We start from the raw sequence: 55,730 nt of genomic DNA, 5'->3' as shown, positions 1-55,730 counted from the left end.
GCGGGGGAGCAGTGGATCGCCGACCTCTACGCCAACGACGTCGTGCTGGTCGGGGACACCGACGAGGTGAACGCCGCCGTGGGCGCGCGCGGCCAGCAGGACCCGCCGGTCGGTTTCACGACCTACTCCGACCGCCGCGACAACGAGAACCGCGCGCTGCAGGCCGCGACCGGGGTCGCCCCGGCCCCGGGGATCGCATTCCCCGCCCTGCTCGGGGTCACCCCGGACGCTGCGCACCCGGCTGCCGCGCGGCTGCTCGTCGACTTCCTCATGGGCGACGGCTCGCCGGACGGCGGCCCCGGGTTCGCGCCCTTCTACGTGCCGGGGGACTACCCGACCCGCACCGACGTCGTCCCGCCGTCCGGGGCGGTGCCGCTCGCCGAGCTGGGGGCCTGGACGATCGATCCCGCCGTGGTCGCCGGCCGTCGCGGCGACGTGGCCGACCTGATCCTCACCCTCGGATGACCGCGCCCACCCTCGCCCCACCGGGAGCACCGCCTCCACCGGGCCCGCCGGCGGCCGGCCTCCTGCGCCGGCTGGTCACCGATCCGGTCGCCCGGCTCGGGACGCTCGTGGCCGCCGTCCTCACCGTGCTCGTCGTCGTCCCGATGGTGGGGCTGGTCGCGTCCACACTCCGCCCGACCGGGCGCGAGGCATGGTCCGACGTCCTGACCGGCCGGCTGGCGGGAAGTCTGCTGTGGGAGCCCCTGGGGAACTCGCTGCTGATCGGTACCGCGACCGCCGCCGGGTCGGTGCTGCTCGGCGGCGGGCTGGCGTGGCTCGTCGTGATGACCGACGTCCCGTTCCGGCGCACCATCGGCCTGCTGGCCACCGTCCCGTTCGCGCTGCCCAGCTTCGCGCTGGCGCTGGCCTGGGAGACGGTGTTCCGCAACGACCTCGTCGGCGGCCGGGTCGGTGTGCTGGCCGATCTCGGTGTCGCCGTGCCGGACTGGCTGGCGTGGGGACCGGTGCCGGTGGCCGCGACGCTCGTGGCGCACTACTTCTCGCTGTCGTTCCTGCTCGCCGCCGCCGTGCTCGCGACGGTCAACGGCGAGCTGATGGAGGCGGCAGCGATGACCGGTGCCGGGCGTCTCCGCATCGCCCGCTCGATCGCGCTGCCCGTGGTCGCGCCGGCCCTGCTCTCCGGCGGGCTGCTGGCGTTCGCCGAGGGGGTCGGCAACTTCGCCTCGCCGGCGCTGCTGGGGCTGCCCGTCCGGTTCCACACGCTGTCCACCCGGCTGCACGGCGCCGTCGTCACGGGCCAGGTCGAGCGCGGGTACGTGCTCTCGATCGTGCTCGTCGCGGTCGCGGCGACGATTCTCCTCGCCGGCAACCGGGTCGTCGGTGGCCGGCGCTCCTACGCCACCATCGGCGGCAAGGGCGGACGGCGGACGCTCGTCGGGCTCGGACCCTGGCGGGGGCCGCTGACGGCCGCCGCGGTCGGGCTGTGCCTGGCCACCAGCGTGCTGCCCGGCCTGGTGCTCCTCGCGACCAGCTTCGCCCGGCGCACCAACTCGTTCACCGGCGGGTTCACGCTGCACTTCTGGACGGGCGCCTCGGACCCGGCGTTCGCCCAGGGGCAGCGCGGGGTGCTGCGCGACCCGCAGATCGTCGAGGCGGTCCTGACCACCGTCGGGCTCGGGCTCGCGGTGGCGCTCGCCGCGACCGTGCTGGGCACTGCCGTCGGCTACGTCGGGGTCCGGCTGCGTGGCGCCCGGCCGGTGACCGGGGCGCTGGCGCTGCTGTCCTACCTCCCGTTCCTGGTGCCGGGTATCGCGCTCGGCGCCGCGTTCATCGCCCAGTTCGGACGCCCGGTCGGCCCGCTGCCCGCGCTGTACGGGACGTTCGCGCTGTTGGTGATCGCCGGGACGGCGTACACGTTGCCGTTCGCCGCGCAGGCGGGTCGCAGCGCCGTCGGGCAGATCTCGCCGGACGTCGAGGAGGCCGCCGTCATGGCGGGTGCCGGGCTGGCCCGCCGCGGCGCACGGATCGTGGTGCCGCTGGCGGCACGCGGGCTGCTGGCCGGGGCGGCGCTCGTCTTCGTCAACATCGTGCGGGACCTGTCGCTGGTGGTCCTGCTGGTGACGCCGGCCCTGCCGCTGCTGTCGGTGCTGACCTACCGCTACGCGGCCGAGGGCTTCGCCCAGTTCGCCAACGCCATCACAGTGATCATCGTCGTGCTCTCGGTCGGGGCCACCGTGCTCGCCCGCAGGCTCGAGCGCACCGCACGACCGTGGGAGGAGACCGGATGAGCGGGATCAGGCTGACCGGGATCGGCAAGAGGTTCGGCGGTGTGCCGGCCGTCGACGGCATCGACCTGGAGGTGCCCGACGGTGCGTTCCTCGTCCTGCTCGGACCGTCGGGCTGCGGCAAGACGACGACGCTGCGCATGCTCGCCGGGCTCGAGGACCCGACCGCGGGCGAGATCCGGTTCGGCGACCGGGTCGTCGCGGGACCCGGCGGGGTCGTCCCGCCGGGCCGGCGCGACGCGGGCCTCGTCTTCCAGAGCTACGCCCTCTGGCCGCACATGACGGTGCGTGCCAACGTCGCCTGGCCGCTGACCGTGGCCAGGACGCCCGCCGCGGAGCGCGACGCCCGGGTGGACGAGGTGCTGGACCTGCTCGCGATCGGCCCGCTCGCCGACCGCTACCCGGGCGAGATCTCCGGCGGACAGCAGCAGCGCGTCGCGATCGCACGGATGATCGGAACCCGCCCGTCCGTCCTCCTGTTCGACGAACCACTGTCCAACCTGGACGCCAAATTGCGTGTGGAGACCCGCGCGGAGCTGCTCCGCGTGCACCGGTCGACCGGGGCGACCAGCGTCTACGTCACCCACGACCAGATCGAGGCACTGACGATGGCCACCCACGTCGCCCTGATGCGCGACGGCCGCATCGAACAGTTCGGGCCGCCCTCGGCGCTGCTCGACGATCCCGCCACCGACTTCGTCGCGACGTTCATGGGCACTCCCGCGGCGAACGTCCTCGACGCCGTCGCGGTGGACGGGCGGCTGGACCGGGGCGGCGTCGACCTCGGGCCGGCGGGCCCGGTCGGGCCCGGCGCGGCGGTGCGGGCCATGTACCGGCCGGAGTCGCTCCGTCTCGGTCCGGCCGACGCTGCCGGACCGGCGTTGCCTGTCGAGTTCGCCGAGGCCACACCGCTCGCCGGGCGCGTGGTCGTCACCGGGTTCCACCAGGGGACCCGGCTGTCGGTCGTCACCGACGAGGTCCCGGCCGCCGGTCCCGGTGACCCGCTACGGATCCTGGTGCCGGACCGGCCGGACCGTCTCTTCGACGCGGTGACCGGCCTGCGGATCGCGTCGTGAGACTGGTGCTGGTGCGGCACGGCGAGACGGCGTGGAACGCCGGCCACCGGCTGCAGGGCGACGCCGACGTACCGATGTCCGACAGCGGCCGCGCGGGCGTGCGCGCCCTCCGTCCGGTGCTGGACGTCCACGGGGCCGACCACGTCGTCGTCGCGCCGCTGGGCCGCACCCGCGAGACGGCCGAGCTGCTCGGCCTGTCCACCGCCGGGACCGACGCCCGCTGGCGGGAGGCGCACCTCGGGGAGTGGACCGGGCGGTCGGTCCCGGACCTGCCTGCCGACCGGTACGCGGAGTGGCGCGCGGGCCGGGCCGCGCCCCCGGGCGGGGAGTCGTTCGCCGAACTGACCGAGCGGGTGCTCGCCGGGCTGGCCGATCTCCCCGGGGAGGGGACGACGGTCGTCGTCTCCCACGGCGGCCCGATCCGCATCGTCCTGCGGCACCTGGTGGGGCTGCCACCGGAGAAACTCGTCCCGGTCGGTCCGGCGACGCTGACCGTCGTCGACCGGTCCGGGGCACTCGACCGGCTGCACGCCTACAACATCGGGGGTGTGCGGACGGCCGGCGCCGAGCCGTCCGAGTAGCCGGCCGCGCCGCCGGGGGCACGCTCGGTGCACCCGAGGCGGTCGTCGGCGGGGCGGTGCGGCCTCATCCCGGGTCCGGCCGCACCGCGGCGTCGACCAGGGCGATGAGGTCGGTCTCCAGCTGGTCCCGTACCGCGGGGTCCAGTTCGGACGCCCACAACGGAGGACCACCGACCCCGTCCGCGGCGGCGACGACGAGGGTCTGGGTCGCGGCCGGCACGCCGTCGGCGTCCATGTCGCGCTGCCAGCGGCGCTCGTCGTCGCGGGCCAGCTCCAGCACAGCGGGGACCGTGAGCAGCTGCGCGATCAGGCTGAACCGCTCTCGGGCGTCGTCGCCGTCGACGTCGACCATGCTGGCGCGGACGTAGGCCCGGGTGAGCCGCCCCGGGGTGCCGTCGGGCTCGGCGGTCCGGGCGAGGACGTCGTCGCGGAACGCGTCGAGGTGCTCCTGGGCGAGTGCGACGAGCAACGCCTCCTTGCTCGCGAAGTGGTAGACGAGACCACCCTTGGAGACGCCGGCGTCGCGGGCGATGACGTCGAGCGTCGCCCCGATCCCGTGCCTGCGGATGACCCGGTCGGCCGCGTCGAGCACGAGTCGGCGGGTGTCCTCGGGTGAGCGTCCGGTCGTGCGGCCCATGGGTCCATCCTTCCTCGTGCGTCCCGGCGGGGCGGCGTCACACTGGAATACAGTCGATACTGATCCGACCAGTCGGTACAGTTTCGGTCATGTCCCTCGATGTCACCGCGCCCGGTCGCGGTCTGTCGCCGCGCCGCCGGTGGGCGGTCCTGGCGGTCGCCGTGCTCGTGCTCGCGATCGACAACACGGTGCTCTACCTGGCGGTGCCCGCGCTGACGGCCGATCTCGCGCCGACCGCGAGCCAGATCCTCTGGATCGGTGACGTCTACTCGCTGGCCCTGGCCGGGCTGCTGATCGTCATGGGGTCGCTGGCCGACCGGATCGGACGCAGGCGGCTGCTGCTGATCGGCTCCGCGGCGTTCGGGGCCGCGTCCTTGCTGGCCGCGCTGTCGACGAGCGCGGAGATGCTGATCGCTGCGCGGCTGCTGCTCGGCGTCGCCGGCGCGACCCTGATGCCGTCGACGCTGTCGCTGATCCGCCGCGTGTTCCCGGAGCCGGCCGAGCGCACGCGGGCGATCGCGGTCTGGTCGGCCGCCGCCGGGGGCGGGGCCGCGCTCGGGCCGCTGGTGGGCGGGGCGCTGCTGGAGTTCTTCTCCTGGGGGGCGGTGTTCCTGATCAACGTCCCGATCATGGCGGTGCTGATCGTGGGCGGTGCGTGGCTGCTGCCCGAGTCGCGTGACCCCGCACCGGGCCGGTTCGACCTGGTGTCGGCGGCGCTGTCGCTGGGGGCGATCGTCCCGGTCGTCTGGGCGGTCAAGCACACGGTCGCGAGCGGGATCGACGTCGCCGGTGGTGCCGCGCTGCTCGCCGGGATCGCGGCGGGCGTGGTGTTCGTGCGGCGGCAGCGGCGGCTGGAGAGCCCGTTGATCGACGTGTCGCTGTTCGCGCACCGGGCGTTCAGCGGGTCGGTCTTCGCCGGGTTCATGGCCGTGTTCGCGCTGACCGGGCTGCTGTTCTTCTTCTCCCAGTACCTGCAGCTGGCGCGCGGGTTCAGCCCGCTGGAGGCGGGCCTCGCCGAGCTGCCGACGACGCTGTCCGCGATCGCGGTCGTGGTGCTGGTCGGCCGGGTCCTGCGCCGCCTCGGCCTGGGACCTGCGATCGCGGTGGGCCTGCTGCTGGTGAGCGTGGGGCTGGTCGCGGTCGCGGTGGCGGAGGGCGCCGCCGGCTACGTGTGGCTGGCGCTGGCGCTGGTCCCGGTGGGACTCGGCGTCGGGCTGGCGCAGACGCTCACGACCGACGCGGTGGTCTCGGCGGTGCCGCCGCGCAAGGCCGGTGCCGCCTCGGCGATCGCGGAGACCGCGCTCGAGCTGGGGGTGGCGACGGGCATCGCGATCCTGGGTTCGGTCGTGTCCCTGGTGTACCGGGCGGGGCTGTCGCTCCCGGCCGGGCTGGATCCGCAGCAGCGCGCGGCGGTGACCGACTCCCTGGCGTCGGCGACGTCGGTCCTGGAGCCGGGATCACCCGTCCTGGACACGGCCCGGGCCGCGTTCACCGAGGCGATGCAGACGACCTCGCTGATCGCCGCGGCCGTCACGTTCGCCGCCGCGATCGTCGCCTTCCGCACGATCCCGAGGACCGTCGACGCCGATCGCGGGATCCCGGCCCGGATCCACTGACGCCACGCTGCCCGACGTCGCCACCGGCCGGCTCGTCCGCCGCGGCGCCGTCGACGAGAGGAGGGACGACGCCATGTCGATCTACGGGGACGACCGGGCACGCGGGACCGTCCGTGCCTGGTGCCGTGCGCGGCTCGACGGACAGGACCACGTCGTGGGGCGTACCGAGCTGCCGACGAGCCTCGGCACCACCCACGTCACGCTCTCCGGATCGGCCGGACCCACGGTCGTCGTGCTCCCGGCCGCGGGAGAGTGCGCCGCGGTCCTCGATCCGCTGGTCGCCGAGCTCGCCACCGGGCATCGTGTCGTGGCCGTCGACCTGCCCGGGGAGCCGGGCCTCTCGCACGACCGGCGACCGCACGGGGACCTCGTGCGGCGCTACGGCCACTGGGTCGACGAGGTCGTCGAGGCGGTCGCTGACGGGCCGGTCGTCGTTATCGGTGACGGCCTGGGGGCGACGGTCGGGTTGTGCGCCCGGACCGGGCGGATCGCCGGGCTGGCGGCGGTCTCCCCGGCGGGGATCGACGAGTACCCGGGCGACCTCGCCTTCGAGCTGAGGGTCCTGCGACACGAGCTGGCACCGTCGGGGCGCAGCGCCGAGCGGGTCCTGCGGCCGCTGTACGGCGACCGGGTGCCGGACGACCACGACGCCCTCGTCGAGTGGACGGCGCTCACCGGTACCGCGGTGTGGCCGAGCGGCCCTCCGGCACTGCTGCCGAACGCGGTGCTGCGCGACTGGCGGGGCGTCCCGCACGTCGTGCTGGTGGGGGAGCGGGACCCGATGTGGACGGCCGGGCGGCTGGAGCGACCCGTCGCCGCCCTGATGGGTTCGGCGGTGCGGGTGGTCCCCGGCGCGGGCGCGCTCGTGACCCACGAGGCACCGGACGTCGTCCGCGCAGCCGTCACCGGTGCGCTCGCGACGAGCTGAACGCTCTCCGGGGCACGATCGCCGGGGTCGCGGTCGCCGGTGCCGGCCCCACTGGGATCCTCACGGGTGTGGCGAGCGGACCCGAGCTGATCGGTGGAGTCGAGAAGCGGGACATCGTGGTCGTCCCGTACGACCCGGGGTGGCCGGTGAGGTTCGAGGCCGAGCGCCGCCGGATCGTGGCCGCGGTGGGAGCGGTCGCCCGGCGTGTCGACCACGTCGGCTCCACGGCGGTCCCCGGCCTCGCCGCAAAGCCGATCGTCGACATCGATCTCAGCGTGCCCGACGTGGACGACGAGCCGTCGTACCTGCCGGCGCTCGAGCGTGCGGGATACCTGCTGCGGGTGCGGGAGCCGGGTCACCGGCTCGTCCGGACCGCCGCGCGCGACGTGCACGTGCACGTCTGCCCGGCCGGGAGCGACGGGGAGCGCCGGCACCTGCTCTTCCGCGACCGGCTCCGTGTCGACCGGCGGGACCGCGCCGCGTACGCCGCGCTGAAGCTCGATCTCGCCGGACGCGAGTGGGCGGACATGAACGCCTACGCCGACGCGAAGGGCCCGCTGATCGCCGACATCACCCGTCGCGCGGAGGGATGGGCACAGCGGGTCGGCTGGACCGTCGACCGGTAGCCGCGGGCACACGCCTCGGCCGGACGCGCCCTCACCGGCCGCCGGGACGGCCCGGCACGGTCGCGGGCATCCGGAACCCGCCGGTGCGGAACGGGCCGCCACGGATGATCACCTGCCGGCCGTCCTGGATCTGGTAGAGCAGCTGCGGCTGGGCCAGCGACGGGTCACCGTGGTCGGGTGTGCCCAGCGCGGCCTGGCCGGGGGTGTCGAAGTTGTAGGTGCCGTTGACCCCGCGGTAGGGCTCGGTCCGCAGGTGGGCGGCTATCCCGTCGGCGTCGGTGACGTCGCCGCACGAGTTCCAGGCCCGCGCGATGCGCTGCATCCGGTCGTAGGCGAGCCCGGCGTGCGAGCGCCCCGGGACGACCCCGAACCGGTCGGTGTAGCGACGGGCGAAGGCCCGTCCGGCACCGTCGGAGTAGGTGCCGGTGGTGGTGGCCCACACGACGCCCTCGGCCAGCGGTCCGAGCCGGTGACGGAAGGCGGGCACCGACGGGGCGTAGATCGCGTAGGGGAGCGCGGTGGAGCCCAGCTCGTGCAGCGCGGTGACGGCGGCGACGGCGTCGTCGACGAAGAAGCTGCCGATCATGACCGCCGCGGTGGGCGCCCGCACGGCGGTCGCGACGGCACCGGCCCAGCCGTCGCCGCCCGGTGCCCCGCCGACCGGGACGACGTCGAGCGTCCAGTTCTCGCGTTCGGCGACCGCCCGGGCCCGGTCGATGCCGAAGTCGACGCCGTGCCAGTCCCGGACGACGATCGCGAGCCGGTCCGCGGTGTGGTCCCACCGGCCCCGGTCCCGGAGCGAGGTCATGAACGAGACGAACCGTGGCGCGTACTCGGTGTCGCTGGCGCACACCTGGAAGATCCGGCTGAAGCGGGCGTGGTCGTCGCGCACCATCCGTTCCATCGCGCCGCTGGTCGCGGCGTGCAGGTAGGGCACCCCGCTGTCCGCGGCCGTCTCGTGCCCGATCTCCTGCCCGGCGAGGTAGCCGGAGGTGAGGACGTCGACGCCGTCGCGCAGCAGCGACGCGAAGGCGGTCCGGACCGACGCGGGGCTGGTCACCTCGACGTCGTGGACCGACGCGCGGATCCGGCGTCCGCGGACACCCCCCGGCGGCGTTGAGCTCCTCGATCGCGAGCCGCAGCCCGTTGACCATCTCGCGGCCGTCGTCGCTGCCCGTGCCGGACAGCGGCAGGGCGGCGCCGACGACCAGCTCCCGGCGCGGTCGTGGCAGGCGTGGCTGCCGGTGTCGCTGCTCGGGGCCGGCCGCCGCGGCCGCGAGCAGCCGGCCGAGCGACAGGTCCGCGTAACGGGCCGGAGACCCGGGGAGGGGCACGCAGAGCAGCCCGGTGTCCAGCGCGTAGGTGGCGGCCGCCGTGCGCGTCGGGGTGCCGAGCTTCTGCATCAGGTGCGTGACGTGCGTGGCGGCGGTGCGCTGGGTGATGCGGAGCTCGCCGGCGATCTCGGCGTTGGACGGCCCGACGACGAGCATCGTCAGGATCTCCAGCTCGCGCGCGGACAGCCCGGCGGGGAGCCGCTCCACCGGGTCGCCGCTCAGCTCGACGTGGTCGAAACCGGACTCGGTGCGGGCGGTCAGCGTGACCCGGCAGAACAGGCCGGAGACCGGCGACCGCCAGTGGAAGCGGCAGTGCTCCAGACCGGCGCGCCCCATCGCACCCGCTGCGCGGCGCAGGTCCGCAGGGACGTCGGCGTGGTCACCGCGGTCGGCGAGGCCAAGCCGGCCGTCCGGGCGCACCTGCACGGTGAAGGCGTTCCCCGACCACGCCGAGGGGCGCGCCGGAGCACCGTCCGGTGACGTCATCGGGGCACCTCCTCGTGGCGGCCCGGGGACGCGGCGGCACGCCTGTGTGTCCTCCGAGCATGCCGTACCGATGCGGATCCGGCGATGGGTCACCGGCCGCCGACCGCTACGTACATCTGACGATGGCGGGCCGGCGGGCCGTTCCTAGCGTGTGCCCACCGAGCTCGCCGGCGAGCGGGTGCATCCCCGCCGGCGGGCCCGTGGACCGACCATCGGACTCGAATCGATCGGAGATGTCATGGGACATCTGCAGCTCCCCCCGGGGAAGAAGATCGCCGTCAACCTCGGCACCGACTTCGACGCCCAGTGCCTCTGGCTCGGCGCGTTCAACCGGCCGACCCCGGCGTCCATGTCACGCGGCGAGTTCGGCGCGGAGGTGGGCGTCCCGCGGCTGCTGTCGCTCTACAAGCGCTACGGGGTCCGCACGACCTGGTTCACCCCGGGCCACTCGATCGACACGTTCCCCGGGTGGTGCAAGAAGATCCTCGACGACGGCCACGAGTTCGGCCACCACGGCTACTACCACGAGAACCCCACGATGATCTCCGGCGACACCGAGCGCCGCCTGGTCGACCTGGCCTTCGCGACGTTCAAGAAGGTCCTGGGCATCCGGCCGGTGGGCTACCGGTCCCCGTACTGGGACTACAGCGAGTCCACACTGGACATCATCGAGGACTCGGGGCTGATCTACGACACCAGCCTGATGGGCCGGGACTTCCACCCGTACCACCCGCAGCGCTGGCAGGTCCGCTGGGAGCAGGGCAACGTCGCGGGGCGGGCGAGCCGGGTCCTGGAGGTCCCGGTCAACTGGTACCTCGACGACTTCCCGCCGCTGGCCTACACCGGTGCCCAGGCCGGCATGCAGGACTCGGACACGATCTTCAACCGGTGGAAGGACATCTTCGACTACGGCTACGCGCACGAGACGAACCCGGTCTTCGCGACCTGCGTCCACCCGCAGATCATCGGCCAGGCGCACCACATGCTCTGGTACGAGAAGCTGGTCGACCACATCAGCGGCCACGACGGGGTCTGGTTCGCCACCATCGAGGAGATCGCCCGCGCCTGGGTCGACGACGAGACCGACGAGGCGAAGTTCGCACTCCCCGACGTCCGTGGGGTCGAGCCGGCACCGGCCGACTCCGGCTGGGCCTGAGCCGTGGCGACCGTCCCGTCCGAGTCCCGCCCCGTCGCGGGCCTGCACGGCGACGTCGAGGTGGTCCTCGACCGCTGGGGGGTCCCGCACGTCTACGCCACGGACCGGCACGACGCCTACCTGGCCCAGGGCTTCCAGGCGGCCCGCGACCGGCTCTTCCAGATCGACCTGTGGCGGCGCCGCGGGCTGGGCAGGCTGTCGGAGGTCTTCGGTCCCCGTTTCCTCGCGCAGGACCGGGCGACCCGGCTGTTCCTGTACCGGGGGGACATGCGGGCCGAGTGGCTCGCCTACGGCACCGGCACCCGTGACGTCGTCACCGCGTTCGTCACCGGCATCAACGCCTACGTGGAGTGGGCGTCGCAGGATCCCGGGGAGCGGCTGCCGCCGGAGTTCGCCGCGCTCGGCCACCGGCCGGCGCGCTGGGAGCCCGAGGACGTCGTCCGGATCCGCACGCACGGCCTGCTCTACAACGCCGAGCAGGAGCTGGCCCGGGCCCTCACGGTTCGCGACCTCGGTGCCGCGGCCGAGGAGCTCCGCTCGATCCGCGAGCCGCACACCGAACTCGGCGTGCCCGATCCCGCGGCGCTGCAGCACCTCGACGACTCCGTGCTCGACGTGTATCGGCTCGCCTTCGCCCCCGCCGACCTCGCTAGCCTTCCCGGCGCCGGCGCGGCCGTCGCACCGTCCGGCAGCAACAACTGGGTCGTGTCGCCGCAGCGGTCGGCCACCGGGCGTCCGGTGCTGGCCAACGACCCGCACCGCGCGGTCACGGTCCCGTCGCTGCGCTACCTGACCCACCTCGAGGCGCCGGGGATGAGCGTCATCGGTGCGGGGGAGCCGAACCTGCCGGGTGTCTCCATCGGACACAACGGGCGGGTGGCGTTCGGGCTGACGATCTGGCCGGTCGACCACGAGGACCTGTACGTCTACGAGCTCCACCCCGACGACGACACCCGCTACCGCCACCGCGGCGGGTGGGAGGCGTTCACCGTCGTCGAGGAGCGCACGGCCGTCGCCGGCGGCGGGGAGGAGGTCCTGCGGCTGACCTTCTCGCGGCACGGCCCGGTCGTGCACCTCGACACCGGTGCCCGGGTGGCCGTGGCCGTCCGTGCCGTCTGGCTCGAGCCGGGCATGGCCCCCTACCTGGCGAGCCTCGAGTACCAGGACGCCGACGACGTCGACACCTTCCGCCGTGCGCTGCGGCGGTGGGGCGCGCCGGGCGTCAACCAGGTGTTCGCCGACGCCGGCGGGGACATCGGCTGGCAGGGCTGCGGTCTCGTGCCGCGCCGGCCCGGGTGGGACGGCGCGCTCCCGGTGCCGGGGGACGGGCGCTTCGAGTGGGACGGGTTCGCCCGGCTCGAGGAGCTGCCCGGGGTGCGCAACCCGGACTCGGGCTGGTTCACGACGTCGAACGAGGAGAACCTCCCGGACGGCGTCGGCGACCGGACGCCGACGGTCACCACGGACTGGTACTCCGACGCGCGGCACGAGCGTCTGGTCGGCTGGCTCGGCGGCGACGCCCCGGTCGACGTCACCTCCAGCATCCGGATGCAGGGCGATGCCGCGAACCTGCACGGACGGCGGCTGCTCGACCTGCTCGCCCCGCTCACCGGGATGCCGCGGCACGCCGGCGAGTGGGCGGCGCTGCAGGAGTGGGACGGCATCGAGTCGACCGGCAGCCGGGCGGCACTGGTCTTCCAGGTGTGGGTGCGCCGTCACCTGCGGCCGTGGCTGGCCGACCGTTGCCTGGAGCGGCTCGGCGTCGACGCGGAACGGGCGAAGGCCGCACGTCACCGGCTGCTCCGCGCCGACACGCTGTTCTCCGACCTCCGGCCGGACCTGCGGATGCTCGGCATGTTCGACCTGTCCGACCCCGGCGACGCCGCGACCCTGCGCGACGGGATCGACGAGACGCTCGACGCCGCGCTCGCCGACATCGCGACCCTCCTCGGGCCCGACCGCGACGGGTGGACGTGGGGAGCGCTGCACCGCACCGAGCTACGGCACGCGGTGTTCGCCCACGACCCCGGAGCTCCGGACGACTGGCGGTCGCTGCCACCGGTGCCCCGCGCCGGCAGCGGGGACACCGTCGGCCTGGCCGGGCACGACGACACCTTCAACGCGGTGATGGGGAGCAGTTTCCGCATCGCCGTCGACGTCGGGGAGTGGGACTCGACCCTGGTCCTGAACTCACCCGGGCAGTCCGGGGACCCGAGATCGGCGCACTACGCCGACCAGCTCGGCCTCTGGGCGGCGGGTGAGGCCTTCCCGCTGGCCTACAGCCGCGACGCGGTCGAGGAGGTCGCGGAGAGCAGGCTCCGGTTGACACCGGTGGCGGACCTCCGGCCCGCGGACTGACGGATGCCGGGCCGGTCGCCGGCCCGGCTCCCTGGCGGCTGTCCGGCTCCCCGTCGGCGCCGGCCTGCTCAGGCGGACTGGACGGTGAGCGCCAGGACCGACGCACTGACGGCCAGCATCCCCGCCGCGTTCACGAACAGGTTCCGCCCGAGGTCGCGGGCGCGGACATGGGCGGCGACCGCGACCACGAAGTAGCAGGTCAGGGCCGCGCAGGTCACCATCGCCAGCGGTGGCACCCGGATCCCGGCGACGAGCCCGGCCGCCGCGGCGACCTTGAGCGGAGGGAGGACCCACCAGAAGCGCTCCGGGAACCGGACGTCCACCAGGCACTGCCGGACGAAGGCGACCGGCTTCACGCACAGGGCCGCGTCTCCGAGCTGGATCACCGCCAGCACGGCCAGCGGCCACCACGGTTGCACCATCTCGTGTCGCTCCTTCAGGTGGTGGTCGGGTCCGCCGCCGGCATGGTCACTCGGACATGCGGGATCAGGTCCGGCAGCAGGTCGAAGACCGCCTGACGGCTCGCGGCGTCGAGCGGTGGGCGGGTGGCGTTCGCGCCGACCAGCAGCAGGTGCGGGAGCAGTGCCGCGACGCGTGCCCGCGCCGGGTCGGGCACGGCACGGGACCAGAGCGTCTCGAGGAAGGCGAGGCGGGCGCCGTCGACGCGTTCGACCACCGCGCGCGCTCCGTCGTCCGCGATCGCCCACGCCCGGAGGGCGCGGTCGAGGTCGGCGTCGGACAGCTCGTCGAGTCGCGCCGGAAGCGCCCGCAGTGCGTCGCGTGGATCGACCTCGGCGACCTCGGCGGCGATGGTGTCGAGCCGGTCGACCTGTTGCCGTTCGATGTGGCCCAGCAACGCCGTCCGGTAGTCCGCGACGCCGGCGAAGTGGTGGTGGAACGACCCCTTCGTCAGTCCGAGGCGGGCCGCCAGCCGGTCGATCCGGACGCCTGCAGGGCCCTCGTCGGTCAACACCACGACGCCCTCGTCGAGCCACAGTTCCCGAGTCGCCACGCCGGTACCGTACCATACGGTACGGTATGGACAGTGAGGAGCACTGCCGGTGGTCGTAACGCCGCGCCGCCGCGGCGCGACCCGAGCGGCGACAGAGTTCGTCGGATCGGGAGTCGTCGTGTCGAGGATCGTGCTCAAGCTGGCGCAGGCCGTCGGGATCGTCGTGTTGGCGTTCGTGGCCCTGAGCCTCGTGCTCGGCGTCGTCCAGTGGATCGCGGTCGCCGCGGTGCTGGTCGCCGTCCCGGTCGCCGGAGTCTGGTTGTACCTGCGTGCGTCGGGGCGGGGCGCGGGGACGGGACGGTCCGCACCGTCACGACGGGCGGCCCGGCCGGACGGTGCCGTCGCGACACGACGTGCCGAGCTGGAGGCGCGGGCGGTGCTCGACCCGGCGGGCCGGTGCGGATGGTGCGGGTCGGCGACGCGTCACCAGGACCGGTTCGGGTTCCCGACCACGCCGCTGGCCCATCACCGCGAGGAGATCGACGCGATGCTCTGACCGGGCGGGTCGCGGACGGACCCGGCCGGCGGTCGTGTTCGGTTTGATCTGCTGCTGCTCGGGCCGGTCGCCGTCGTGCTCGCCGTCGCCGGCGCGTCGCACGTCGACGGTGGACCGCTGTCCGGCGCCGTGTGATCAGGCCTGGAGAACGGATCGAACATAGCTCGCCTGGCGCTCGTCGATGACCGACTCCTGCAACAGCCGTCCGATGCGTGCCTCGTGATCCTCCCCTGCCCCGTCGCGTCGGGCCGATGCGGAAGGCCGGTCGAGCAACGACGGCGAGGAGGTGTCGGAGACGGCCGCCCGCGACGCAGCGGTGGGACCGACGGGCGGTGCCGACACCGCCGCAGGGGTCGACCGGCCCTGCGTCCGTCCGAGGTCGAACGCGGCGCGGAACGCGGGCTCGTCCTTGCCGTCCAGGAGCTGGCCGACGAACTCGGCTCTGCCGTCGCGGCGGCGCAGTGTGAGTTTCGGGGTCCGCGTGACCGGCGCCGGTTCGGACTCGATACCGGCGGCCTCGGCCAACGGGACAGCTCTGAACCGGGGAGGCGTCCGGGTGAGGTCGGAGGCAGCACCGGCGATGACCCGAGTCGACGTCACCGCGATGTAGTCGGTGATCGGGCGCAGGCTGTTGGCCAGGTAGAAGCCCCGAACTTCCTCGCCGGGGTCGAGGCATGCGCGCAGGCCGGGTTCGGTCTGGCGCCACTTCCGCGCCGCACGGTGGCCCAGAACGAGCTGGCGGGGATCGTCGGGACATGGTCCGCCGGGAGCATCGTGGCCGGTGTCGTCGTTCCAGAATTCCCAACCCGGCGGTGCGGGACCCCAGTCCGGGGCGGGCTGCCACCCGGGTGGCGGGGACCAGCCGTCGGGTGGTGTGGGCCAGTTCGGCGGCGGTCGCCAGATGGTCGGGGACACGAGCACTCCTCCTCGTGGGGGTCAGGCCGGCCGGTCGGCGATGCCGACGCTTGCGCGCCACTCCTCGGCCTCGGCGATCTCGGTGAACTCGAGGACGTTGTCGCCGTGATCGGTCCGTCGCAGGACGTCGAGCACCTCGGTGGGTGTGGCGTGGAAGAACTCCCGCCGGAGGTTGACCCGGTTGACGCGCCGGTCGGCGAGCTGGCGATGCAGGTGGTTCTCCAGCGCGACGGCGTCCGAGCTGAACACGAGCGCGTGGATGTCGAACTTGAACGGCACCGAGGCGTCGCCGAGTTCACGTACCCGGTCGTTCGGGTCGAGGCGGCGGGTCATCCCGATCTTGACCATGTGCTCGCCGAAGGCGCCCACATTGGAGATCACGTAGACGTGACCGGTCCGCACGTTCGCCTCGCGCGCCTCGACGCCCTCGATGGCGGAGCCGAGCTGGTCGAGTCTGCTCTGTGCCTCGGCGACCTTGACCTCGTCGCCCTGGCTGCGCCACCTGTCCTGGACGAGCTGCCAGTGGTTCTGCTCCTTGAGCAGGCGGGCCTTCTCCCGTTCGAACTCGCGGCGGGCGGCCTCCTCGTCGCGGGCCTGTTCCCGTTCTGCGCGGATGCGTTCCTTCTCCTCCTCCTGTTTCGCCAGGTGGTCCGCGGTCAGCTCGAGCTCCTCGATGCGGGCTCGGTGGTAGGGCTCGCTGACCCGGATCTGCATCGTGCGGCCGAGTTTGGCGGTCGTGTCGCGTGCCTTGGTCAGCCGGTCGATCGACGAGGCGAGCCGGTGCGGGCGCATGGTGCGCACGCAGTTGTCGGCCTCGGCGTTGTAGGCGCGGAGCATGAGCTTGGTGTAGTCACGCAGCATCCGTCTGCCCTCGGTCGCGGAGCCGTTGACCGTCCAGCCGGACGCGGCGAGGACGGCGTCGTCGTTGCGTTGCAGGGTCTTGTAGCGGTCCTTGAGTTCGTTCAGCCGGGCCTTGTAGGCCACGGCGTCGTCGAGGCGGTGCCGGAACTCGTAGATACCGGCCTCCTGCAGCATCGCGATATCCTCGGTGACCACGATCTGCTGGTCCAGCTCGGCGACGCGCGCCCTGCGCGCGGCGAGCTCGGTCTCGACGGTCTGCTCTCGTTCACCGGCCTTCGCTCTGGCGGAGGAGACGATGTCGTCGGCGACGACGACAGCCCGGGTCAGGATCGCCCTGTTCTGTTCTGCGATCTCGCGAGCACGGAGGTGTTCCGTGCGGACGGCCTCGGTCGCGGAGGCGAGGGTGGCCCGGACCTCGTCCAGACGTGCGGCGGCGTGTTCGGCCTCCTGCGCGTAGGCGACCGCGTCCCGGTTGCGCAGGCTCAGGTTCTCCTGACGCAGTCGGCCGATCTCGTGACGGAACCCGTTCGCTTCCTGGGCGGCGCGTTGCTCGGTGGCGTGCAGGTGCTTCTCCACGGAAGAAAGCTGCTGACGGAGTGCACGATTCTCTGCCTCCACCTCCCGCAGGACACGACGGGCGCCGAGGAGCCCGACCGGACGTGCCTCGGCTTTCGGCGGCGCTGGGGTGTCGGCAGGTCGTGCCATCGGTGCTCCCGGTGCTGTGCGATCTGCTCGGTGGATGTGCCCATTGAACAACTACGTTGGTGATACCCGTTCATTAACGCAAACGGAGGCCCGGTCCGCAGCGGACGGCGCAATCGACCCCGATCCGGAGCGAGGTGTCCAGGTCCCGGCGCAGTGCGCCCGGCCGCCACCTCCGAAGGTCCCGGGCCCGGCCGGGACCGATGGCGGGCACGGTCGGGCCGGACGTACCTGTGCTCGGTCGGCGTCCGCCGTAGCGTCACGCCTCCGGCCCGGCACCCCGTCCGACAGGAGGTTCCGCATGCGGACAGACCGGACCCCCACCGGAGCGGAGCGGAGGCGAGGGGCGCTGCTGGTGGTGCTCGCCGTCGTCGCGGTGGTGTTCACGCCGGTCCCGGCGCACGCCGAGGGGGCGCGACAGGACGGACCGGCCGGACCGCCGTTCTCCGTGGACGGTGGGAACTGGTCGGGCTACGTCGTGACGGGCTCCGGGTTCCGGTCGGTGTCGGCGCGGTGGACCGTGCCGGACGTCGCGTGCACGGCCGGTGCGACGCCGTTCGCACCCTGGGTCGGGATCGACGGCTACGGCAGCAGCACCGTCCAGCAGACCGGTGTCGCGACGACCTGCGTCGGCGGCGAGCCGGTCCACCGTGCGTGGTTCGAGATCGCGCCCGCCCCGGCGGTGTACCACTCGATGACGGTCCGGACCGGGGACGAGATCGCGGCCGAGGTGGTCCGCAGCGGCGACGCGTACACGATGACGATCCGGAACCTCACCCGTGGCGACAGCCGCAGCGTGGTCAGGACGCACGCCGGGGCGAACGTCTCGGCCGAGGTCGTGCTGGAGGCGCAGCAGGGCGCGTTCCCGAGGTTCGGGTCGGTGCGGTTCACCGGGGCGACGGTCGACGGGGAGTCGATGGGTGCGCGGTCGGCGACGGCGATCGACGCGACCGACGGGAAGGGCTTCATGACCGCGACGGGCCGGATGTCCGGGGACGCCTTCACGATCCGCCAGCTCCGGGGGTAGCCACCGGGTTCGGAACCAGGTGAGTACGGGCGCAGCGTCAGTCCTCAGCCGTCCGCCGGGCCGGCGCGGGAGCCGGGCCGGCCGTCCCGGAGATCGACGGGGACGCCGGGCAGTGCCGCCCACAACGCGTCCGGGTCGTCGAACCGGCCGTCGGGGAGGGTGGCGAGCAGCTCGAGCAGAGCGGGCCGGGCACCCTCGGCCGCGGCGTGGGTGACGAGTGCCGACCGGGTGGGCCGGTCGTCGTCGAACGCCTCCCCGACGAAGTCCAGGACCTCGATCCGGGTCACCGGGACCCGGGGATCGTCGAGGGGGATCCCGAGCTCGTTCTCCGGACCGTGGTCGCGCTGCATGGCCGGAGAGTCTCGACGGGGCGTGCTGTGGGGGCCCTGAGAAGCTGTGGCCGCCCTGAGAGCACGGCGCCACGGCAGCGAACCCTCGCACACGATCGTGCGCGGACTTCGTTCCGGATTCGCACCGTCGTGGTCAGTCCGGCGATGCGGTGGTCCGCATGGTGGAACGCCGGGCTCCGGTTCAGGAGATCGCGGACGACCTGCGTCCGGCGTCGCCGCCGAGGTGCTCGGCGAAGTGCCGCTCCATGGCCCGGTAGAACCGGATCTGGTTCTCCGGGTTGGCGAACCCGTGGCCCTCGTCCTCGGCGAGCAGGTACTCCACGGGCACGCCGCGCTCCCGCAGGGAGGCGACGATGTTGTCCGACTCGGCCTGGACGACGCGGGCGTCGTTGGCGCCCTGGGCGACCAGCAGCGGCGTCCGGATCCGGTCGACCATGGTGATCGGCGAGCGGGCCAGCATGTCGGCCTCCTGCTCGGGGACGTCCGGGTCGCCGACGTACCGGTACCAGGCGTTCACCTGGTACGGCCGGACGAACGGCGGCAGCGTCCGCATGAAGTTCGCCAGGTCGGAGATGCCGACGTAGTCCACGGCGGCGGCGAAGTGGTCCGGTGTCACGGTGACGCCGACGAGCGCGGCGTACCCGCCGTAGGACCCGCCGTAGATGCCGAGCCGTGCCGGGTCGGCCCAGCCCTGGGTCACGGCCCACTCGGTGGCGTCGATGAGGTCGTCGTGCATCGCGCCGGCGAGCTCGCCGATCGCCGCGGTGATGTGCCGCCTGCCGTAGCCGGAGGACCCGCGGAAGTTGACCTGCAGCACCGCGTAGCCGCGGTTGGCCAGGAACTGGACCTCCGCGCTGTAGCCCCAGGTGTCGTGCACCCACGGTCCGCCGTGCGGGAGCAGCACGAGCGGCAGGCGCTCGGGCCCGGCGCCGACCGGCCGCGTCAGGTAGCCGTGCAGCGGTAGCCCGTCCCGGGCCTGGAAGCTCACCGGCTCCATCGGGGCGAGCGCGGCCGGGTCCAGGTGCGGGTAGGGGCGGAACAGGATCCTGCTCTCGCCGGTGGAGTGGTCGTAGAGCCAGGTGACCGCCGGGTCGCGGTCGTGGACGAAGGTGGCGATCCAGCGCTGCTCCGACTCGTCCGAGGAGAGCGTGCCCAGCACGCCGTCGGACAGCTTCTCCAGCTCGGCGTAGACCTCCGCGAAGTGCGGGTCGAGGACCTCGATGTGCGGCCGTTCGCCGACGAAGCGGGCGGCGATCACCTCGCCGGTCCGGCGGCTGGTGAACACGGTCGGCGGCAGCACACCGGGAGCCATCAGCCCGAGGGTGCAGAGGTCGTGGCCCTCGACGGCGGCGACGACCGTCTCCTCGCCGGTCTCCCGGTCGACGCGCACCAGCCGCAGGTCGTCGGAGTCCTGGTAGGAGCCGAGCAGCAGGCCGGAACCGTCCGGTGTGACGAGCTGGGGCTGCACGCCCAGCGGGTGCTCGGGGCCGCTGATGCGGCGCAGCAGGCGTCGTTCGTGGGTCTCGGGGTCGACCGCCGAGAACTCCCAGGTGCCGTCCTCGGTCAGCAACGAGTGGAAGACGGGCGCGCCGTCCCGGTCCACCAGGTAGTTGCCCCGGGGCTCGGGCTGTTCGAGCAGCAGCGTCGTCTCGCCGGTCGCGACCTCGATCCGGAACAGGTCGACCGACAGGGGGTTGCGGTTCATGCCGACCAGCACGTTCCCGGGCTGCGACTCCAGCGGGTCGACGCCGACCACGCGCGAACCCGGGTCCATCGGGGTGAGGTCGACGGCCGGCTGGTCGGGAGCGTCGAGATCGACCCGGTAGAGGTGCCAGTCCTTGTTGCCGTCGGTGTCCTGCTCGTAGAGCAGCCAGCGCGGGTCGTCGGTCCAGTGGTACTTCGTGATGCCGCGGCGCGAGTCGTGGGTGACGCAGACGGCGTCGGTGTGGTCCTCGTCGATGCCGCGGACCCAGACGTTGCGCCGGCCGAGGTGCGGGCCAGGTAGGCGATCCGGGTGCCGTCGGGGGACAGGGACGCGCCGGAGAACACCGGGTCGGCGAAGAACTCCTCGAGCTCGATCCGCGTCGGTGCCTGCTCGGTCCGGCCGGGTGCCTGGGTCATCGGTGCCCTCCTCGGTGTGCGCCCGGGGGATCTCCACGGCGCGCGGTGACGGGGCCATGGCAACGGGTGCCGTCGCGGCACACTCAAGCGGGCGTGGCGCGGGTCACAGCCAGGTCCGGCTCGGAGCAACGGCGGACCGGCCACCGCCCAGGCCGTTGGTCCCTTCCCGGGCCCGGTGCCGGTACCTACTCTTCGGCCCCACGACAGGTGCCCCGGCGCCCTCGCGAACGGCCTCCGGCCTCGGTCCGGGGCCGTGCGGCCGGCGGCGGGACGAGGCCGCGCGACCACCGTGGCGGGACGGCAGCACGCGGTCCCCGCCTCCGCCGGCAGGACGACGTCCGCACCGCACGGACACGCGGGCCGGACGCGCCGGCTCCCTACCATCACCGAGAGGACACCACCATGACCATCGGGCCCGTCCAGCTGATCGTTCTCGGCTTCCGCGATCCGGACTTCCACGGCCGGATCCTCGACGAGCTCGAGCGACTGCGCAGCAGTGACACCGTCCGGGTGATCGACGCACTCGCCGTCTACAAGGACGCCGACGGCGAGCTCGAGGCGATGCATCTCAGCACCCTGTCGGCCGAGGAGGCCGCCGAGCTCGGCAGCACGGTCGGGGCCCTGATCGGGCTGGGCTTCGACGGCGAGCAGGGGATGGAGGCCGGTGCCGTCGCGGGCGCCGAGGCGGCCGCCGACGGTCCGGGCCCCGTGGCGGACGACGACGAGTGGGACGTCCTCGCCGACATCCCGCCGGACTCCGCCGCCGCCGTGCTCCTGCTGGAACACCGCTGGGCCGTCCCGCTGCGGGACGCGATCGCCTCGGCCGGTGGCTTCCGCATCGGAGACGGGTTCATCGGCCCCGAGGACCTCGTCGAGATCGGTCTGCTCGCCCGCGAGGAGGCGGACCGCCACACGCTCGACGCGGTGGGCGCCAACACCTGAGCACGGCACCCCCACCACGACGACACCCCCACCACGACGACACGACGACACGACGACGGAGGCAGGCATGTTCGCGACCCGCAGGATGGCCCGGCGCACCGCGCGCCGGACGGCACGCCGCGTGACGCGGCGCGAAGCGCGCCGGCGCTGAGTGCCCGGCGCTGAGCCACCGGCGCCGGGTCACCGGGACGCGTCCACCGGCGGTGACTCCGCCCGGCGGCCGACCACGGCCAGCCGGGCGGTCGCCACGTGCGCGACCGTGACCGCGACGATGACCAGCGGCATCAGCGCGAGGCCGTCGGCGCCGAGCAGGAGCGTGGCCAGGAGGACCGAGGTGAGGGGCAGCCGGAGCACCGACACCGTCATCGCCCCGATGCCGATCGCGATCCCGGCCACGAGCGGCAGCCCCGGCAGGTGCGAGGCGGCGATGCCACCCGCGGCGCCGAGGAACATCGCCGGGAACGTGGGGCCACCCCGGAAGGCGCTCATCGACACCGCGTAGGCGACGCCCTTGCACACCAGGAGGAGCAGCAGGGCGCCGACCGTGTAGCCGGCCTGGCCCCGGATGAGGGGGCTCATCCCGTCCTGGCCGGAGAACAGCACGTCGCTCCAGCCGTGACCGGTCAGCGCCGTGTACAGGACGGCGCAACCGGCGACGGCCAGGCCGGCCGCGGTGGTGAGCACGACGGGTCTGCCCTCGACGAGGGAGCGCAGCAGCACCGCCAGCCGCTGGAGCCCGGTGCCCAGCACGGCGGCGACCAGGCCGAGCGCGACCGCCCACCCGAACTCGGCGACGGTGGGCTGCCCGAACGGGGGCAGGTCGGGCAGGGCCAGGGAGAACGTCCCGAGCCCGGTCAGCGAGTCCAGCCCGAGGAAGATCAGCGAGCCGATCCCCGCCGCCAGCAGGCCCGGGACGAGCACCAGCCCGAGCGTCGCCCCGCCGAGTCCCGACGCCTCCATCAGCAGGAACGCGCCCAGGAGCGGAGAGCCGAGCAGGGTGCTGACGGCCGCGAAGCTGCCCGACGAGGCGACCATCGTGGCGGCCGGTGGCGGGAGCGGTCGCCGGGCCAGCCGGGTCGCGCACACCCCGAGCCCGCCCCCGAGGGCGATCAGCGGGGCCTCGGGCCCGAGCACGGCGCCGAACACGAGGGTGGCCAGCGCCGCCGCGGCGATGCCGGGGAGCTCGCGCGGGAGCGGGGCGGCACCGGTGTGGAACCCCCCGGCGGGGGAGTGGCCGCCGTGCCCGGGTAGGAACCGGACCGCGGCCCCGACCAGCAGCCCGGCCAGCACCAGCGGCGGGACCGGCCACCACAGCGGTGCCGCACCGAGCCCCAGCGCCGGTGGCAGGTCCGTAAACAGCCAACGCTGCAGGAACGAGACCAGCGCGAGGAAGCCGTAGGCGAGGGCGGAGACCGGGATCCCCAGCAGGGCGGCGAGCAGCAGCAACCGGACGTAGCCGCGGCTGCGCAGGACGGCGGTCGGATCGGTTCCCGACGGATCCATTCGCCCTCCCCGCGCCGCGGCCGGTCCGCTCACTGCAGCGTCGGCACCGGGTACCGGTGTGCCATCACCCACCGGGGATGAGTTCGCGGGACGGGCTCCCACGGCGGCGGGCACCGTCCGGCGGGGTCACGGGTACCGAGGTCCGATGGCCGGAGTCGTCGGGTCTTCGGCCCCTGGAGTGCGGCCGGGAGGGGCGCGATCGTGTCGCGGCGTGCGGCCGGGACGGTGGCCGGCGATCCGTCCTGTCCGAGGGCCGGAGCCGTTCGAGCGAGGGAGCCCGGATGTCCGCCGTGGACGAACTGACCGAGCTGGTCGAGCGGGCCGGTGCGGCCGAGCGGGCCGCGCTCGCGTCGAGGTGGAAGGAGCGCGCCGACGTCGACGCGCTGCGGCGGCACGTCCGGCGGGCCATCGCCGCTCAGCACGAGTCCGAACGGCTCTCCACCGGCCCCGCGCCGAGCGCTCGCCGGGCGCGGCACCTGGCTGCGTTCCTCGACGACCCGGACGCACCCGGCGACACCGGTCGTCCGCCGGCGGAGGCCGCCGCCCCGCTGCCGGCCGTGACCGCCGAGGACGCCGTGCGCGCCGAGACCGACGCGCTGGCCGCCGTGAGCGCGGCACGCCTGGCCCTGCTCGACGCCCACCTCGCCGTCCTCGACGCCCGCGTGGCCCGGATCGACGCCGGCGCCGGCGATCCCGGGGCGGTCGAGGTGGACGGCCACACCCCGCTGACCGGCCGCAACGCGGTCACCCGGCACGGGCCGGCCCTGGCGCACGGCCTGTCCGGGGAGATCCGGTACATGCTCACCCGCAGACCCCGCTCGATCCTCAGGAGCCTGGCGGTGACGCTCGCCCTGGGTCTGGGCTACCTCGGCTTCATCCGCCTCGTCGAATGGGACCGGGCCCAGGCCTGGCTGCCCTACCTCGGCCTGCTGGCCGTCTCCGTCGTCATGGGTGGCGCGGTCTGCCTCAACGCGATGAGCTTCGACGCCATGCGCGTGCGCGCGGCGCTGGACAGCGGTGCCCGGCTGTGGCACCTCCTGATCACGAAGAACCTCGCACTGGTCGCGATCGTCGCACCGATCGGGTTCCTGCTCAGCGCCCTGCTCGCCTGGCGGGCCGGCAACCTCGCCGCGTTCTTCACGGCCTGCGCGTTGATGATCTCCTTCATCGTGCTGTGGCTCGGTGTCGGCAACGTCCTGTCGGTCGTCGTCCCGATCCGCGACGAACCGATCCTGAACCGTCGCAAGGACGGCACCCTCCGCCAGTTCGCCATCGCCTTCGCTGTGTCCTACGCCATCGGTTACCTGGTGAACCTCATGCTGCTCTGGCGGGCGTTCGCCGCCCAGGAGATGGCGGCGCGGCTCGGCAGCGCGGTCCTGCCGGCCGTCCTCGTCGTCCTGAGCAGCATCGCCATGTGGATCCTGCTGACCGTCGTCGCGGTGGCGCTGGCCCAGCAGCCCCGGATCCGCCGGACCCTCATGAAGGAGCTCGCCGACTACGAGTCCGGCGCGGAGGCGCGGGCGTACGCCTCGGCGGCGGGACCGCGCGGCACGGCGACCACCGGGGTGTAGCCCGGCGGGCGTGCCGGACCGGGTCCGGTCGCTCCGTCCGTCCCGTTCTGCCCCGCGCCCCCAGAGTCTTGACATCGTGACGCGCACTGGGCACCGTACGTGGAACCGGTTCCATGGAACCGGTTCCACAAGGAGGTGTCATGGCGACCATCCGCGATGTCGCGGCGCGCGCCGGGGTCTCGCTGGGCACGGTGTCCCGCGTGCTGGCCGGCAGCACCGCGACGTCCGCCGCGTCGCGGGAGCGGGTGGCCGAGGCCGTCGCCGAGCTCGGGTACGTCCCGAACGCCCGGGCGGGGTCGCTGCGCCGGGCCCGCACGGACACGGTCGGGATCCTGGTCTCCGACGTCCGCAACCCGTTCTTCGCCGAGCTCGCGCACGCCGCGGAGCAGGAGGCGCTGCGGCGGGGGTCGGTCGTCATGCTCGCCAACGCCGACGAGGACGCCGAGCAGGAGCTCACCTACCTGCGCGCCTTCGGCGAGCAGCGGGTCGACGGGATCCTGCTCGCCCCGCAGTCGTCCGACGCCGATCGCTACCTGCGGGCGGCGGCGGACCGTCCACTGGTGATGGTGGACCGGACCGTCCGGGGGGCCGGGATCCCGCACGTCGCGGCGGACAACGCCGGCGGGGTCGGGCAGGCGCTCGAGGCGCTCGCCGCCCGCGGGCACGAACGGATCGGCTACGTCGGCGGGCCGGCGACCCTCTCCACCGGCGCCGAGCGCCGGAGCGCGTTCCTGACCGGGCGCGCCGAGCGCGGGCTCGCCACGGACCCCCGCCTGATCGAGGAGGGGGACTTCCGGCCCGACAGCGGCGGCCGCGCCCTGGCGCGCATGCTCGACGCCGGGGCGTCGCCCACCGCGGTGATCGCGGCCGACGGGCTCATGGCCATGGGCGTGCTCGCCGAGCTCCGCGTGCGCGGGCTGCGCGACCGGATCGAGCTGCTCTCGTTCGACGACCTGCCGTGGTTCGCCGAGGTCGAACCGCCCGTCTCCGCGATCGCCAACGACGCGACCGAGATGGGCAGGCTCAGCATGGCCCTGCTGCTCGACGCGATCGCCGGCCCGAAGGGCGACGGCGGGCCCGAGCCCGACCGGCTCGTCGTCCCCACCCGGCTGGTCGACCGGTTCCGCGGGGGAGCCGCATGACCGCCGGCCGGGTCGTGGTGGTCGGCAGCATCCACGTCGACGTCGTGCTCGCCGTCGACGCCCATCCGGAGCCGGGGGAGACCGTGCGCGCACGCAGCGCCGCGGAGCACCTCGGCGGGAAGGGCGCCAACCAGGCCGTCGCGTCGTCGTCGGCGGGCGCCCCCACCCGGATGATCGGGGTGGTCGGCGAGACCGACGGTGCGCGTGCGGTCGCCGAGCTCGACGCCCGGGGTGTCGACACCTCCGCGGTCCGCGCGGTCCCGGGGGCCGGGACAGGGCGCGCCGTGGTGACCGTCGACGGCGCCGGGGAGAACCGCATCGTCGTGTCCTCCGGCGCGAACCTCCACCTGGACGCCGGGGACGTCCGGCCGGCACTGGCCGGCCTGGTGCCCGCCGACGTGGTCCTGCTGCAGAACGAGATCCCGATCGAGACCGCCCGGGCGGCGGTGTCGGTCGCGCGGTCGGCGGGCGCGCGGGTGGTGTGGAACGCGGCACCCGCGCCGCACGGTCCGGCGGACCTGCTCGACTGCGACGTGCTCGTCGTCAACGAGGGCGAGCTGGCCGCGGTCCGGACGCTCGTGGACGGCCCCGCCGGTGCGCCGCCGGTCGAGGCCGTCCGGGCCGGACTCGGTACCGACGTCGTCGCGACCCGCGGCGCCGCCGGCTCGGTGTTCGCCATCGGGGACGCGACCGGCGAGGTGCCGGCCCCCGTCGTGCCCGTCGTCGACACCACCGCGGCCGGGGACACGTTCGTCGGCTACCTGTGCGCCGAGTTCGTCCGCTCCCCGGGCGGTGCCGCCGCCGACGCGATCCGTGTCGCGACGTCGGCCGCCGCCCTGGCGGTGACCCGTGAGGGCGCCGCAGCCTCCATCCCCACCCGAGACGCCGTCACCGGCAGTGCCGGTGCCGCCCCAGGAAGGAACCCGTCATGAAGGTCTCACTCGGAGCCGACCACGCCGGCTTCCCGCTGAAGCAGTTCGTCCGCGAGGCGGTGGAGAGCCTCGGCCACGAGGTGCTCGACCAGGGGACGCATAGCGAGGAGCCGGTCGACTTCCCCGACATCACCGCGGCGACCTGCCGCCCGGTCCTGGACGGGACCGCGGACCGGGCGATCCTGGTCTGCGGCTCGGGGGCCGGGGCGATCATGGCCGCCAACAAGATCGACGGCATCCGCTGCGCGCTGGCCCACGAGCCCTACAGTGCCCACCAGGCGGTCGAGCACGACGACGCCAACGCGATCGCGATGGGGTCGTGGCTCGTCCCGCGGGCCCTGGTGCCCGAGATCGTCGAGCGGTTCCTGCACGCCGCGTTCGACGACACCGAGGAGACCCGCCGCCGCGTCGCGAAGCTGCAGGCCCTCGAGGGCGGCGACCCGGCCGCGCCGGGCCGGATCTGACCGCGCGTCCGCACCCGAATCAACGGAGATTCCGATGACCACTCCCGACTCCCCTCCGGCCCCGGGCGCTCCCCGCTCGGTGCGCGGCACCAAGGACCGGCGCAAGACCGCGATCGCCGCGGCGGTCGGCACCAGCGTCGAGAACTACGACTTCGTCGCCTACGGCACCGCGTCGGCGCTGTACTTCGGGGCCGTGTTCTTCCCCGACGACGATCCCGTCGTCGGCACCCTGCTCGCCTTCGCGACCCTCGCGGTCGGGTTCGTGATGCGTCCGATCGGCGGGGCCGTCGGGGGCTACTTCGGGGACCGGTTCGGCCGCAAGCCGGTGCTCGTGACCGCCATGATCGTCATGGGTGGCGCGACCTTCCTGATCGGCGCGCTGCCCACCTACGCCCAGGTCGGCGTCCTCGCGCCGATCCTGCTCACGCTCATCCGCGTGATCCAGGGGCTCGCGTTCGGCGCCGAGTGGGGCGGGGCGGTGACCATGGCCTACGAGCACGCCCCCTGGCACCGACGGGGCACCTACGCGGCCATCCCGCAGGCCGGCAACCCGCTCGGGATCGCCCTGCCGAGCCTGATGTTCTTCCTCAGCTCGGGGCTGCCGGGGGACTGGCAGTGGCGGGTGCCGTTCCTGTTCAGCGCGGTGCTGGTGATCGCCGGCATGATCGTGCGCGCGAAGCTCGGCGAGTCCCCCGAGTTCGAGGAGGTCCGGGCGAGCGGGCGCACCGAACGCAACCCGGTCCGGACGGCGCTGCGCCGCGACTGGCGTGGCATCCTGCGCGTGATCGCACTGCGCGTCGTGGAGTCCTTCGCCTACTACTCGACCGCGACCTACCTGCTGAACCACATCAGCTCGCAGCACCCCGGGCTCGAACCCACCCTGCTCGGGGCGGTGACGGTGGCCAGCGTGATCGCCATCGGCATGACGTTCCTGGCCGGCGTCGTCTCCGACCGGGTGGGCAGACGGCCGGTCTACATCGGTGCGTGCGTGGCCGCCGCGCTGTTCGGGTTCCCGATGTACCTCCTCACCGAGGGCGGTAACCCGGTCCTGGTGGTGCTGGTGTTCGTGATCGGCATCGGACTGATCCACGCCGCGCTCACCGGCACCCAGGGCGCGTTGCTGACCGAGCAGTTCTGCGCCGCGACGCGCACGTCGGGTGCGTCCCTGGGCTACCAGCTCGCCGCGTCGCTCGGCGGGTTCGCGCCGCTCCTCGCCGCGCTCCTCGCCGGGGCGTTCGGGTGGCCGGGTGCGGCGATGCTCTACGTCGCCGCCGCGCTCATCGGGCTGGCGGGGATCCTGCTCACCACCGAGACGTGGGGTCCGCGCCGGCGGGCCGAGGTCGCCGAGCTCGTACGCGAGGAGGAGCGCGCCGCCGCGGTGACCGCCTGAGGGGCGCCGTCGCCGGCCCCGCGCTCCGGCGGGGCCGGCGCGCTCCGGCGGGGCCGCGGCGCCCCACCGGGCTCAGGCGGCGGCGCCCTGGACCTTCGTGGCGAGCAGCTCCCAGCTGCGCCACCAGCTCTCGCGCCGGGGCGCGAGCCCCGCGACGATCAGCTCGTCGGCGTCGGCGCGGGTGGTGAACTCGTCGAGGTACCGGGCGACGGTGTCGGGTGTGCCGACGGCGCTGTAGCGGGTCATCGACCGGATCTGCTCACCGGCCGCGCTGTCGAGCACGGCATCGGTCTCGGCGTCGGTCAGCGAACGGCCGCGGCGGCCGGTGAACAGGCGCACCCGCTGGCGCTGGGCCTCCCGGAACTGTGCCTCCGCCTCGTCGGCCGAGTCGGCGGCGATGACGTTCACCCCGGCCAGCACGCGGGGCTCGGAGAGTTGCTCGGACGGACGGAACTCCTTGCGGTACAGGGCGACGGCCTGGTCCAGCGCGTCCGGCGCGAAGTGTGAGGCGAACCCGTAGGGCAGCCCGAGCAGCGCGGCGACCTGAGCCCCGTAGAGCGAGGACCCGAGGATCGACAGCGGTACACGGGTGCCGCGGCCCGGGTAGGCGTGGACGTTCGGGACGAGGCTGTCCTGTGCGAGGAAGGCCTGCAGCTCCCGGACGTCGGACGGGAAGCGCTCGGACGCGCTCGGGTCGCGCCGCAGGGCGCGCACCGTCTCCTGGTCGGTGCCGGGCGCACGGCCCAGGCCCAGCTCGATCCGGCCGGGGTGCAGCTCGGCCAGGGTGCCGAACTGCTCGGCGACCTGCAGCGGCGAGTGGTTGGGCAGCATCACGCCGCCCGAGCCGAGGGTGATCCGCTCGGTGCGTGCGGCGACGTGCGCGATGAGCACGCTGGTCGCGGCCGACGCGATGCTGCCCATGTTGTGGTGCTCGGCGTACCAGATCCGCCGGAAGCCCCAGTCCTCCGCGCGCTGCGCCAGCGTCGTGCTGGCCTCCAGGGCCTGGGCGACGGTCTCGTCCCGGGAGACGGTGGCCAGATCGAGGATCGACAACGGCAGTGGCAGGGACACGGCGGTACCTCTCGTTCGGGAGCTCGTCCTCCCTCCCAACAACGAGAGGCCGCTCGCACTTCCCGTTCCGGGCGGATCGGCCGGCGACGGGCTCAGCCCTGGTCGACGACCGGCGCCGGTGCCTCCGCGACCGGGCTGGTCTCCCGGTCGCGCGCCCCGTGGAACAGCACGTTCAGCAGCACCGCGGCGACGGCGGCCGCGCTGATCCCGGAGTCGAAGACCGTCCGGAACCACTCCGGGAAGCCCTCGTAGAAGTCGGGTGACGCGATCGGCAGCACGCCCAGTCCCAGCGCGACCGCGACGATCACGAGGTTCGCGTGCCCGTCGAAGTCGACCTTCGCCAGCGACCGGATCCCGGACGCGGCGACGGTGGCGAACAGCGCGAGACCCGCGCCGCCGAGCACGGGCTGCGGCACCGAGGCGATCACGGCGCCGAGCTTCGGGAACAGGCCGAGCACCATCAGGATCGCGCCGCCCGCCGCGACGACGAACCGGCTGCGGATCCCGGTGATCGCGACCAGGCCGACGTTCTGCGCGAACGCCGACGCCGGGAAGCTGTTGAGCAGGCCACCGGAGACGGCGGTGGACAGCGTGTCGGCCCGCAGGCCGGCGACGACCCGCCGGCCGTCCGCCCTGCGGTCGACGATCTCGCCGACGGCGAGCAGGTCGGCCGTCGTCTCCGTCATGATCACCAGCATCACCACGGTCATCGAGATGATCGCGGCGACGGAGAACTGCGGCGTCCCGAAGTGGAACGGCGTCGACACCGCGAACCACGCCGCCTCCCCGACGCGGGAGAAGTCGGCCATCCCGAGGACCGCGGCCAGCGCGGTGCCGGCGACCAGCGACAGCAGGATCGCGATCCGGGCCAGGAACCCGGGCAGGAACCGGTAGATCAGCACGATCACGAGCAGGGTGAACCCGGCGAGCCCGATCGCGGCCGGGTCACCCGGCTCGCCCTCGGACGCCCCCGACGCCCAGCGGACCGCGACCGGCAGCAGCGAGACACCGATGACGGTGATCACCGTCCCGGTCACGACCGGTGGGAACAGCCGGATCAGACGGTGGAACAGCGGCGCGAGCAGGAAGCCGGCGACGCCGGCGACGAGCGTCGCGCCGAAGATCAGGGTGAGCCCCGCCCGGCCGCCGCCGGCCCCGGTGCCGATGGCGATCATCGAGGCGACGGAGGCGAACGACACGCCCTGCACCAGCGGCAGCCGCGGGCCGATCCGCCAGATCCCGATCGTCTGCAGGAGCGTCGCCAGCCCGGCGACGAGGAGGGTCGCGGCGAGCAGGTAGGAGATGTCGGCGAAGGGCAGGCCGAGTGCCTGGCCGACGATCAGCGGGACCGCGACCAGGCCCGCGTACATCGTCATGACGTGCTGCAGGCCGTAGAGCAGCAGCGTCCCGGTGGGCAGCACCTCGTCGACGGGGTGCACCTCACCGGACGGGCGGGGGCGCGGCAGCCGCAGCCGTCGCACGCCCCTCACCAGCCCTGGCCGGGATCGAAGGCCGGTCCCGGGTCGGGGGTGTCGTCGCGGCGGACGGTGCCCTCGATCAGGCCGTAGGGCCGGTCGTCGGCGTGGAAGACCTCACCGGGGTTCTTGAGCCCGAACGGGGAGAGGTCGATCAGGAAGTGGTGCTTGTTCGGCAGCGAGAAGCGGATCTCGCCGATGCCGGGCCCGTCGGCGAGCACCCGGGTGCCCATCTCGTGGAGCGTCTGCTGCAGGGCGAGGCTGTGGTGCCCGGCGAACGCCGACGTCATCGCCGCGACGGTGCCGGCGTGCGAGGCGTTCCAGTCGTCCGGGTCCTCGGCGTGCCACCACTGCGCGGTCACCTCGGTCGCCATCACGCGGTCGGTCGTCTCGGCGAGCGTCGTGTAGCGGTCGGCGTAGAAGGTGTGGAACTCCGAGTCGGTCGTCTTGAGCACGACGAGGCCCTTCACCCCCGACGTCACCCACTCCGCACCGGTGGCAGCGCGAGTGACGGTGGTGGTGCGGGTGTGGCCGCCGTCGCGGGCGAACGCGTGCGGGTGCGGCGCGCCGTCGTGGTCGAGCCGGCGCCACGGGAAGGTCTCGATGTTCACCCGGACCCGCTCCACCTGCGGCACCGCGGCGAAGTGGCGGGCCAGCTCCCGGCCGAAGACCTCCGGGGTGCGGGCGGCGTCGCCCGCCTCCTTGGCGAAGGCGTTGACCGTGTTCTTGACCGCGTCGGTGGTGAGGACGCGGGTGTTGTCGCCGGTCAGGTGGGTGTCGGCGAACTGCCCCGACAGCGCGACCGAGACGTTGTGATCGGCGATCTCGTGCGGGTCCGCGTCACGGAAGATCCGCACCACGCGGACCTCCGCCTTGCCGTACTGCGTATGACCGAGGACGGGCATCGTGGATCAGCTCCCGAGATAGGTGGAGTAGGAGTACGGCGACAGGAGGAGCGGGACGTGGTGGTGCCGGTCGGTGCGCTCCGGGCGGAACGCGATCGACACCTCGGGGAAGAAGGGGCTCGGTGCCTCGAAGGTGATGCGGTGGAGCTCGCCCGCGGTCAGCGCGGCGGTCTCCGGGGCGCGCCAGCGGCCGTCGTCGTCGGTCCGGCCGGAGGCGAGGACCGTGCCGTCGGCCCGGGACAGCACCACCGGGACGCCGGTGGCGGGCACCCCGCGCGCGGCGTCGAGGACGTGGGTGGAGAAGCTGCTCATCCGGCCAGCACCTGCCGCATCCGCAGCTCGGTGATCTCGGCGAGCTGCCCGGCCGCCTCGGTCCGCTCGGTCGCCGGGTCGTTGCCGAGGCGCCGTTCGAGTTCGGCCAGGACCTCCCCGGCGTCGCGGCCCGCGGCCCGGATCAGGAACACGTGACCGAACCGGTCCTCGTAGGCGGCGTTCCCGGCGGCCAGCCGCGTGGCGGCGTCCCCGCCGGAGCCGGAGCCGATGCCGGACTGCTCCCGCCGGGAGAACGCGGCGCCATCGGCGTGCGCGCCGCCCGGGCGTTCCCCGATGCGGGGGTGCCCGGTGAGCGCGGCGTCGATCTCGGCGGCGTCGAGCGCGAGGACCGCCTTCCCGGCGGCGGCGACGGCGTCGTCGACGCCGGCGAACGGCCGCCCGGCCAGCAACCGCCCGGCCCACGCGGGAGAGGTGTTGCAGGCGCGGAGGACGGCGGCGAGCTCGTCCGGCGGCGCGGTGTTGAGTCGGTCGAGGGTGAGAAGGTCCGGCATGGCCCTGCTCCCGTGCTTCCGTGCGGAAGATTCCGCATGATGGAAGCGTGATTCCGAACTGGGATCAGTGTTCGTTCCGCGGCGAAGCGTGTCAAGGGTCACTCCTGGAACACCCCGGGTCCGCTCCGCCGAACAGCCCTGCCGGGCGCGGCGCCACCGGCGGACCATCACCCGCCATGGACACCGAGGTCGCGCTCACCACCGGCTGGGACGACGCCGTGCCCGTCGGGGACAGTCTCGCCCGCCGGTTCGTGCACGCCTACGCCGACCGGATCGTCGCGATGGCCGACCGGACCGGCGAGCGGTTCCGCCGGACCGACGGCGCGGTGCTCGCCGATCTGGGGTCGCCGTTCGGGTACGACAACGCCGTCGTCCTGACCCGGCCGCCGGACCCGTCCGGGCTGGACCGTGTGCTGGACGAGGCGTGCGGCTTCTTCCCGCCGGAACGCTGGTGGGTGCTGCTGTCGCTGTTCCCCCTGCCCGGGGACCCGGGGCACGGGCTCGACCCGGTCGGCCACCCGCCGCTGATGCTGCGCCCGCCGGCCCCGCTCCCGTCACCCCCGGCCGGGCTGGAGATCCGGGTGGTGCCCGACGCCGACCCCGGCGACTTCGAGGACGTCCTCGTCGACGGCTACGGGCTCGCCGACCTGGGCCGCCCGGCGGCGGCCGATCCACGCCTGACCGGCGGGCTGCTGCACCTCGTCGTCGGCTACGCCGACGGCCTGCCGGTCGCGACGGCAGGCTCCGCCGTGCACCACGACGTCGTCGAGATCGACTGGGTCACGCCCCTGCCCGAGCACCGCGGCCGCGGCCACGGCCGCGCCGTCACGGCGGCGGCGTGTGCGGTCGCGCCGGACCTGCCCGCGCTGCTGCTCTCCAGCGACGACGGCCGGCCCGTCTACCACCGGCTCGGCTTCTGGGACCTGTTCAGGGCGACCATGTGGGAGCACCCGGCACCCTGACCCCGACGCGCCGCGTGCGGGCGCAGCGCGTCCCGTGGGTTCAGTGGCCGGCCGGCAGCGCAGGCGGCTCGCCGGTGCGCTCGTACTCCGCGAGCAGGTCGATCCGGCGCTGGTGGCGGCCGCCCTCGAACTCCGTGGTGAGGAAGGCGTCCACGATGGCCTCGGCCTCCTCGACCGGGTGCATCCGGGCGCCGATCCCGGCGAGCCGCGCGTCGTTGTGCCGGCGGGCGAGCCGGGCGGTGTCGACGCTCCACGCCAGCGCGGCGCGGGCGCCCGGGACCATGTTCGCGGCGATCTGCTCCCCGTTGCCGGACCCGCCGATGACCAGACCGAGACTGCCCTCGTCGGCGACGACGCGCCGGGCCGCCTCGACACAGAACGGCGGGTAGTCGTCGTCCGCGTCGTACGCACGGGGGCCGACGTCGATCACGTCGTGGCCGAGGCCGGCCAGGCGCCCGGCGAAATGGGCCTTCAGTTCGAAGCCCGCGTGGTCGGAGCCGAGGTAGATGCGCACACCGGCAGTCTAGGAGCGGATCCGGCCGGCCCGGCATCGAAAGCCGTTATGGCCGTGGTCGGCGTTCCTGATGGCTCGCGGTGAACGGCGTCACCCGGGTGGCGGACCGGTGCCGGACTCCGGTTCGGCCCGCGGGCCGCCGGTGCCCGCATGCCCTCCACTCGTGGGCCCCGGGCCGCCGTTCGGCACCGATTGCCGACTACTTGTTCGAGGGCGGTTGCGACGGATCCGCGCGGTCGACGAAGGTCGTTCGGGACCGCGGAAAATCGTGGTGTATTCCTCGAAGAAATCGCGGCTCACGACAGCGAGGAGGAAGAAAATGCAGTGGGAAACTCCGCAGTACACGGTCGTCGAGGTGTGCGCTGAGGGCACCGGGTACTTCCACCGGGGCTGAGGGGCACGGGGCTCGTTCTGCTCCACCGGGTCGACGCGAGGCGCCCGCCTCGCGTCGGCTCCCCGGTGGTGTCGAACGGTCCAGGGTGGCCGGGCACGCGACGTGGCCGAATCGCGACACCGTCGTCGCCGGCCGATCGGGGGAGGACGACGATGCCCGAGCATCCCGACACACACGTCTACCGCACCTACGACCGGATCATGGACAGCGCCCGTGAGCAGGCGGGGAGCGGCCGTGCCGGCGGATGGTGGCCACACCGGCTCGACCTCACGCCGTTGCGCAGGCACCGGCCCGCGGACGCCGGCTATGCCGAACGGTTCACCTCGATCGATCTCGACGAGCTGGCCCGCGACATCGACGAGGTGCTGACGACGTCGCAGGACTGGTGGCCCGCCGACTTCGGACACTACGGGCCGCTGGTGCTGCGCATGGCCTGGCACTCCGCAGGCACCTACCGCACCGGTGACGGCAGGGGCGGTGCCGGTGCCGGGATGCTGCGCTTCGCCCCGCTCGACAGCTGGCCGGACAACCGCAACCTGGACAAGGCGCGCCGGCTGCTGTGGCCGGTGAAGCAGAAGTACGGGCGCCGGATCTCCTGGGCCGACCTGATGACCTTCGCGGGCAACCGGGCGCTGGAGTCGATGGGCTTCACGACCTTCGGGTTCGGCGGCGGTCGTCCTGAGGTGTGGGGGCCCGACGAGACGTACTGGGGGCCGGAACGCACGTGGCTGGCCGAGGAGCGCTACCGCGGGCTGCACGAGCTCGACGAGCCGCTGGCGGCCAGCGCGATGGGGCTCGTCTACGTCGATCCGCAGGGTCCGGCCACCAACCCCGACCCGGTGCTCGCCGCCCGCGACATCCGCTAGACCTTCCGCCGGATGGGGCTCGACGACGAGGAGACCGTGGCGCTCATCGCGGGCGGGCACACCGTCGGGAAGACCCACGGCCCGGTGGACCCGAACGTGACCGGGGGACCCGAGCCGCAGGCCGCGCCGCTGTCCGCGCAGGGTCTGGGCTGGCTCGGCGGGCACGGCACCGGAGCCGGGGCGGACACGGTCACCAGCGGGCAGGACGGCACGTGGACGCGCACGCCGGTCACGTGGGACCACACCTTCTTCGACACGCTGTTCATGTCCGGGTGGGACATCGAGCTCAGCCCGGCGGGCCAGTGGCAGTGGGTCCCGAGCGACGGTGCCGGCGAGGGCACCGTGCCGGACGCCGTCGACCCGGACGTCACGCACCGGCCGGTCATGCTGACCACGGATCTCGCGCTCCGGGAGGACCCGGCGTTCGAGGCGCTCTCCCGGCGGTTCCTGGAGGAGCCGGACCGGTTCGAGGACGCGTTCGCCCGGGCATGGTTCAAGCTGACCCACATCGACATGGGCCCGGTCGGCCGGTACCTGGGCGCGCTCGTCCCGGCCGAACCGCTGATCTGGCAGGACCCGGTCCCGGAGGTCGACCACGACCTGGTCGACGCCGGCGACATCGCCGCCCTCAAGGCCGACATCCTCGCCTCCGGCCTGACGGTGGCCCAGCTCGTCGCCACGGCGTGGGCGTCGGCGTCGACGTACCGCGACAGCGACAAGCGCGGCGGCGCGAACGGGGCGCGGATCCGCCTCGAGCCCCAGTGCGGCTGGGAGGTCAACGACCCCGCACAGCTGGCTGTCGTCCTGTCCGCGCTCGACGCCGTCCAGGAGCGGTTCCACGCCTCGCAGACCACGGGCACGCGGATCTCGATGGCCGACCTGATCGTGCTCGGTGGATGTGCGGCGGTCGAACGGGCCGCCGCGGCCGGTGGTCACGAGATCGCCGTGCCGTTCCGCCCGGGACGCACCGACGCGACCCAGGAGTGGACCGACGTCGAGTCGTTCCGTGTGCTGCGGCCCCGGGCGGACGGCTTCCGGAACCACCCGGGCGAGGACGCCGGCGTGCCGCCGGAGCACCTGCTGGTGGACCGGGCCGGCCTGCTGACACTGACCGCGCCCGAGATGACGGTGCTCGTCGGCGGTCTGCGGGTGCTCGGAGCCACCCACCGGGGTTCCCCGGTGGGCGTGCTGACCCCGACGCCGGGGGTGCTGACGAACGACTTCTTCGTCCACCTGCTGGACGGGGGGACGGAGTGGGTGCCGGTCCGGCACGGGGAGGCCCACCCGACGGTCTACGAGGGTCGCGACCGGCGCACCGGCGCGGTGCGGTGGACCGCGAGCCGCGTCGACCTCGTCTTCGGCTCGAGTTCCGAGCTGCGCGCGCTCTCGGAGGTCTATGCCGGCGACGACGCGGGCGCCATGTTCGTCCGGGAATTCGTCGCGGCATGGGTGAAGGTGATGGAACTCGACCGGTTCGATCCGAACTGACCACCGGTGTGACCGAAAGGGGTGTGCGTGTTCCGGCGACGTGGCCGGTACGAACGGTATGTCATTCCGGGTGAACGGTGGATCGGGCCCGGATTTCGGTGAGATATTCCGGAACAGTGCGTTCCGGGGTAGAGTTCGAATCAGTCACAGGCTCCGCGGGGAAGACGAGAATCCGCGCCTGTGACCGGCGTGCCACATCACTCTGGAACGTGGCGTAGCGCTCGCGCGCAATCAATTCCGCGACACCAGTCGATGTGCTCATTTCTCGATGACGAGGAGGTGGAGTCCGATGACGATCGCCCAGGAGCGGGAAGACCTGCTGGCCGAGCTCGGCGGACAGAACAAGGCGACCATCGGTGCCGTGCTCGGCACCGGCGAGATCGCCAAGGCGACCGAGCGTGCCGACGGGACGATGGAGGCGACCATCAGGATCCCGGAGGACGCGATGGTGTGGGAACCGGCGGTCCTGATCATGCCGCACGGCGGCACGCTCGAGCTGACGATCATCAACGATGACAAGAACACCCACGCCTGCCTGCTGTCCAGCAACGGTGACAGGCAGTTCATCTCCCTGGTGAACCACTCCAAGGGCAGCGCGACCCTCGAGCTCGACGGTCCCGGCTGCTACTGGTACGGCTCGCCCGCCGGCAACGACGAGGGCCGGGGCCTGACCGCCGCCATCGTCGTGTCCGGTGAGGTGCCGCCGGAGGCCAAGCTCGACCGACCCGCCCAGCCGCGGCCGTAGAAGGGCAGCGATCACCATGACCATCGAGTACGTCGACGCCGGCAAGGCGTTCAACCACAACCGGCTCTCCAACCTGCCCCACAGCGCGCCGGACGTGTGTGGTTCCCCCAAGATCGTGGAGGGTTCCCTATGCCGCGTCTCGGGTGAGAGCGGCGTTCTCGTAGTTGATCGGTGAGAGCCCGCCCGCGGCGCTGTGTCGCCGGCGGTGGTTGTAGAAGCCGTAGCACCAGTCGATGACCACCGCCCGCGCCCTGCTGGTGGTGTCGAAGTCGTTGCGGGACAATACTTCCCACTCCAGGCTGGAGAAGAACGCCTCCGCCGCGGCGTTGTCGAAACACGACCCGACCCGACCCATCGACTGGCGGATCTCCAGCCGCCGACACAGCGCGGTGAACGCCCCGGCGGTGTAGGTCGACCCGCGGTCGGTGTGAAAGATCACTCCTCGGATCTAGCCCGCCCCACCGCGGGCCGCGGTGGCCATCCGGATGGCCTCACACGCCAGCTCGGCGTTCGGGTGCAGTCCGGTGGCCGCGCCGAGCAACCGCCGCGAGTACAGGTCGATCACCGTGGCCAGATACAGCTTCCCGGCCGCGGTGGGGATCTCGGTCATGTCCCCGACCCAGCGGCGGTTCGGCTCGGCCGCGGTGAAGTCGCGTCTGAGCAGGTCGGGGAACTTCGGCGCTGCGCGGTCCTGACGGGCCAGCCCGTTGCGTCTCTTGATCCGGCGCGCGACCAGGCCCTGGCGACGCATCGAGTCCGCCACAGTCTTCTCCGAGACCTGCCAGCCGGCCTCACGCAGGTCCGCGTGCAACCTCGGCGAGCCGTGCAACCGCTGGGCAGCGTCGAACGCCACGCCCACCGCGGCGTCGAGCCGGGTCCGCCGCTGCTCGGTCGCGGTCGTGCCACCGTCGGGGCTGCCGGCGCGCTGCAGCCACTTGTACAGCCACGAGATCGACACCCCGAGCAGGGCACAGGCCAGCGTGTGCGGCACCCGGTGGAAGGTCCTCTGGTCGGCGATGAAACGGGCCACGCTCACCTCGTCGCCTCCTTGACCCACAGGACCACGGATCGCTTGAGGACATCACGCTCCATCCGCAGCTCGGCGTTCTCCGCACGCAACCGCTTGAGCTCCTCGACGTCCCCGCGGGACAGGCCCTCGGTCTCCTCACGGGCCTCACGGGCGCGGGCCACCCAGTTGCCCAGCGTGCCCTCGTTGACCCCCAGGTCTCTGGCGACCTGGGCGATCGGCTTGCCCGTCTCCTCGACGATCCGGACCGCCCCGTCACGGAACTCCCGGTCGTATCGCTTCCGTACCTCTGGCATCGCTACCCCTTATAGCTGATGCCTCCCCGATCATGGGGGAACCGCAGACTGCTATGTCGCGATCGGGGGCGGGTCGGCCATCGACACGGCCAAGGCCGTGAACCTCCTGACGACCCACCCCGGCGAGCTGCTGGACTTCGTCACGCCGCCGATCGGGGCAGGCACGGCTCCCTGGCTGCCGCTCAAGCCGCTGATCGCGGTTCCGACCACGGCCGGCACCGGTTCGGAGTCGACCACCATCTGTGTGGTCGACCTGCTCAGCCAGCACCTCAAGGCCGGGGTCAGCCACGCTCGTCTGCGGCCGTCGATGGCCGTGATCGACCCGCGCACGACGCTGACGCTGCCGCCGGCGGTGACCGCGGCGAGCGGGATGGACGTGCTCTCCCACGCGCTGGAGAGCTACACCAGCGTCCCGTTCGATGCGAAGCCGTCGCCCGAGGACCCGATGCGCCGTCCTGCGTTCTGCGGCTCCAACCCGATCAGTGACGTGTGGTGCGAGATGGCACTGACCCTGGTCGGCCGCTATCTGCGCCGGGCCGTGCACACCGGGCGGGACATGGAGGCCCGGACTCAGATGATGCTGGCCTCGACCTACGCAGGAACCGGTTTCGGCAACGCGGGAACCCACCTGCCCCACGCCAACGCCTACCCGATCGCCGGGGGCGCGAAGGGCTACCAGGCCCGGGGTTACCCGGACATGGTGATGGTCCCGCACGGGCAGGCCGTCGCCTCGACCGCGCCGGAGGTGTTCCGGTGGACCTATCCGGGCAACCCGCAGCGGCACCTGCGTGCCGCGGAGCTGCTCTCGGGCCGGACCTTCACGACCACCGACGGTGCCGACGCCCTGGCCGGTGTGCTCGCCGAGCTGATGTCCGACATCGATGTCCCGGTCGGGTTGCGCAGCTTCGGCTTCACCGAGGACGATCTTGACACCCTCACCGACGGCACGCTCAAGCAGACCCGCCAGCTCGCGGTGGTGCCCCGCGCCGTCGACCGGGACGCGGTGACGAGCATCTTCCGCCGGTCGCTGTGAGGGGTGAAGGGTCGATGAGTTCCCCGAGCCCCGACGCCGATGCCGGTGCCCCGCAGAGTTCCGACGTCCGTCTGGTCGTGGCCTCCAGCGTCGTCGGCACCACCGTCGAGTGGTACGACTTCTTTCTCTACGGCCTCGCGGCCGGTGTGGTGTTCAACCACCTGTTCTTCCCGGCCGACGACCCGGTCGTCGGCACCCTCCTCGCCTTCACCACCTTCGCCCTGGGATTCGTGGCCCGCCCGATCGGTGGCCTGATCTTCGGGCACATCGGCGACCGGGTCGGACGCAAGAAGACCCTGGTCGCCACGATGATGATCATGGGCGTCTTGACCTGTCTGATCGGGCTCGTCCCGACCTACGACTCGATCGGTGTGCTCGCCCCGATCCTGCTGGTGATCCTGCGTCTCGCGCAGGGCGTCGCGATCGGCGGCGAGTGGGGAGGCGCGGTGCTCATGGCCGTGGAGTACTCCCCGACGAACAGACGGGGCCTCTACGGGAGCTACCCGCAGATCGGCCTGGCGCTGGGACTGGTGCTGGGCACCACGGTCTTCGCGGTGCTCGGTGCGGCCTTGACCGACGAGGCGTTCCTCGCCTGGGGCTGGCGGATCGCCTTCCTGCTGTCGGCCGTGCTGGTGGTGGTCGGCATGGTGATCCGGTTGAAGATCATCGATACGCCTGCGTTCCGCAAGCTCGAGTCCGCCGAGCAGAAGGCCACCGTCCCGGCGGCGGAGATGCTGCGGATCCCGGCGGGCCGCCGGAACCTGGTGCTGGGCATGGCCGCACGGCTGGCCGAGGGGACGGCCTTCAACGCGTGGGCGGTGTTCGTGCTGTCCTACGGCACCCAGACGCTCGATCTCGACCGGCAGGACCTGCTGCTCGCGGTCCTGCTCGCGGCGATCGTGATGACCGTCGTCATCCCGCTGTGCGGGAGACTGTCCGACACCTGGGGCAGGCGACGGACCTACGCGGTCGGGGTGGTGCTCACTGCGGTGATGGCGCTACCCGCGTTCGCCGCCCTGGAGAACGGGAGCATGGTCTGGATCGTGCTGGCCCTGGTCGGAGTGCTCGGGCTCGCCTACCCGGTCATGTACGGCCCCGAGGCCGCGTTCTTCGCCGAGCTGTTCCCGCCTGCGGTGCGCTGTACGGGGATCTCGGTGGTGTACCAGCTCTCCGGGGTGGTGGCCTCCGGCATCGCCCCGCTGGTCCTGGCCTACCTCGTGGCCGTGGCAGGCGGTGGGGTCGGCCTGGTCCTGGCCTATCTGGGAGTCACGTCTGTCATCAGCGTCGCCGGCACGCTGCTCGTCCGTCGTCGCGACATGCACCTCGACGACGCCGGAGCCGAGTCGGCCGTGACTGTACGTCCGGGTTGACCGAGGTCCCGTCACGCCACACCCCACCGGAGGGCGCCCGCGTCGAGGGCGCGGGCGTTCTCCCGGAGGGTGATGCCGGGCACCGGGCCCGCACATCGCGGTCGGTGAGGAGCTGGTCCGCCCGTCCCCGGTGGGCCGGCGACTCTCCGTCGCCACCCGGCCGGGTCCCGGCCTGCAGCCGCCGTCCGGCGATCGCGGCCGGTGCCCGCGCCGCGCGGCCGGTGCCCGCCTGGAGGAACCCGACACGCGGGGCAGTGGCCACGGCGATCGGCTGGGTGCCGGTCGTTACGCTGTGATCGTGAGAAGGGGCGGGCTCCGACGATGACCGAGGACGGCCGTGAGGTGCGCGCCCCGGCCGGGACCCAGGCGATCGGCCGGGCCCTGCGAATGGTGAAACTCCTGGCCGAGGAGGGGCGCGAACTGTCCCTGCCCTCGATCGCCGCCCGACTCGACCTCACCTCCGGGGCGGCGCACCGGATCATCCGGGCCCTGATCGCCGAAGGTCTCGTCACCTACGACTCCCGCACCGACTGCTACCACCTCGGCCCGGGCACGGTCCTGCTCGGTCTGGCCGCGCAGCGTGGGTTCGGCCTGGACAAGGCGCTGCCAGTGCTCGAGCGGGTCAACGCCGACACCGAGGAGTCGGTGAACCTCACCATCCGGGAGCAGCGCGACTCGGTGGTCCTGTTGCGGGTCCAGTCGACCCTGCCGCTGCGGTTCGAGCAGAGCCCCGGGGCGCGGTTCCCGCTGTACACGACTGCTGCGGGCAAGGCGATCCTCGCCCACTCCGCGGACGCCACGGTCTATCTGGACAGCCTGCCCGACGAGCTCCCGGCGCTGACCGACAGGACGTTGCGACGCCGCGAGGAGGTCGCGGAGCAGCTGGTCCGGATCCGCGAGGTCGGCTACAGCGTCGACGAGGAGGAGAACGTCGCCGGCGTGCGGTGTGTGGGCGCGCCGGTCGTCGACTCCCGCGGCCGGGCGCAGGCTGCGGTCGTCGTACAGGTCCCGACGGTGCGGATGCCGCCCGAGCGGATGGCAGTGCTGGGAGAACTGGCGATGGACGCCGCTGCGGACGTGGCCCGCTACGTGCCGATCGACCGTTCCCTGTCGCGCTGAGCTCCGATCCCGGCGCGGTCGTCGTCGGCCGCCCCGCCCGGGCCGGATCGGGAGACCGTGGGGGTGACCGCCTGCCGGGGTGCTCCGTCGTCGCCGGCCGCGAACGCGGCGTCGAGCTGGTCGAGGTGGTACCGGCCGGTGACCAGCTCGGCGAAGGGGTACCGGGAATGCGCCTCGGCGAGGAAAGCGACGGCGGTGCCGAGGTCGTCCGGTCGGTAGTTGTGCACGCCGACGACCCGGTGCAGGCCGCGCAGCAACGCCTGCGGGTCGAGCGCGACCGCAGGGCCCGGGCTGACCGAGCCGGTGAGGACCGCGGTCCCGCCGACGGCCAGCGATTCGACACAGCGCGTCACGGCGAGTGCTGACCCGGATGTCTCCATTGCCAGGTCGACACCGGAGACCGGCGATCCGGCCCCGGTGACCTCGTGAGCGCCGAACGCTCCCGCCCACCGCCGCCGCGCGGTGTCACGCGCGGACACGACCACCTCGGCTCCGGCGTGGGCGGCCATCGCGGTCGCGGTCAGTCCGAGCATGCCGGCGCCGGTGACGAGGACCCTGCAGCCGCGCAGATCGGCCGGTCCGTTCCCGAGCGCGGCCGAGACCGTGGCGGTGGCGCAGGACCCGGGTGCGGCGACCTCGTCGGGGACGGTCGCGGGTACCGCCGCGAGTGCTGTGCCCGGCCACAGCCGGCAGTGGGAGGCGAAACCGCCGGTCAGCGGGGAGGTGGCATCGAGCGGTTCGTGTCCGTACTTGTGCAGGACCCGGCACTTCTGCTCCAGTCCGGCCCGGCAGCGTGAGCAGGCGCCGCAGGATGCGGCGACCGACCAGAGGACGCGCAGCCCCGGTGCGACCGGGGTGCCGTCCACGCAGGACGGGGCCGGCGCCCCGGTCGCGACGACGGTGCCGACCTGCTCGTGCCCGAGGACGCACGGTGCGGGGCAGGGTCGACGGCCTGCCACCGAGTGGCGGTCGCTGCCGCAGACGGTCGCGAGGTCGATGCGGACGAGGGTCTCGCCGGGACCGAGGTCGTCGGGCAGGGGCACCTCGACGACGTCGAACCCGCTCCCGACACCGTTCCACCTGGCGTAGCGCGCGCTGCGACGAGGTCCTGGCTGTCGTGTGTGCGGTGTCGAGCGCAACGGGAGGGCGATCCCCGCATCGTGGTATCGTCCCCCACATTGAGATCGTAGATCGACCGCGGGATCCAGGGCGTGTTCCTCGCGCCGGTGGGGCCGGGCGGCGGAAACGGTGTGGTCCATGCTGGTCGCAAGTGTGATAGCGATCTTCCTCGCCTCGGTCCTCGGGGGGGCTGGCGGGTTTCGCGACGTCGTTGCTGTCCACGCCGCTGCTGTTGCTCAGCGGTCTGGACCTGGCCTCGGTCGTGGTGGTCAACCTGGTGGCGACGCTGGCGAGCCGGGTCGTGCTGGTCGTACGCGACCGCGCCCGGATCGACCGGACGCGCACGGTGCTGCTCGGGCTGGGTGTCGTACCCGGTGCCTGGGCCGGCGCGGTCGTGGTGGGGGCGCTCGATGCGGAGCTGCTGCGGGTCGGTGCCGGGGTGCTCGTGGTCGTCCTCGGTGTGGCGCTGCTGGTGACGCACCGGCTCGGAGCCGCGTACCGGCCCGGTCGATGGGTCCAGCTCGCGACGGGGCTCGCCGGGGGGTTCCTGTCCACCTCGACCTCGCTGAACGGGCCGCCGGTGGCGATCCTGTTGCAGCAGCTGCACCTGCCCCCGCCGCGGTTCATCGCCGACCTCGCCGCCTACTTCGTCGTCGCCAACTCGGTGTCACTGCTGATACTCGGTGTCCAGCGACGGATCCCGGTCGAGCTGCTGTGGCCGACGCTGCCGGTGCTGATCGTCGCCGCGATCGCCGGGAACCAGGTGGGCCGTCGCCTCACCGATGTCATCCCGGCCGCTGCGTTCCGGACGGTGACCATCGTGGTCGTCATCGTCTCGGGGTTGGTGACCGCGATCAGCTGACCCGGAGCCGGTCGCGGGGATCACCGGGATCTGCGGGGCGACCGACTGGACGGCGCTGAGCAGTGCGAGGTGGGTGATGTCGTCGGTACTGCATCCGCGGGAGAGGTCGTTGAGCGGAGCGGCCAGTCCCTGGAGCACCGGTCCGAGGGCGGTCGCCCCGGCCAGCCGTTCGGCGATCTTGTAGCCGATGTTGCCGGCGTCGAGGTTCGGGAAGACCAGGACGTTCGCCCTGCCGGCCACCTCGGAGCGGGGCGCCTTGGTCGATCCGACAGCGGAGACGATCGCGGCGTCGAACTGGAGCTCGCCGTCGACCAGCAGGCCCGGCGCGCGACCCCGGAGCCGGGCGGTGGCCTCACCGACCCGGTCGATGCGTTCGTGGCGGGAGCTGCCCAGCGTCGAGAACGACAGCATCGCCACCCGGGGCCGATCCCCGGTCAGGGCCTCATGGGTCCGTGCGCCTGCGACGGCGATGTCGGCCAGCTGTTCGGCGGTGGGGTCCGGGACCACGGCGCAGTCGGTGAAGGTCAGCCTGCGGCCGTCCTGCAGGACCATCAGGAAGCTGCTGCTCAGCGTGTGGACGCCCGGCCGGAGCCCGACGACACCCAGTCCGGCGCGCAGGACCTCGGCGGTCGGCCTCCCGGCGCCGGCCACACAGGCGTCGGTACGCCGGGTCGCGAGCAGCGCGGCAGCCACGACGAGCGGATCGTCGCGCACCAGACGGCGGCGTCGGGCGACCGCTGTGTCGACGACGTCGCGCACGGTCTCGTCGGCGAGGGCGGCCGCGACGTCGAGCACCGCCTCCGCGGGCAGGGCGACGCCGGCGTCCCGGCAGGCCGAGGCCACCGCGTCGCGCTGCCCGACCAGGAGTGGACGGACCAGGCCCTCGTCGTGCAGGCGGGCCGCGGCCCGCACGGCCCGGGCGTCGTCACCGTCGGCCAGCGCGACGACCGGCCGTCGGCCCGCGAGCGTGGCCACCCACCTACGGCGGACGGGCTCGGGCAGCGTCCCGGCGACGTCCACGGTCGATGCGTCCATACCGCGCCTCTCGTTCGGGGTCGGCACGCCCGGGCCGGATCGCCCTCGATCCGGCCCGGGCCTGCGGCGGGATCAGACGTAGTCGCGGTACTTCTCGAGCATCCGCACGGGCTTGCGCAGCGCGTCGGGGCGGAACGGGTCACCGAGCTCGCGGGTGCACATGACCTCGACGACGGTGGTCCGGCCGCCGTCCATCTGGGCGTCGACGGCCTTGCGCAGCGCGGGCCCGACCTCGTCGAGGGAGTCGACGACGATGCCGTCGGCGCCCACGGCCTCGGCGATGCCGGCGAAGCTCTCGCTCTCCAGTTCACCCGCCACGAAACGGCGGTTGTAGAAGTCGACCTGGTTCTTCTTCTCCGCGCCCCACTGGCGGTTGTGGAACACCACCGCCGTGATGGGGATGTCGTGGCGGACGGCGGTCATGACCTCGCCCATGCTCATCGCCCACGCGCCGTCGCCGGAGTAGGCGATCGCTGGCCGGTCCGGCTCGGCGACCTTGGCGCCGATGATCGTGGGGAGGGCGTAGCTGCAGTTGCCGAAGCTCATCGGCGCGAAGAACGACCGGGGCTCCTCGAAACGCAGGTAGCTGTGCGCGACGGAGTTGATGTTGCCGATGTCGGTGGAGACCATGACGTGTGCCGGCATGGCCTTCTCCAGCTCGCGCAGGACCTGGCGGGGGTGGAGCCAGTTGCCCTCCTCCTGCTCCTGCTCCGCGATCATGTCGAGGCTGTAGGGGTCGCGCTCGTGGGTCCACTCCGAGAGCTCGGACTCCCACTGCGACTTCTCGGTCCGGATCTCCTCGGCGCGGCGCTCGCGGGTGCCGTCGCAGGCGAGTTCGCGAGTCGCGAGGCGGTCCGACAGGGCGGTCGCGGTGGCCCGGGCGTCGCCACAGATGCCGACCGCGATCTTCTTGACCAGCCCGAGCTTGGTGTGGTCGGCGTCCACCTGGATGACCCGGGCGTTGCCGGGCCAGTAGTCCATGCCGTGCTGGGGCAGGGTTCCGAACGGCCCGAGACGGGTCCCGAGGGCGAGGACGACGTCGGCCCGCGAGATCAGCTTCATCGCGGCCTTCGAGCCCTGGTACCCGAGCGGGCCGCACCACAGTGGATGGCTCGCCGGGAAGGAGTCGTTGTGCTGGTAGGAGTTGACCACCGGCGCGCCCAGCCGCTCGGCGAGGGCCCGGCACTGCTCGACCGCGCCGCTCATCACCACCCCGCCACCGGCGACGATCACCGGGAACTCGGCGCCGGCGAGCAGGTCCGCGGCCTCGTCGAGGGTGCGGGTCCCGCCGGGGCCGCGGTCGAGAACCTGCGGAGCCGGGATCTCGGTGGTGAGCTCACCGTAGAAGTGGTCGCGGGGGATGTTGAGCTGGGTCGGGCCCATCTCCGACATCGCGCGGTCGAAGGCGCGCCCGGTCAGCTCCGCCATCCGCGCCGGGTTGTTGACGTGTGCCTGGTACTTGGTGAACTCCTGGAACATCGGGAGCTGGTTGGCCTCCTGGAAGCCCCCGAGTCCCATCCCCATGGTCCCCGACTCCGGAGTGATCATCACGACCGGACTGTGCGACCAGAACGCGGCCGCGATCGCGGTGACGCAGTTGCTGATGCCGGGGCCGTTCTGCCCGATCACCACGCCGTGGCGGCCGCTGGCCCGCGCGTAGCCGTCGGCCATGTGTGCCGCGCCCTGCTCGTGCACGACCGGGATCAGCTCGATCCCGGCCGGGGCGAAGATGTCCATCGCATCCATGAACGCCGAGCCTATGATGCCGAAGATCGTGGTGACGCCGTTGGCGGCGAGGGTCTCGACGAACGCCTCGGACGGGGTCATCTTCTGCGGACCGACCTGCTCAGCCACGGGGAACCTCCGGTCTTGAAATTCGGTATGGAACGTCTCGATTACCTGGATGACGACCGAAGGTAGGCCGCGCTGTCTCAGGCGTCAACGGTCACGGCTCGAAAAGCGAGACGTGGCGTGTTAGTTTTCGAGCCGACGGAGGTGGGGCCGATGGAGCTCATCCGACCGGATGAGGGTGCTCTGAGCGGCGAGACACCCGCCCTGCGGGTCATCGCGTTGCTGGAGCTGATCGCGTCGCAGGACCGGCCGGTGACCCTGCCGGGGCTGGTCGAGGCGACCGGTCTGCCCAAACCGACCCTGCACCGCATGGTCCAGTCGCTGGAGGCGGCGGGTCTGCTGGTCCGCTACGGCGACGGGCGGCACTACAGCACCGGGGCGCGCCTGCACAGCCTCGCGGAGAACCTGCTGTTCAACGCCTCCTACGGTGGTGGGCGGCGTGCCGTGCTGCGCCATCTGGTGAACACGGTGGGGGAGAGCTGCAACATCACCGCCCTGTCCCGTGACGAGGTCATCTACCTCGACCGGGTCGAGACCTCCGAGCCGTTGCGGTTCTACCTGCGGCCCGGCTCCCGGGTCCCGGTGCACTGCTCGGCGAGCGGGAAGCTGTTCCTGGCCCAGATGGGGCACGCCCAGCGTGCCCGGTTGCTGGAGAGCGCGCCGCTGCGCGCCTACACCCCGAACACCGTCACCGATGTCAGGGCGCTGTACGCCGAGCTCGACCGGGTCGCCGAGGACGGATACGCGGTCGACGACGAGGAGTTCCTTCCCGGTCTGGTCTGTGCCGCGGTGCTCGTTCCGTCCGAGGCCAACCGGTCCGGTCTGGGAGTGGCGGTGCAGGCACCGGCCATGCGGCTGTCGGTCGACCGGGCGCACGAGGTCCTGCCGGCCCTGCGCGAGGCGGCGGCGTCGCTGGCCGAGCTCCCGTCCGACACCGGCGCCGAGGGTACGGACGAGGTCGGTTCGTGAGCGGGTCCTCCGGGCGGGGCCCGGCGGGCCACCAGGTCCACGTCGGAGTCGGGCCGCCACCCGACGACCTGCCCGACCGTGCCCGACGACGCACCCGAGGACACACCCGGCGACGCAGCCGAGGACGTCGCAGGCGGACCTGCCGTCGATGTCGCCGTGCGTGAGATGTTCGGGATCGACTCCGACCTCGTCGTGCCGGGTTTCGCCCGGCCCACCGCCCACGTCCCCGAGCGTGACGAGTCGTTCCGCTTCCAGCGCGACGTCACCCTCGCGGTGCTCGCCGGGTTCGCGCACAACCGTCGGGTTCTGGTCCAGGGGGGCCACGGGACGGGCAAGTCGACCCATATCGAGCAGATCGCGGCCCGGCTCAACTGGGGCTGCATCCGGGTCAATCTCGACGGTCAACTGGGCCGGATGGAGCTCGTGGGCCGGGACTCGGTCGTGGTGCGGGACGGGGCGCAGGTGACCGAGTTCCAGGAGGGGGTGCTGCCCTGGGCGCTGCGTCGGCCGATGGCGCTGGTGCTCGACGAGTACGACGCAGGCCGGCCGGAGGTCATGTTCGTCATCCAGCGCCTGCTCGAACGCGACGGAACCTTCACACTGCTCGAACGCAACGAGGTGGTGCGGGCCCACCCCGCGTTCCGTCTCTTCGCGACCGCGAACACGGTCGGGCTCGGTCACCAGGGTGGTCCCTACCACGGTGTGCAGCGGTTGAACCACGCCCAGATCGATCGGTGGAACATCGTCGCGCGGCTCGACCACCTGCCACCGGCCGAGGAGATCGCCGTCGTGCGGTCCCGCGTCCCGGACCTGCGGGTCGACGGCGGCCGGGATCTGGTCGCGGCCATGGTCGCGATGGCGGGTCTGACCCGCACCGGTTACGCGACCGGGGACCTGTCGACGCTGATGTCGCCCCGCACGGTCATCACCTGGGCCGAGAACGTGGCGTTGTTCCGGGACACCGCCCTGGCCTTCCGGCTCTCGTTCGCCAACCGGTGCGAGGCCGACGAGCAGGAGATCCTGACCGAGTACTACCAGCGCTGCTTCGACGGCGAGCCCGCCCCGGCCGCGCTCGCCGAAACCGCATGAGCCCGGTGTCGGCGTGAGCATGACCCCGGTCGGTCCGGTCGCGGAGCGCGACCCGGTGCCGGAGCGGGCCCGGCTGCGGCGGGTGCAGGCGGTCGAGGAGCTCGCGGCCGCTACCGCCCGGGCTCTGTGCGGGACGGACGGACTTCGCTTCCGGGGACACCTGCTGTCCGACGGGCACCGCCCGGGAGCCGCTCTGGCCCCCCACCTGCGAGTCGACGTGGAACGTGACGACACGGCCTGCGTACGTGGAGCCACCGACGGTGTGGCGATGCAGCTGCTGCTCTGAGATCCGGTGCTCCACGAGTCGCACCGGCCCGAGAACCCCGTGGAACGGTTCGTGGTGGACCTGATGGAGCAGTTCCGGGTCGAGAGCCTCGCCCCGCAGGCGCTGGCGGGCGTGCACGCCAACCTGCGGCACCGGTTCCGGCACTGGGCCGTCACCGCGCACGACACCGGTCTGACCGGTACTGCCGCCGGACTGGTCCTGCACACCACCGCCGAGATGGCCCGGTTCCGGATCAACGGTGATCCGAACCCGGCGGAGACCGAACGGATCACCGAGGCGCCACGCTTCGCGCTCGGGCCGCGGATCGGCCACCAGCTCGTGCAGCTGCGCCGATGCCGTGGCGACCAGTCCGACTTCGCAGGACATGCCCGGGAGCTGGCCGCGTGCGTCGCCGGCCTCGTCGGCACCGAGGAGTCCGCGACGTCGCCGCGACCGGCCCGGTCGCGCGGGGAACGTGCCCTCGCCGGCCTGCTCGGCCGCGGCGAGGACCGGCCGCGTGGTTCGGACGACCCGGGGCACCCGGCGTGCACCGGTTCCGCGCACCGGCCCGGCTACCGGGTCCTCACCACGACCTACGACAGGGAGCGCCGCGCGAGCGAGCTGGTCCGGCCCGCCCGGCTCGCCGAGCACCGCCGTCATCTCGACGTGCTGCTCTCCCGGCGACCGGCGGGGCGTCGTGGCCTGGTGCGTCGCCTGCAGGCAGAGTTCAGCGCCGCGGTCGTCGCGGACACGTGGGACCAGCGGCTGGAGGCCGGACAGGTGGACGGGCGCCGCCTGGCGGGCCTTGTCGTCTCGCCCGGCGAGCGGCTGATCTTCGCCGACCGTGCGCCCAGCCGGCTCGCCGACGCCCACGTGACGGTGTTGCTGGACTGTTCGGGATCGATGCGCCGCCACGCCGGGTTCACCGCGGTGCTGGTCGACGTGCTCGCCCGAGCGTTGGAGGAGGCCGGCATCCCGTGTGCGGTACTGGGCTTCACCACCTCGTCCTGGAACGGCGGCCGGGCTCGGCGCGACTGGCGCCGCGCCCGGTACCCGAAGGACCCGGGCCGGGTCGCCGAGCGTCTGCACATCGTGTTCAAGGAGGCCGACCAGCCGTGGCGACGGCGGCGACGCGAGATCGCCGCGCTGCTCCAGCAGGATCTGTTCCGGGAGGGGCTCGACGGCGAGGCGGTCGAGTGGGCGGTGTCGCGCACGGCCGGATCCGATCATCGGCGCCGCGTCGTGCTCGTCGTCTCCGACGGCGGCCCGGCTGAGAGCGCCACCGCCGACGCCAACCAGGACGATCTGCTCGATCGGCATCTGGTCGACGTCGTCGCCGCCGCGACCCGGGCCGGCTGCGAGGTCGCGGGCCTGGGACTCGGCCGGGACCTGACCAGCTACTACCCGCGCTCCCTGGTGCTCGCCGCGGAGCGGGTACCCACCCCGGCCACCTTCCGCGAGGTGGTGGGAGTGCTGCAGCGGTAGGCGACGCGGCGTACGGCGCGGCCCGATTCCCGCCTCACCCGAGCGGGTGGTGGCCGTCGACACATCTGATGACGTCCACCGTCTCCGGCTAACGGCTCCGTCCGTACCGCGATGTCGTGACATCACCGTCGTCGTGGGTGTCGTGGAGAGGGGGTGCCGCCGTGGACCGCGTTCCTCCGTACGTCGCGCGGGCCGCACCCGCCGCACCGCCCGTGCCGGTGGTCCCGGCACCCCGCCGGCCGTCCGGCGGGCCGCCGCGGACGACCGCGCGGCCGTGGTGGGACGTCCCGCCCGGCCCGCCGGTGGAACCGGCCGGCCCACCGGACGCCGACGGCCGTCTTCCCGGCTTCCCCGCCGCGCTGCTGCCCCGCCCGCCGCGGCCGCCCCGCGTGGTCGGCGGCGGCCTGCTCGTCGGCATCGCGACGCTGATCGGGGTGTTCACGCTGGTCGTCGGCGCGGCCACCGCCGCGGGACCGGTCCCCGGCACCGCGGTGGCGGCCGCCGAGATCTCCGAGTGGCGCGACGGCGGCGGCCGGACCCGGGTGGACGTGATCACCCGCGACCTCGCGGCCGTCGTCCGCGCCGGTGAGCGCCGTGACGTGGCCGCGATGGGCGACGCCTGCCGGGACCTGCGTGACGACGTCGCGGCCGCGCGGGCCTACCGGCCCATCCCGGACGAGCGGGCCCAGGCGTCCTGGACGGCCGGTCTCGACGCCGGCGCCGACGGTGCGCGGCACTGCGTCGCCGGGACCGCGCTCGCCGATCCCGGCTTGCTCCGGCAGGCCGCCGACGATCTCGACGCGATGAGTGCCCACGTCGACGCGGTGGCGGCCCGGATCGCCGAGCCCACCGGGGGGTGAGCGGGGGTCACCGCAGGGACGGGGTCCTCGTGTCGTAGCCACGCCTCGTGCCGATCCGGCGCGGACGGCCGCGCAGCACCTCGCGGAAGGTCGCGGCCGAACCGGTGACGACGAGTGCGGCGAGCAGGATCTGGGTCAGCATCGTTCTTCCTCCGGTCGGTGACGGGTGGCTCCGGCGGTGCCGGGCGTTGCGCCCGGAAAGGAGCCACGACCGAGGATCCGCCGGTCCCGGTGACCCGGACAGGGGCAGGAAGGACAGCGCCCGGCAACTTCCTGCCAATCCCGTCCACGGCACGCGTGGGCGACCCGACCCCGGCGCCTGCGGGCGCGGAGGTCCCGGCGGGGCTAGTGTGCGCGGCTGTCGGGTCCGGACGAACGGGGAGGATCATGAAGTCGCGGTCGCAGCCGGCGGTCCAGGAGGACGGCCGGGCCGCCCCACAGCGGGATCCGGCGGGCGGGTCGGTGCTGAGCCCCGTTCCCGTCGCGACGGTCGCGAGCCGTGGCACGGTGATCGGCAACGGGCTCACCTGGCTCGCCGCCTGGAGCCTGCGGGTCGCGCTCATCGCCGTCGGGCTCGTGATCGCCGGCTGGGTGATCGGCACGTTCTGGGTGGTCGTCTGGCCGGTCGTGCTGGCGATCCTGCTCACGACGGTGCTGCGCCCACCGGCCGGCTGGCTCATCCGGCACCGCGTGCCACCGGCGCTCACGTCGATCGTGGTGCTGCTCGTCGGGATCGGCGCGGTCAGCGGGCTGTTCGTCGCCATCGCCCCGTCGGTGGCGGGGCAGACCCAGCAGATCACCACCGGGGTGATCCAGGCCGTCGGGCAGATCCAGCAGTGGGTCAGCGGCCCGCCGCTGAACCTGGGCGACGGCCAGATCGGTGACATCATCAACCAGGTCACCGCGCAGCTGCAGCAGAGCATCACCGCGATCGCGGGTGGCGTGCTGACCGGTGTCTCGACCGTCGCGTCCGGCCTGCTCGCACTCGTGCTCGCGCTGGTGCTGACGTTCTTCTTCGTGAAGGACGGGCCGCGGTTCCTGCCGTGGATCAGCGCCATCAGCGGACGCACCGCGGGCCGGCACCTCACCGAGGTGCTGTCCCGGATGTGGTCGGTGCTCGGCGGCTTCATCCGGGTGCAGGCCCTGGTGAGCCTGATCGACGCCGTGTTCATCGGCATCGGCCTGGTCCTGCTCAGCGTGCCGCTGGCGCTGCCGCTGGCGATCCTGACCTTCCTCGGCGGCTTCATCCCGATCGTCGGTGCGTTCGTCGCAGGGGCGCTCGCCGTGCTCATCGCGCTGGTCACCCAGGGCTTCACGACCGCGGTGCTGGTGCTCGTCCTGATCCTGGTGGTCCAGCAGGTGGAGGGGAACGTCCTGCAGCCGTTCCTGCAGGGGCAGAGCCTGAAGCTGCACGGTGCCGTCGTGCTGCTCGCCGTCACCGCGGGCAGTTCGCTCGCGGGGATCGCCGGTGCGTTCCTCGCGGTCCCGGTCGCGGCCGTCGTCGCGGTGCTGCTGCGCTACCTGGGCGAGCAGATCGACATCCGGGACCAGCGGTTCTCGGAGGAGCACCCGCACGAGATCGAGGACGGCGCCGGGGACACGACCGCCGAGGTGCCGGCACCGGCGGAGTCCGGGGCGGACGACACCACCGGACGGAACGGCGCGACCACCGTGGCGGCCACCACGGCCGGGACCGCCGACCCCGGCGACGCCGCCGGGACCGGCGGGACGGCGCCGGCCCCGCCCGACTCCGCCCGGCAGGACGGCCGCTGACCGCCCGTCGGCGGACGCGGCGGCACCGGGTTCAGCGGCGCCCGGGCAACCGGTCGATCCCCAGGATCCGGTCCAGCGCCCGGTACCGGAACGCGAGCCACAGCAGCACGAACCAGGTCAGCAGCGACGGGACGACCACGCTGAACACCGGCCGTGCCGCGCCGGTCAGGCCGAAGTAGGTCGACAGCACCGGGGTGAACACGACCCCGGCGAACGCGGCCGTGAGCGCGAGTACCAGCCAGGCGGGGCGCCGGTCGGCCACCGGCGCCGTCCACGCGGCGAAGATCCGGTGCGGCGGGCGCAGGAACAGGATCAGCACGAACGAGGCCAGGCTGACGAACGTGGACAGCCCGGTCTGGGCGCCGATCGTCGCGGCGGCCTCGGCGAAGTCGGCGTCCCGCCCGTAGGTCAGACCGGTGTAGGACTGGAACGCCTGCACGACCTGGTCCGGGGTCCGGCCACTGGTGAGGCCCTGCAGGATCGCCTGGTGGAGTGTGGTGTAGACGATCGCGCCGATGCTCGCCGTCACCACCGACGCCGGGACGACGAACCGGGCCAGGTTCCCGAGCAGGTCCGGGTCGGGCTCGTCCTCACGGGCCCATATCGTCAGGAAGAACGTCGGCACGCCCACCGTCAGCAGGGTGAGCCCGACCTGGGTGGGGGAGTACGGGAAGCCCAGCCCGAGCATCGCCACGATCGCGATGACCAGCCCCTGGGTCGCGACCCGGGCGAGGAACACGTACATCGAGACGGCGATGCCGTCGATGATCCGGCGGCCCTCGGCCCGCGCCGGGAGCAGCGCCGAGAACGAGTCGTCCACCAGCACGATGTCGGCGACGTCGCGGGTGACGGGCGACCCGCTGCGCATCGCGACGCCGACATGGGCGCCCTTGAGCGCGCGGGCGTCGTTGACCCCGTCGCCCAGCATCGCCACGTACCCGCCGCAGCGGCGCAGGGCGGCGACGATGCGCTCCTTCTGCTCCGGCGCGACCCGGCCGAACACGGTCGTGCGGGCGACGAGCCGGTCGAGCTCGGCGTCGTCGAGCGCGTCGAGCGAGGGCCCGGTGACCGGGTCCCCGGCGTCGAGCCCCGCCTGGACGGCGAGCGCGGCGACGGTCCGCGGGTCGTCCCCGGACAGCACCTTGATCGCGACGCCGCTCCCGGCGAACCGGGCGACGCTCTCGACCACCTCGGGCCGCAGCTCGTCGGCCAGCGCGACCAGCGCCACCGGCTCCAGCCGGGGCAGCGCGGGGCGCCCGTCGCGGCGGAGCCCGGCCGCCGGGTCCGCGGCCCGGGCCAGGAGCAGCACCCGCAGCCCGAGCGCCGTGCGCCCGTCGACGGCACCGTCGGGCAGCGCGGTGGTGAGGTGCGGGGCGAGTGCGTCGGGGGCGCCGAGCACCCAGGCGCCGTCGTCGGTGACCTGGCCGGACCACCGCTGCGCGGAGGTGAAGGGGACCTCGTCGCGCAGCTCCCACGGCTCGCCGGGCAGCGCCGCGGCCAGCGCGGCCGAGGTGAGGTTCGGGTCGGACACGGCGGCGGCGTAGCGGGCGAGCACCGGATCGGGGTCGGTCCCCGCCAGGGGCTCGGTCTCCTTCAGCCGCAGCCTGCCGGTGGTGAGGGTGCCGGTCTTGTCGGTGCACACGACGTCGACGTGGGTGACCGACTCGACCGCGTTGACCTGCTGGACCAGCGCGCCCTTCCGCGCGATGCGGGCGGCCCCGCGGGTGTAGGCGACGGCGATGAGGAAGAACAGCCCGTAGGGCACCAGCCCGGACAGCACCGCGGTGATCTGGACGACGCGCAGCAGGGAGAAGCCCTCCAGGAACGCCTGCGCCAGGATCGCACCGCTCATCAGCAC

Annotated in this window: 50 protein-coding genes and 4 pseudogenes (2 of these 54 only partly in view); 31 read left to right on the top strand and 23 right to left on the bottom strand. The window is 73.3% G+C overall.

Annotated features, from left to right (window positions below; genetic code table 11):
- The 4 genes in view from Ae150APs1_RS03095 to Ae150APs1_RS03080 are tightly spaced (each overlapping or abutting the next) and all read left to right on the top strand, a layout consistent with a single transcriptional unit that may run on beyond the window.
- Positions 1 to 465, top strand: partial view of an ABC transporter substrate-binding protein gene (locus Ae150APs1_RS03095; RefSeq protein WP_075295653.1) — the 3' portion only. 696 nt of this gene lie to the left of the window's left edge; only the last 465 of its 1,161 coding nucleotides appear in the window; its start codon lies beyond the left edge, outside the window; it ends in the stop codon at positions 463 to 465.
- Positions 462 to 2,252, top strand: a complete 1,791-nt coding sequence (locus Ae150APs1_RS03090; protein ID WP_075295651.1) for an iron ABC transporter permease — start codon at positions 462 to 464, stop codon at positions 2,250 to 2,252. Before Ae150APs1_RS03095 ends, Ae150APs1_RS03090 begins: the two co-directional genes overlap by 4 nt.
- Positions 2,249 to 3,325: an ABC transporter ATP-binding protein gene (locus tag Ae150APs1_RS03085; RefSeq protein ID WP_075295649.1), complete on the top strand. Its 1,077-nt coding sequence runs from the start codon at positions 2,249 to 2,251 to the stop codon at positions 3,323 to 3,325. Before Ae150APs1_RS03090 ends, Ae150APs1_RS03085 begins: the two co-directional genes overlap by 4 nt.
- Entirely contained in the window at positions 3,322 to 3,906 is a 585-nt protein-coding gene (locus tag Ae150APs1_RS03080; RefSeq protein WP_075295647.1) for a histidine phosphatase family protein, read from the top strand. The genes Ae150APs1_RS03085 and Ae150APs1_RS03080 overlap by 4 nt, the downstream gene beginning before the upstream one ends.
- Before the next feature lie 64 nt (positions 3,907 to 3,970).
- Here the strand turns inward: Ae150APs1_RS03080 and Ae150APs1_RS03075 are convergent, their stop codons facing one another.
- A complete protein-coding gene (locus tag Ae150APs1_RS03075; protein WP_010228716.1) occupies positions 3,971 to 4,543 on the bottom strand; it encodes a TetR family transcriptional regulator in 573 nt (190 codons plus the stop codon).
- A gap of 89 nt (positions 4,544 to 4,632) precedes the next feature.
- On the opposite strand from Ae150APs1_RS03075, the gene Ae150APs1_RS03070 reads away from it, so the two are divergent.
- The 3 genes from Ae150APs1_RS03070 (at position 4,633) to Ae150APs1_RS03060 (ending at position 7,713) form a co-directional block, all read left to right on the top strand.
- Complete coding sequence (locus tag Ae150APs1_RS03070; protein ID WP_075295645.1) at positions 4,633 to 6,159, top strand: MFS transporter; 1,527 nt, start codon at positions 4,633 to 4,635, stop codon at positions 6,157 to 6,159.
- A gap of 73 nt (positions 6,160 to 6,232) precedes the next feature.
- Complete coding sequence (locus tag Ae150APs1_RS03065; protein WP_075295643.1) at positions 6,233 to 7,087, top strand: alpha/beta hydrolase; 855 nt, start codon at positions 6,233 to 6,235, stop codon at positions 7,085 to 7,087.
- 68 nt (positions 7,088 to 7,155) lie between these two features.
- Positions 7,156 to 7,713 (top strand): GrpB family protein, encoded by a 558-nt coding sequence (locus Ae150APs1_RS03060; protein ID WP_075295641.1) that lies wholly within the window; start codon positions 7,156 to 7,158, stop codon positions 7,711 to 7,713.
- Between the two features lie 31 nt (positions 7,714 to 7,744).
- Here Ae150APs1_RS03060 and Ae150APs1_RS33235 read toward each other — a convergent pair.
- Positions 7,745 to 8,809 (bottom strand): annotated as a pseudogene (locus Ae150APs1_RS33235) (hypothetical protein); the annotation flags it as partial.
- A gap of 310 nt (positions 8,810 to 9,119) precedes the next feature.
- Here Ae150APs1_RS33235 and Ae150APs1_RS33230 point away from each other — a divergent pair.
- From Ae150APs1_RS33230 to Ae150APs1_RS03040, 3 genes are all read left to right on the top strand, one after another.
- Positions 9,120 to 9,527, top strand: coding sequence for a hypothetical protein (locus tag Ae150APs1_RS33230; protein WP_249266191.1), 408 nt, complete (start codon positions 9,120 to 9,122; stop codon positions 9,525 to 9,527).
- A 244-nt stretch (positions 9,528 to 9,771) separates the two neighbouring features.
- Positions 9,772 to 10,689 (top strand): polysaccharide deacetylase, encoded by a 918-nt coding sequence (locus tag Ae150APs1_RS03045; RefSeq protein WP_010228730.1) that lies wholly within the window; start codon positions 9,772 to 9,774, stop codon positions 10,687 to 10,689.
- A gap of 3 nt (positions 10,690 to 10,692) precedes the next feature.
- On the top strand, positions 10,693 to 13,047 hold the full coding sequence (locus Ae150APs1_RS03040; RefSeq protein ID WP_075295637.1) for a penicillin acylase family protein: 2,355 nt from the start codon (positions 10,693 to 10,695) through the stop codon (positions 13,045 to 13,047).
- A gap of 68 nt (positions 13,048 to 13,115) precedes the next feature.
- On the opposite strand, the gene Ae150APs1_RS03035 is transcribed toward Ae150APs1_RS03040, so the two are convergent.
- Both Ae150APs1_RS03035 and Ae150APs1_RS03030 read right to left on the bottom strand, forming a co-directional pair.
- Positions 13,116 to 13,469, bottom strand: coding sequence for a DoxX family protein (locus tag Ae150APs1_RS03035; protein WP_075295635.1), 354 nt, complete (start codon positions 13,467 to 13,469; stop codon positions 13,116 to 13,118).
- Positions 13,470 to 13,483: 14 nt separating this feature from the next.
- The gene (locus Ae150APs1_RS03030) at positions 13,484 to 14,059 is read right to left on the bottom strand and encodes a TetR family transcriptional regulator (protein ID WP_075295633.1); all 576 of its coding nucleotides are present in this window, start codon (positions 14,057 to 14,059) and stop codon (positions 13,484 to 13,486) included.
- Positions 14,060 to 14,177: 118 nt separating this feature from the next.
- Between Ae150APs1_RS03030 and Ae150APs1_RS31845 the strand changes: the two genes are divergently transcribed.
- Positions 14,178 to 14,555, top strand: coding sequence for a hypothetical protein (locus tag Ae150APs1_RS31845; RefSeq protein ID WP_075329526.1), 378 nt, complete (start codon positions 14,178 to 14,180; stop codon positions 14,553 to 14,555).
- 135 nt (positions 14,556 to 14,690) lie between these two features.
- On the opposite strand, the gene Ae150APs1_RS03020 is transcribed toward Ae150APs1_RS31845, so the two are convergent.
- A complete protein-coding gene (locus tag Ae150APs1_RS03020; RefSeq protein WP_075295629.1) occupies positions 14,691 to 15,080 on the bottom strand; it encodes a hypothetical protein in 390 nt (129 codons plus the stop codon).
- Between the two features lie 411 nt (positions 15,081 to 15,491).
- Positions 15,492 to 16,907 carry a DUF4041 domain-containing protein gene (locus Ae150APs1_RS03015; RefSeq protein ID WP_075295627.1) on the bottom strand — a complete coding sequence of 472 codons (1,416 nt, stop codon included), beginning with the start codon at positions 16,905 to 16,907 and terminating at the stop codon, positions 15,492 to 15,494.
- Positions 16,908 to 17,334: 427 nt separating this feature from the next.
- Here Ae150APs1_RS03015 and Ae150APs1_RS03010 point away from each other — a divergent pair, with 427 nt between their 5' ends.
- The gene (locus Ae150APs1_RS03010) at positions 17,335 to 18,060 is read left to right on the top strand and encodes a G1 family glutamic endopeptidase (protein ID WP_170918035.1); all 726 of its coding nucleotides are present in this window, start codon (positions 17,335 to 17,337) and stop codon (positions 18,058 to 18,060) included.
- A gap of 44 nt (positions 18,061 to 18,104) precedes the next feature.
- On the opposite strand, the gene Ae150APs1_RS03005 is transcribed toward Ae150APs1_RS03010, so the two are convergent.
- Positions 18,105 to 18,410, bottom strand: a complete 306-nt coding sequence (locus Ae150APs1_RS03005; protein WP_075295623.1) for a DUF2795 domain-containing protein — start codon at positions 18,408 to 18,410, stop codon at positions 18,105 to 18,107.
- Between the two features lie 181 nt (positions 18,411 to 18,591).
- Positions 18,592 to 20,568 carry an alpha/beta fold hydrolase gene (locus Ae150APs1_RS03000; protein WP_249266190.1) on the bottom strand — a complete coding sequence of 659 codons (1,977 nt, stop codon included), beginning with the start codon at positions 20,566 to 20,568 and terminating at the stop codon, positions 18,592 to 18,594.
- A gap of 365 nt (positions 20,569 to 20,933) precedes the next feature.
- On the opposite strand from Ae150APs1_RS03000, the gene Ae150APs1_RS02995 reads away from it, so the two are divergent.
- Complete coding sequence (locus Ae150APs1_RS02995; RefSeq protein ID WP_075295621.1) at positions 20,934 to 21,473, top strand: hypothetical protein; 540 nt, start codon at positions 20,934 to 20,936, stop codon at positions 21,471 to 21,473.
- Positions 21,474 to 21,653: 180 nt separating this feature from the next.
- Here the strand turns inward: Ae150APs1_RS02995 and Ae150APs1_RS02990 are convergent, their stop codons facing one another.
- Positions 21,654 to 22,976, bottom strand: coding sequence for a chloride channel protein (locus tag Ae150APs1_RS02990; protein ID WP_075295619.1), 1,323 nt, complete (start codon positions 22,974 to 22,976; stop codon positions 21,654 to 21,656).
- A 281-nt stretch (positions 22,977 to 23,257) separates the two neighbouring features.
- Between Ae150APs1_RS02990 and Ae150APs1_RS02985 the strand changes: the two genes are divergently transcribed.
- The 5 genes from Ae150APs1_RS02985 (at position 23,258) to Ae150APs1_RS02965 (ending at position 28,475) form a co-directional block, all read left to right on the top strand.
- Entirely contained in the window at positions 23,258 to 24,547 is a 1,290-nt protein-coding gene (locus Ae150APs1_RS02985; RefSeq protein ID WP_075295617.1) for a hypothetical protein, read from the top strand.
- 140 nt (positions 24,548 to 24,687) lie between these two features.
- The gene (locus Ae150APs1_RS02980) at positions 24,688 to 25,689 is read left to right on the top strand and encodes a LacI family DNA-binding transcriptional regulator (protein ID WP_075295615.1); all 1,002 of its coding nucleotides are present in this window, start codon (positions 24,688 to 24,690) and stop codon (positions 25,687 to 25,689) included.
- Positions 25,686 to 26,621 carry a ribokinase gene (locus tag Ae150APs1_RS02975; protein WP_075295613.1) on the top strand — a complete coding sequence of 312 codons (936 nt, stop codon included), beginning with the start codon at positions 25,686 to 25,688 and terminating at the stop codon, positions 26,619 to 26,621. The genes Ae150APs1_RS02980 and Ae150APs1_RS02975 overlap by 4 nt, the downstream gene beginning before the upstream one ends.
- Positions 26,618 to 27,085 (top strand): RpiB/LacA/LacB family sugar-phosphate isomerase, encoded by a 468-nt coding sequence (locus tag Ae150APs1_RS02970; protein ID WP_075295611.1) that lies wholly within the window; start codon positions 26,618 to 26,620, stop codon positions 27,083 to 27,085. Before Ae150APs1_RS02975 ends, Ae150APs1_RS02970 begins: the two co-directional genes overlap by 4 nt.
- Positions 27,086 to 27,119: 34 nt before the next feature.
- A complete protein-coding gene (locus tag Ae150APs1_RS02965) occupies positions 27,120 to 28,475 on the top strand; it encodes an MFS transporter (protein WP_075295609.1) in 1,356 nt (451 codons plus the stop codon).
- Positions 28,476 to 28,547: 72 nt separating this feature from the next.
- Here Ae150APs1_RS02965 and Ae150APs1_RS02960 read toward each other — a convergent pair whose 3' ends face one another.
- From Ae150APs1_RS02960 to uraD, 5 genes are all read right to left on the bottom strand, one after another.
- The gene (locus Ae150APs1_RS02960; protein WP_212567280.1) at positions 28,548 to 29,540 is read right to left on the bottom strand and encodes an LLM class flavin-dependent oxidoreductase; all 993 of its coding nucleotides are present in this window, start codon (positions 29,538 to 29,540) and stop codon (positions 28,548 to 28,550) included.
- A 98-nt stretch (positions 29,541 to 29,638) separates the two neighbouring features.
- On the bottom strand, positions 29,639 to 31,027 hold the full coding sequence (locus tag Ae150APs1_RS02955) for a nucleobase:cation symporter-2 family protein (protein ID WP_075295605.1): 1,389 nt from the start codon (positions 31,025 to 31,027) through the stop codon (positions 29,639 to 29,641).
- A gap of 5 nt (positions 31,028 to 31,032) precedes the next feature.
- Entirely contained in the window at positions 31,033 to 31,926 is an 894-nt protein-coding gene (gene pucL, locus Ae150APs1_RS02950) for a factor-independent urate hydroxylase (RefSeq protein ID WP_075295603.1), read from the bottom strand.
- A gap of 6 nt (positions 31,927 to 31,932) precedes the next feature.
- Positions 31,933 to 32,238 (bottom strand): hydroxyisourate hydrolase, encoded by a 306-nt coding sequence (locus tag Ae150APs1_RS02945; protein WP_010242315.1) that lies wholly within the window; start codon positions 32,236 to 32,238, stop codon positions 31,933 to 31,935.
- Positions 32,235 to 32,750, bottom strand: coding sequence for a 2-oxo-4-hydroxy-4-carboxy-5-ureidoimidazoline decarboxylase (gene uraD, locus Ae150APs1_RS02940; RefSeq protein WP_075295601.1), 516 nt, complete (start codon positions 32,748 to 32,750; stop codon positions 32,235 to 32,237). Before uraD ends, Ae150APs1_RS02945 begins: the two co-directional genes overlap by 4 nt.
- 176 nt (positions 32,751 to 32,926) lie before the next feature.
- Here uraD and Ae150APs1_RS02935 point away from each other — a divergent pair, with 176 nt between their 5' ends.
- A complete protein-coding gene (locus tag Ae150APs1_RS02935) occupies positions 32,927 to 33,712 on the top strand; it encodes a GNAT family N-acetyltransferase (protein ID WP_075295599.1) in 786 nt (261 codons plus the stop codon).
- Between the two features lie 40 nt (positions 33,713 to 33,752).
- Here Ae150APs1_RS02935 and Ae150APs1_RS02930 read toward each other — a convergent pair whose 3' ends face one another.
- Positions 33,753 to 34,226 (bottom strand): ribose-5-phosphate isomerase, encoded by a 474-nt coding sequence (locus Ae150APs1_RS02930; protein WP_010242309.1) that lies wholly within the window; start codon positions 34,224 to 34,226, stop codon positions 33,753 to 33,755.
- A gap of 594 nt (positions 34,227 to 34,820) precedes the next feature.
- On the opposite strand from Ae150APs1_RS02930, the pseudogene katG reads away from it, so the two are divergent.
- Together katG and Ae150APs1_RS02920 are read left to right on the top strand one after the other, a co-directional pair.
- Positions 34,821 to 36,974, top strand: a pseudogene (gene katG, locus Ae150APs1_RS02925) (catalase/peroxidase HPI).
- A 289-nt stretch (positions 36,975 to 37,263) separates the two neighbouring features.
- Positions 37,264 to 37,719: an MSMEG_3727 family PQQ-associated protein gene (locus Ae150APs1_RS02920; protein WP_075295597.1), complete on the top strand. Its 456-nt coding sequence runs from the start codon at positions 37,264 to 37,266 to the stop codon at positions 37,717 to 37,719.
- Between the two features lie 127 nt (positions 37,720 to 37,846).
- Here the strand turns inward: Ae150APs1_RS02920 and Ae150APs1_RS32545 are convergent, their stop codons facing one another.
- Genes Ae150APs1_RS32545 through Ae150APs1_RS02910 form a run of 3 tightly spaced genes read right to left on the bottom strand, consistent with a single transcriptional unit; the run spans position 37,847 to position 39,042 of the window.
- Positions 37,847 to 38,158 carry an integrase core domain-containing protein gene (locus Ae150APs1_RS32545; protein ID WP_212567129.1) on the bottom strand — a complete coding sequence of 104 codons (312 nt, stop codon included), beginning with the start codon at positions 38,156 to 38,158 and terminating at the stop codon, positions 37,847 to 37,849.
- Between the two features lie 9 nt (positions 38,159 to 38,167).
- On the bottom strand, positions 38,168 to 38,755 hold the full coding sequence (locus tag Ae150APs1_RS32540; protein WP_212567130.1) for a DDE-type integrase/transposase/recombinase: 588 nt from the start codon (positions 38,753 to 38,755) through the stop codon (positions 38,168 to 38,170).
- Positions 38,752 to 39,042, bottom strand: a complete 291-nt coding sequence (locus Ae150APs1_RS02910; RefSeq protein WP_075295029.1) for a transposase — start codon at positions 39,040 to 39,042, stop codon at positions 38,752 to 38,754. Before Ae150APs1_RS02910 ends, Ae150APs1_RS32540 begins: the two co-directional genes overlap by 4 nt.
- Positions 39,043 to 39,097: 55 nt before the next feature.
- On the opposite strand from Ae150APs1_RS02910, the pseudogene Ae150APs1_RS02905 reads away from it, so the two are divergent.
- The 3 genes and pseudogenes from Ae150APs1_RS02905 to Ae150APs1_RS02895 form a co-directional block, all read left to right on the top strand.
- Positions 39,098 to 40,075, top strand: a pseudogene (locus tag Ae150APs1_RS02905) (hydroxyacid-oxoacid transhydrogenase); the annotation flags it as partial.
- Positions 40,076 to 40,089: 14 nt separating this feature from the next.
- Positions 40,090 to 41,445 carry an MFS transporter gene (locus Ae150APs1_RS02900; protein ID WP_075295595.1) on the top strand — a complete coding sequence of 452 codons (1,356 nt, stop codon included), beginning with the start codon at positions 40,090 to 40,092 and terminating at the stop codon, positions 41,443 to 41,445.
- Between the two features lie 321 nt (positions 41,446 to 41,766).
- Entirely contained in the window at positions 41,767 to 42,564 is a 798-nt protein-coding gene (locus tag Ae150APs1_RS02895) for an IclR family transcriptional regulator (RefSeq protein ID WP_075295593.1), read from the top strand.
- Here the strand turns inward: Ae150APs1_RS02895 and Ae150APs1_RS02890 are convergent.
- Positions 42,531 to 43,607: an alcohol dehydrogenase catalytic domain-containing protein gene (locus Ae150APs1_RS02890; protein ID WP_075295591.1), complete on the bottom strand. Its 1,077-nt coding sequence runs from the start codon at positions 43,605 to 43,607 to the stop codon at positions 42,531 to 42,533. The two genes, Ae150APs1_RS02895 and Ae150APs1_RS02890, sit on opposite strands and share 34 nt — an antisense overlap.
- 287 nt (positions 43,608 to 43,894) lie before the next feature.
- Here Ae150APs1_RS02890 and Ae150APs1_RS02885 point away from each other — a divergent pair, with 287 nt between their 5' ends.
- Entirely contained in the window at positions 43,895 to 44,545 is a 651-nt protein-coding gene (locus Ae150APs1_RS02885; protein ID WP_170918034.1) for a sulfite exporter TauE/SafE family protein, read from the top strand.
- Between the two features lie 54 nt (positions 44,546 to 44,599).
- Here Ae150APs1_RS02885 and Ae150APs1_RS02880 read toward each other — a convergent pair.
- Both Ae150APs1_RS02880 and xsc read right to left on the bottom strand, forming a co-directional pair.
- Positions 44,600 to 45,580: pseudogene (locus tag Ae150APs1_RS02880) on the bottom strand (phosphotransacetylase); the annotation flags it as partial.
- A 72-nt stretch (positions 45,581 to 45,652) separates the two neighbouring features.
- Positions 45,653 to 47,407 (bottom strand): sulfoacetaldehyde acetyltransferase, encoded by a 1,755-nt coding sequence (gene xsc / locus Ae150APs1_RS02875; protein WP_075301613.1) that lies wholly within the window; start codon positions 47,405 to 47,407, stop codon positions 45,653 to 45,655.
- Between the two features lie 177 nt (positions 47,408 to 47,584).
- Here xsc and Ae150APs1_RS02870 point away from each other — a divergent pair, with 177 nt between their 5' ends.
- The 5 genes from Ae150APs1_RS02870 to Ae150APs1_RS02855 all read left to right on the top strand — a co-directional run bounded on the left by Ae150APs1_RS02870 (position 47,585) and on the right by Ae150APs1_RS02855 (position 52,099).
- Positions 47,585 to 48,400 (top strand): IclR family transcriptional regulator, encoded by an 816-nt coding sequence (locus Ae150APs1_RS02870; protein ID WP_075295587.1) that lies wholly within the window; start codon positions 47,585 to 47,587, stop codon positions 48,398 to 48,400.
- A gap of 78 nt (positions 48,401 to 48,478) precedes the next feature.
- The gene (locus Ae150APs1_RS02865) at positions 48,479 to 49,489 is read left to right on the top strand and encodes an AAA family ATPase (RefSeq protein WP_249266187.1); all 1,011 of its coding nucleotides are present in this window, start codon (positions 48,479 to 48,481) and stop codon (positions 49,487 to 49,489) included.
- Positions 49,490 to 49,502: 13 nt separating this feature from the next.
- Entirely contained in the window at positions 49,503 to 49,775 is a 273-nt protein-coding gene (locus Ae150APs1_RS30220; protein WP_083703235.1) for a hypothetical protein, read from the top strand.
- 6 nt (positions 49,776 to 49,781) lie between these two features.
- Positions 49,782 to 51,239 carry a hypothetical protein gene (locus tag Ae150APs1_RS02860; protein ID WP_083679898.1) on the top strand — a complete coding sequence of 486 codons (1,458 nt, stop codon included), beginning with the start codon at positions 49,782 to 49,784 and terminating at the stop codon, positions 51,237 to 51,239.
- A gap of 161 nt (positions 51,240 to 51,400) precedes the next feature.
- Positions 51,401 to 52,099, top strand: a complete 699-nt coding sequence (locus tag Ae150APs1_RS02855) for a hypothetical protein (RefSeq protein WP_075295585.1) — start codon at positions 51,401 to 51,403, stop codon at positions 52,097 to 52,099.
- Between the two features lie 7 nt (positions 52,100 to 52,106).
- On the opposite strand, the gene Ae150APs1_RS34160 is transcribed toward Ae150APs1_RS02855, so the two are convergent.
- The gene (locus Ae150APs1_RS34160) at positions 52,107 to 52,241 is read right to left on the bottom strand and encodes a hypothetical protein (RefSeq protein ID WP_010240261.1); all 135 of its coding nucleotides are present in this window, start codon (positions 52,239 to 52,241) and stop codon (positions 52,107 to 52,109) included.
- A gap of 245 nt (positions 52,242 to 52,486) precedes the next feature.
- Here Ae150APs1_RS34160 and Ae150APs1_RS02850 point away from each other — a divergent pair, with 245 nt between their 5' ends.
- Positions 52,487 to 53,872 (top strand): AI-2E family transporter, encoded by a 1,386-nt coding sequence (locus Ae150APs1_RS02850; protein WP_075295583.1) that lies wholly within the window; start codon positions 52,487 to 52,489, stop codon positions 53,870 to 53,872.
- A gap of 31 nt (positions 53,873 to 53,903) precedes the next feature.
- Here Ae150APs1_RS02850 and Ae150APs1_RS02845 read toward each other — a convergent pair whose 3' ends face one another.
- On the bottom strand, positions 53,904 to 55,730 hold the 3' portion of the coding sequence (locus Ae150APs1_RS02845; RefSeq protein ID WP_075295581.1) for an HAD-IC family P-type ATPase. It continues 678 nt past the right edge of the window; only the last 1,827 of its 2,505 coding nucleotides appear in the window; the start codon falls outside the window, past its right edge — the gene reads right to left on this strand; its stop codon occupies positions 53,904 to 53,906.

It is taken from the genome of Pseudonocardia sp. Ae150A_Ps1 (assembly GCF_001932315.1).
GTDB lineage: Bacteria > Actinomycetota > Actinomycetes > Mycobacteriales > Pseudonocardiaceae > Pseudonocardia.
This window is presented reverse-complemented; position numbering and strand designations above follow the sequence as displayed.

What these genes read in the sequence shown, in the direction of transcription:
- Ae150APs1_RS02850 (WP_075295583.1), top strand. Translation starts at nt 52,487, where the DNA reads ATGAAGTCGCGGTCGCAGCCGGCGGTCCAGGAGGACGGCCGGGCCGCC.
- Ae150APs1_RS03085 (WP_075295649.1), top strand. Translation starts at nt 2,249, where the DNA reads ATGAGCGGGATCAGGCTGACCGGGATCGGCAAGAGGTTCGGCGGTGTG.
- Ae150APs1_RS02935 (WP_075295599.1), top strand. Translation starts at nt 32,927, where the DNA reads ATGGACACCGAGGTCGCGCTCACCACCGGCTGGGACGACGCCGTGCCC.
- uraD (WP_075295601.1), bottom strand. Translation starts at nt 32,750, where the DNA reads ATGCCGGACCTTCTCACCCTCGACCGACTCAACACCGCGCCGCCGGAC.
- Ae150APs1_RS03005 (WP_075295623.1), bottom strand. Translation starts at nt 18,410, where the DNA reads ATGCAGCGCGACCACGGTCCGGAGAACGAGCTCGGGATCCCCCTCGAC.
- pucL (WP_075295603.1), bottom strand. Translation starts at nt 31,926, where the DNA reads ATGCCCGTCCTCGGTCATACGCAGTACGGCAAGGCGGAGGTCCGCGTG.
- Ae150APs1_RS03075 (WP_010228716.1), bottom strand. Translation starts at nt 4,543, where the DNA reads ATGGGCCGCACGACCGGACGCTCACCCGAGGACACCCGCCGACTCGTG.
- Ae150APs1_RS02980 (WP_075295615.1), top strand. Translation starts at nt 24,688, where the DNA reads ATGGCGACCATCCGCGATGTCGCGGCGCGCGCCGGGGTCTCGCTGGGC.
- Ae150APs1_RS02990 (WP_075295619.1), bottom strand. Translation starts at nt 22,976, where the DNA reads ATGGATCCGTCGGGAACCGATCCGACCGCCGTCCTGCGCAGCCGCGGC.
- Ae150APs1_RS02985 (WP_075295617.1), top strand. Translation starts at nt 23,258, where the DNA reads ATGTCCGCCGTGGACGAACTGACCGAGCTGGTCGAGCGGGCCGGTGCG.
- Ae150APs1_RS03090 (WP_075295651.1), top strand. Translation starts at nt 462, where the DNA reads ATGACCGCGCCCACCCTCGCCCCACCGGGAGCACCGCCTCCACCGGGC.
- Ae150APs1_RS03070 (WP_075295645.1), top strand. Translation starts at nt 4,633, where the DNA reads ATGTCCCTCGATGTCACCGCGCCCGGTCGCGGTCTGTCGCCGCGCCGC.
- Ae150APs1_RS02870 (WP_075295587.1), top strand. Translation starts at nt 47,585, where the DNA reads ATGGAGCTCATCCGACCGGATGAGGGTGCTCTGAGCGGCGAGACACCC.
- Ae150APs1_RS02900 (WP_075295595.1), top strand. Translation starts at nt 40,090, where the DNA reads ATGAGTTCCCCGAGCCCCGACGCCGATGCCGGTGCCCCGCAGAGTTCC.
- Ae150APs1_RS03035 (WP_075295635.1), bottom strand. Translation starts at nt 13,469, where the DNA reads ATGGTGCAACCGTGGTGGCCGCTGGCCGTGCTGGCGGTGATCCAGCTC.
- Ae150APs1_RS03065 (WP_075295643.1), top strand. Translation starts at nt 6,233, where the DNA reads ATGTCGATCTACGGGGACGACCGGGCACGCGGGACCGTCCGTGCCTGG.
- xsc (WP_075301613.1), bottom strand. Translation starts at nt 47,407, where the DNA reads ATGACCCCGTCCGAGGCGTTCGTCGAGACCCTCGCCGCCAACGGCGTC.
- Ae150APs1_RS02945 (WP_010242315.1), bottom strand. Translation starts at nt 32,238, where the DNA reads ATGAGCAGCTTCTCCACCCACGTCCTCGACGCCGCGCGCGGGGTGCCC.
- Ae150APs1_RS03010 (WP_170918035.1), top strand. Translation starts at nt 17,335, where the DNA reads ATGCGGACAGACCGGACCCCCACCGGAGCGGAGCGGAGGCGAGGGGCG.
- Ae150APs1_RS34160 (WP_010240261.1), bottom strand. Translation starts at nt 52,241, where the DNA reads ATGCTGACCCAGATCCTGCTCGCCGCACTCGTCGTCACCGGTTCGGCC.
- Ae150APs1_RS02910 (WP_075295029.1), bottom strand. Translation starts at nt 39,042, where the DNA reads ATGCCAGAGGTACGGAAGCGATACGACCGGGAGTTCCGTGACGGGGCG.
- Ae150APs1_RS02965 (WP_075295609.1), top strand. Translation starts at nt 27,120, where the DNA reads ATGACCACTCCCGACTCCCCTCCGGCCCCGGGCGCTCCCCGCTCGGTG.
- Ae150APs1_RS02920 (WP_075295597.1), top strand. Translation starts at nt 37,264, where the DNA reads ATGACGATCGCCCAGGAGCGGGAAGACCTGCTGGCCGAGCTCGGCGGA.
- Ae150APs1_RS02975 (WP_075295613.1), top strand. Translation starts at nt 25,686, where the DNA reads ATGACCGCCGGCCGGGTCGTGGTGGTCGGCAGCATCCACGTCGACGTC.
- Ae150APs1_RS02895 (WP_075295593.1), top strand. Translation starts at nt 41,767, where the DNA reads ATGACCGAGGACGGCCGTGAGGTGCGCGCCCCGGCCGGGACCCAGGCG.
- Ae150APs1_RS03045 (WP_010228730.1), top strand. Translation starts at nt 9,772, where the DNA reads ATGGGACATCTGCAGCTCCCCCCGGGGAAGAAGATCGCCGTCAACCTC.
- Ae150APs1_RS02995 (WP_075295621.1), top strand. Translation starts at nt 20,934, where the DNA reads ATGACCATCGGGCCCGTCCAGCTGATCGTTCTCGGCTTCCGCGATCCG.
- Ae150APs1_RS02970 (WP_075295611.1), top strand. Translation starts at nt 26,618, where the DNA reads ATGAAGGTCTCACTCGGAGCCGACCACGCCGGCTTCCCGCTGAAGCAG.